At 51.6% G+C, this 47,799-nt stretch carries 30 protein-coding genes; 6 read left to right on the forward strand and 24 right to left on the reverse strand.

Going from position 1 to position 47,799, the window contains the following annotated elements:
• Positions 1 to 9 precede the first annotated feature (9 nt).
• Both U9S71_RS15170 and pckA read right to left on the reverse strand, forming a co-directional pair.
• Positions 10 to 1,134, reverse strand: coding sequence for a phosphotransferase enzyme family protein (locus U9S71_RS15170; protein ID WP_326328416.1), 1,125 nt, complete (start codon positions 1,132 to 1,134; stop codon positions 10 to 12).
• A gap of 174 nt (positions 1,135 to 1,308) precedes the next feature.
• On the reverse strand, positions 1,309 to 2,925 hold the full coding sequence (pckA, locus tag U9S71_RS15175; protein ID WP_326328417.1) for a phosphoenolpyruvate carboxykinase (ATP): 1,617 nt from the start codon (positions 2,923 to 2,925) through the stop codon (positions 1,309 to 1,311).
• Between the two features lie 286 nt (positions 2,926 to 3,211).
• On the opposite strand from pckA, the gene U9S71_RS15180 reads away from it, so the two are divergent.
• Positions 3,212 to 4,066, forward strand: coding sequence for an MBL fold metallo-hydrolase (locus U9S71_RS15180; protein WP_326328419.1), 855 nt, complete (start codon positions 3,212 to 3,214; stop codon positions 4,064 to 4,066).
• Positions 4,067 to 4,075: 9 nt separating this feature from the next.
• Here the strand turns inward: U9S71_RS15180 and U9S71_RS15185 are convergent, their stop codons facing one another.
• Genes U9S71_RS15185 through rbsK form a run of 4 tightly spaced genes read right to left on the reverse strand, consistent with a single transcriptional unit; the run spans position 4,076 to position 8,685 of the window.
• A complete protein-coding gene (locus U9S71_RS15185; protein ID WP_326328420.1) occupies positions 4,076 to 5,083 on the reverse strand; it encodes a nucleoside hydrolase in 1,008 nt (335 codons plus the stop codon).
• Positions 5,084 to 5,133: 50 nt separating this feature from the next.
• Positions 5,134 to 6,705 carry an ADP-ribosylglycohydrolase family protein gene (locus U9S71_RS15190; protein ID WP_326328421.1) on the reverse strand — a complete coding sequence of 524 codons (1,572 nt, stop codon included), beginning with the start codon at positions 6,703 to 6,705 and terminating at the stop codon, positions 5,134 to 5,136.
• A gap of 22 nt (positions 6,706 to 6,727) precedes the next feature.
• Positions 6,728 to 7,732 carry a GRP family sugar transporter gene (locus U9S71_RS15195; RefSeq protein ID WP_326328422.1) on the reverse strand — a complete coding sequence of 335 codons (1,005 nt, stop codon included), beginning with the start codon at positions 7,730 to 7,732 and terminating at the stop codon, positions 6,728 to 6,730.
• A 35-nt stretch (positions 7,733 to 7,767) separates the two neighbouring features.
• Positions 7,768 to 8,685, reverse strand: coding sequence for a ribokinase (gene rbsK / locus U9S71_RS15200; protein WP_326328423.1), 918 nt, complete (start codon positions 8,683 to 8,685; stop codon positions 7,768 to 7,770).
• A gap of 185 nt (positions 8,686 to 8,870) precedes the next feature.
• On the opposite strand from rbsK, the gene U9S71_RS15205 reads away from it, so the two are divergent.
• A complete protein-coding gene (locus tag U9S71_RS15205; protein ID WP_326328425.1) occupies positions 8,871 to 10,355 on the forward strand; it encodes a hypothetical protein in 1,485 nt (494 codons plus the stop codon).
• On the opposite strand, the gene U9S71_RS15210 is transcribed toward U9S71_RS15205, so the two are convergent.
• The 5 genes from U9S71_RS15210 to U9S71_RS15230 all read right to left on the reverse strand — a co-directional run bounded on the left by U9S71_RS15210 (position 10,305) and on the right by U9S71_RS15230 (position 28,609).
• A complete protein-coding gene (locus U9S71_RS15210) occupies positions 10,305 to 11,414 on the reverse strand; it encodes a hypothetical protein (RefSeq protein ID WP_326328427.1) in 1,110 nt (369 codons plus the stop codon). The two genes, U9S71_RS15205 and U9S71_RS15210, sit on opposite strands and share 51 nt — an antisense overlap.
• Positions 11,415 to 11,464: 50 nt before the next feature.
• The gene (locus U9S71_RS15215) at positions 11,465 to 13,399 is read right to left on the reverse strand and encodes an OmpA family protein (protein ID WP_326328429.1); all 1,935 of its coding nucleotides are present in this window, start codon (positions 13,397 to 13,399) and stop codon (positions 11,465 to 11,467) included.
• Positions 13,400 to 13,446: 47 nt separating this feature from the next.
• Positions 13,447 to 14,409: a PorP/SprF family type IX secretion system membrane protein gene (locus U9S71_RS15220; RefSeq protein WP_326328431.1), complete on the reverse strand. Its 963-nt coding sequence runs from the start codon at positions 14,407 to 14,409 to the stop codon at positions 13,447 to 13,449.
• Positions 14,410 to 14,494: 85 nt separating this feature from the next.
• A complete protein-coding gene (locus U9S71_RS15225) occupies positions 14,495 to 20,179 on the reverse strand; it encodes an Ig-like domain-containing protein (RefSeq protein WP_326328433.1) in 5,685 nt (1,894 codons plus the stop codon).
• Between the two features lie 54 nt (positions 20,180 to 20,233).
• Positions 20,234 to 28,609 (reverse strand): Ig-like domain-containing protein, encoded by an 8,376-nt coding sequence (locus U9S71_RS15230; RefSeq protein ID WP_326328435.1) that lies wholly within the window; start codon positions 28,607 to 28,609, stop codon positions 20,234 to 20,236.
• 809 nt (positions 28,610 to 29,418) lie between these two features.
• Here U9S71_RS15230 and U9S71_RS15235 point away from each other — a divergent pair.
• The gene (locus U9S71_RS15235) at positions 29,419 to 31,941 is read left to right on the forward strand and encodes a hypothetical protein (protein ID WP_326328436.1); all 2,523 of its coding nucleotides are present in this window, start codon (positions 29,419 to 29,421) and stop codon (positions 31,939 to 31,941) included.
• A gap of 7 nt (positions 31,942 to 31,948) precedes the next feature.
• Here the strand turns inward: U9S71_RS15235 and U9S71_RS15240 are convergent, their stop codons facing one another.
• The 6 genes from U9S71_RS15240 to radC all read right to left on the reverse strand — a co-directional run bounded on the left by U9S71_RS15240 (position 31,949) and on the right by radC (position 38,219).
• Positions 31,949 to 32,488: a DUF962 domain-containing protein gene (locus U9S71_RS15240; protein ID WP_326328438.1), complete on the reverse strand. Its 540-nt coding sequence runs from the start codon at positions 32,486 to 32,488 to the stop codon at positions 31,949 to 31,951.
• A gap of 49 nt (positions 32,489 to 32,537) precedes the next feature.
• Positions 32,538 to 34,088: a ribonuclease Y gene (rny, locus tag U9S71_RS15245; protein ID WP_326328440.1), complete on the reverse strand. Its 1,551-nt coding sequence runs from the start codon at positions 34,086 to 34,088 to the stop codon at positions 32,538 to 32,540.
• 341 nt (positions 34,089 to 34,429) lie between these two features.
• Positions 34,430 to 34,720: a cell division protein ZapA gene (locus U9S71_RS15250; protein ID WP_326328442.1), complete on the reverse strand. Its 291-nt coding sequence runs from the start codon at positions 34,718 to 34,720 to the stop codon at positions 34,430 to 34,432.
• Between the two features lie 25 nt (positions 34,721 to 34,745).
• Positions 34,746 to 35,054, reverse strand: a complete 309-nt coding sequence (locus U9S71_RS15255) for a coiled-coil domain-containing protein (RefSeq protein ID WP_326328443.1) — start codon at positions 35,052 to 35,054, stop codon at positions 34,746 to 34,748.
• A gap of 31 nt (positions 35,055 to 35,085) precedes the next feature.
• Entirely contained in the window at positions 35,086 to 37,482 is a 2,397-nt protein-coding gene (gene pheT / locus U9S71_RS15260) for a phenylalanine--tRNA ligase subunit beta (protein ID WP_326328445.1), read from the reverse strand.
• A 41-nt stretch (positions 37,483 to 37,523) separates the two neighbouring features.
• Positions 37,524 to 38,219, reverse strand: coding sequence for a RadC family protein (gene radC / locus U9S71_RS15265; RefSeq protein WP_326328447.1), 696 nt, complete (start codon positions 38,217 to 38,219; stop codon positions 37,524 to 37,526).
• 121 nt (positions 38,220 to 38,340) lie between these two features.
• On the opposite strand from radC, the gene U9S71_RS15270 reads away from it, so the two are divergent.
• Both U9S71_RS15270 and U9S71_RS15275 read left to right on the forward strand, forming a co-directional pair.
• Entirely contained in the window at positions 38,341 to 38,790 is a 450-nt protein-coding gene (locus U9S71_RS15270) for a peptidylprolyl isomerase (RefSeq protein ID WP_326328448.1), read from the forward strand.
• On the forward strand, positions 38,787 to 39,197 hold the full coding sequence (locus U9S71_RS15275; RefSeq protein ID WP_326328449.1) for a DUF5606 family protein: 411 nt from the start codon (positions 38,787 to 38,789) through the stop codon (positions 39,195 to 39,197). The genes U9S71_RS15270 and U9S71_RS15275 overlap by 4 nt, the downstream gene beginning before the upstream one ends.
• Positions 39,198 to 39,437: 240 nt before the next feature.
• On the opposite strand, the gene U9S71_RS15280 is transcribed toward U9S71_RS15275, so the two are convergent.
• The 4 genes from U9S71_RS15280 to rlmH form a co-directional block, all read right to left on the reverse strand.
• Entirely contained in the window at positions 39,438 to 40,607 is a 1,170-nt protein-coding gene (locus tag U9S71_RS15280; RefSeq protein WP_326328450.1) for a PepSY-associated TM helix domain-containing protein, read from the reverse strand.
• A gap of 33 nt (positions 40,608 to 40,640) precedes the next feature.
• Positions 40,641 to 43,058 carry a TonB-dependent receptor gene (locus U9S71_RS15285; protein WP_326328451.1) on the reverse strand — a complete coding sequence of 806 codons (2,418 nt, stop codon included), beginning with the start codon at positions 43,056 to 43,058 and terminating at the stop codon, positions 40,641 to 40,643.
• A 126-nt stretch (positions 43,059 to 43,184) separates the two neighbouring features.
• Complete coding sequence (locus tag U9S71_RS15290; protein WP_326328452.1) at positions 43,185 to 43,307, reverse strand: hypothetical protein; 123 nt, start codon at positions 43,305 to 43,307, stop codon at positions 43,185 to 43,187.
• A gap of 115 nt (positions 43,308 to 43,422) precedes the next feature.
• Positions 43,423 to 43,896 (reverse strand): 23S rRNA (pseudouridine(1915)-N(3))-methyltransferase RlmH, encoded by a 474-nt coding sequence (gene rlmH / locus U9S71_RS15295; protein ID WP_326328453.1) that lies wholly within the window; start codon positions 43,894 to 43,896, stop codon positions 43,423 to 43,425.
• Between the two features lie 111 nt (positions 43,897 to 44,007).
• Between rlmH and U9S71_RS15300 the strand changes: the two genes are divergently transcribed.
• Positions 44,008 to 44,904: a DUF3078 domain-containing protein gene (locus tag U9S71_RS15300; protein WP_326328455.1), complete on the forward strand. Its 897-nt coding sequence runs from the start codon at positions 44,008 to 44,010 to the stop codon at positions 44,902 to 44,904.
• 118 nt (positions 44,905 to 45,022) lie between these two features.
• Here U9S71_RS15300 and U9S71_RS15305 read toward each other — a convergent pair whose 3' ends face one another.
• The 3 genes from U9S71_RS15305 to U9S71_RS15315 all read right to left on the reverse strand — a co-directional run.
• Entirely contained in the window at positions 45,023 to 45,319 is a 297-nt protein-coding gene (locus U9S71_RS15305; RefSeq protein ID WP_326328456.1) for an FtsB family cell division protein, read from the reverse strand.
• A gap of 79 nt (positions 45,320 to 45,398) precedes the next feature.
• The gene (locus tag U9S71_RS15310; RefSeq protein ID WP_326328457.1) at positions 45,399 to 46,298 is read right to left on the reverse strand and encodes a PorP/SprF family type IX secretion system membrane protein; all 900 of its coding nucleotides are present in this window, start codon (positions 46,296 to 46,298) and stop codon (positions 45,399 to 45,401) included.
• A gap of 66 nt (positions 46,299 to 46,364) precedes the next feature.
• The coding region (locus tag U9S71_RS15315) for a T9SS type B sorting domain-containing protein (protein WP_326328458.1) at positions 46,365 to 47,799 on the reverse strand (1,435 nt) is incomplete at its 5' end.

Genomic DNA, 47,799 nt, shown 5'->3' on the forward strand with positions numbered 1-47,799 from the left:
TGTTCGCTATCACTGGTACCATTCGGCCACACGCGATACGATAGCCCGCAACTCCGTTTCGTGGGCCTCGAGTTCGCTTACCAGCTTAAGCTGTGCACACGTGCGTTGCAGATTATGGTCGGCATGTTGCACTTTATAATAATGGTCGCCTTCCAAAAAGTCGGTAAGGAACCGCACCGCCTGCATATAGGGGAATAACAGTACCCCTTCCATCAACGAGGCAACCTCGGCCGCGGTAAGGAAATAATGGGCTTCCTCGAAATAACCTTCTGCATAGGCCTCAAATAGGGGGATATTCAGCTGCACATTATCCAGATCGGCCTCATCCTCCGCAGCGCGGTTAATGATGGTCCGTATGGCATCCCCAAAGTCGTATGCCACGTACCCCGGCATTACCGTATCCAGGTCAATCACACATTGCGCGCGGTCATTGGCATCCAGCAACACGTTGTTGAATTTGGTGTCGTTGTGTGTAATCCGCACAGGCAATCGGCCCTGGGCCGCCAAGTCCAAAATGGTGTGCATGCGCTGTTCCCGTGCTTTGATAAAAGACAGTTCCGGCTGCACCCGTTCAACACGGCCTGCGGTGTCTGCGGCCACCGCGCGACCAAGCTGGGCCAGTCGATTGCCGATATGGTGGAAATCGGGCAGTACTTCGTGGATGAGCCCCACATCCAGATCGACCAGCATCCGCTGAAATTGCCCGAACGCCCGGCCACCTTCCAGCGCCTGCTGCGGGTTCTCCACGATATCATAGCTTCGCGTTCCATCCAACAAGATAAACATCCGCCAGAAATTATGTTGCTCGTCCCGATAATACGGTTCGTTATCCGTAGTCGGTATCAGCGTCAGCACACGGCTGTCAAGGCGGTGGCTTCCCTTGGCTTCCAACGCGTAACGCGCCCTCAAATGACCGGTTACCCGCTGGATATTATCCATCACCGCTGCAACGTCTTTGAAAACATGATGGTTCACCCGCTGCAGCAGGTATTGCTTCCCCCCCGGTTTGTCGGTTGCCACCCGGAAGGTATCGTTGATGTGCCCCGACCCAAATGCGGAGACATTTACCACCTTACCTTCCATATCAAATTCACTGGCCAATAAGGCTAATTGCGCTGGATTAAAATCGTTCATAAAAAGGAAAACCAGTATCTTCTACTTAACTGAGGTGCAATATGCAAATTAGCCTACGAATAACCATATCATTTCACCAAACAATCGTTTGCGCTATTTACCATTTATTTACCGGGCATAAAAAAGCCCCCGAAATTTTCATTCCGAGGGGCCTACGTGTGATTTATTAAACGATCAAACCAAAGAAGTAGATTCCATTATTATCGGTGAAGCATCCAACACATCCTTGCTCACCTCCGTTCCATACCGCTTGAAATTATCGATGAAGCGCCCGGCCAGCTGGTTGGCTTTTGCATAATAGGCATTCTCATCTGCCCACAATTGCACGGGGTCAAGTACCGCGTCGGGCACATCGGGGCAGCTCGTTGGATACCGGAGCCCAAACACCGGATGGGTGTGGAACGTGGCTTCCTTCAGCACGCCCGTCAAAGCGGCTTTGATAATGGATCGCGTATAAGCCAGTTTAATCCGGCGACCTACACCGTATGGACCGGCTATCCACCCGGTATTGACCAACCATACATTGATGGCACTGCCCGACAAGCGCTCTCGCAGCAGCTCAGCATATTGCGCCGGGTGCAAGGGCAGGAAGGCTTCGCCGAAGCAGGCCGAAAAGACTGCCTTGGGTTCCTTCACTCCCTCCTCGGTTCCCGCCACTTTAGCCGTATAGCCCGACATGAAGTGGTACATGGCCTGCGTGGTAGACAGCAACGACACGGGCGGGAGTACCCCGAAAGCATCGGCGGTAAGGAAGAAAATATCTTTGGGCGCCGATGTTTGGCCGAGCGTCACGCTGCCCATGATATGGTCTATCGGATAGGCCACACGGGTATTTTCCGTTTTAGACACGTCTTCATAATCCGGCAAGCGCGTACCTGGAACATAACGGATATTCTCTACCAGCGCACCGAAACGCACAGCATTAAAGATCTCTGGCTCCTTGCTTTCATCCAATCCGACACATTTGGCATAACATCCGCCTTCAAAATTAAAAATACCATGGTCGCTCCAGCCGTGTTCATCGTCGCCCACCAACATTCGGCTTTTGTCGGCCGACAGCGTTGTTTTGCCTGTCCCCGACAATCCGAAAAACAGGGCGGTGTGCCCCCGGGTATCCGTGTTTGCCGCACAGTGCATGGAAAGCACCTGCTTTTGCAGCGGCAGTATAAAATTCATGACGGAGAAGATGCCCTTTTTAATTTCCCCCGTGTAGCCCGTTCCGGCAATCAACACAACTTGCTGCGTAAAATTGATGATCACGAAATTGGGATGGTGCAGCCCATAACGTTCGGGATCAGCACAGGTGTAACCGGGAGCCGCAAGGATAGACCATTCCGGCCGTGACGCCGGATCGGGCGATGTTGGCCGGATAAAGAGATTATTGACGAACACGCTTTGGTAGGCCGTTTCGGTCACGGTCCGGATCCCTATACTGTACGACGGGTCGGCACCCGCAATAGCGTCGCGCACGAAAATCTCCTTATCGCTTAAATAGGTTCCGACTTCCTGAAACAGGTGGGCAAACGATTCGGTTGATATCGGCTGGTTGATGTCGCTCCACCACACGGCATCTTCCGTCAATGGGTCGGCCACAATGAAGCGATCGTAAGGTGTCCGGCCGGTAAAGCGGCCGGTGTCTGCAGCTAATGCGCCCGACGCCGACAGGCTTCCTTCCCCGGTGAGAACGGCATGCTCAACCAGCTCCGCCACGCTTTGTTGATAGTGTACCTTTTCACTGTTCCCGATAAAAAGGTAATCCAGCTCTGGAATAGCTTTTTTTGAAGCATTCATGGCAATAATTCTATATGTGTATTGATTCAACGCGACAAATGTAGAAATTAAATAATCATATTATAAAGTAAAATTACCTGAAAATCAGCTTTTTGTAAATTATACACTAAGTCAACATACTGTATATCAATACTGTTTATCGTTTTAGCTTACTTATATAAAATAATATTGGTTTATTATGCGGAAACGTTTTACAAGATTGAGCAAGCTTTTTTGCGCTTTAGTGACATAGTTTTGCAGGTATTCTTTACCTTTATCCATTGACCAACAACGGCAATAGACGACTATGGAACTGTATCCCATTGACACTGGATTATTTAAGCTCGACGGTGGCGCCATGTTCGGCGTTGTACCCAAATCAATCTGGCAACGCACCAACCCTGCCGACGACCGGAACATGTGCACCTGGGCGGCGCGCCTCCTACTGATCAAGGAAGGCGAGCGGCTTACCCTGGTTGACACCGGCTTGGGCAATAAACAAAGTGAGAAGTTTTTCAGCCATTATTACCGCCACGGCGAAGACACCCTGGATAGCTCGCTGGCCAAGCACGGGTTCCACCGGGACGACATTACCGACGTGTTTCTTACACACCTCCATTTCGACCACGTGGGGGGCGCCATTACGCACGAGGCGAACCGCCTGGTGCCGGCATTCAAGAACGCCACCTATTGGAGCAATAAACAGCACTGGGATAGTGCGCTTTTCCCCAACCATCGCGAAAAAGCTTCTTTCCTGCAGGAAAACATCATACCGCTTTACGAGAGTGGGCAGCTGCGATACATCGACGTGGAAGACGGGGTTCGGTTTTCCGACAACATCACGGTCCGCTTCGCATATGGACACACCGATGCCATGATGCTCCCGCAGATCAACTATAACGGAAGGACGTTGCTATACATGGCCGACCTCCTACCTTCCGCCAGCCACATCCCCCTCCCCTATGTGATGAGCTACGACGTGCAGCCGCTCATTACCATGGAAGAGCGCAAAAACTATTGGCAGGAATCCATAGACAATGATTACGCACTCTTTTTAGAGCACGACCCCGTTAACGAGTGCTGCACCATCCAGCTGACGGACAAAGGGTACCGGCTGAAGGAGACCTTTTCGCTGCAGGATTGGCTGGATGGGCGTAAATAAGCCACCAGCTTACTTAACGGGCGTGTGCAACATCAGCTCTTCAACGGCATCCGCCGTATGCTGGTAAGGGTATTTGTGCACGATGAAACGGTGGCCCGCGTCGGTCGTCGGGTCCCATGCGTTGTTCCCTTTTTCATCCACCATAAACTTTCCCGGCCCGTTTACATAGAAATAATCTGTGGGTTTACGAACCGCTATCAATACGGCGGTCTGATCCCACGATTGGCGGTTGGCCACCGGTTCGTTGGCATAGGTTTCCAGGTTGATTTGATACGCTTTGGTTACCGGTCCGTCATCACTACGTGCAGCCACCTGGCCGCCCGTAAGGATCTTCGATCCGATTTCAAAGCCGCTGAATAATATGGGCGTGGGCCAATTCTGAAAGGTGTTGATGGAAGCTGGCGCATCTTTGTACACGTTGAATTCTATCCCATCTGGAAATGCACCGGCCATGGCAACAAGCTGCTTCACCTTGGCTTTCACCAAATCCATGCCGTTCAACTCGGAATATTGATCGGGCTGAGAATCTAAAAGTCCACTAAGGTTTGAAAGGAACCCTACGGTAACGATGGTTACGCTATGGTCGGGCTGGTTCGCGAGCACCTCCCGATATACACTTACGGCATCGGGGTACGTTTTGTCGGCGAGCTCGGGAGCATAGGTGTTGACCAGCGTATCGTTCCACCCGTTCTCGGCCGTAAAATCGGGCGCACTTTGGGGGGCCTTGCCTACGGGTAGGTCAGGGCGACCGAAATACTTATTGAACACCTCAATTGTCGGGGCAATAGATGGATGTGCATCGCTGGCAACGGTAGCCAGGATTTCACATTCGCCGCTATCGGCCAGCGCGTGGAGCAGCGCAATGGCGCCGACGTCGTCGTAATCGGGGCCCATATCGGTATCGAAGATGATCTTGGGCGCTTCTCCAGTAGTAGATGCTACCTGGTCATTCGGTGGTGTGGAACATGCGGCACCGCAAAGAATGGCACTTAGAAGGAAAAATGTAGGAGCTTTCATAAAGACAATAATATAATAATTTGATTAATATACGTACTTTTTTAAACCGTTTAGTTTGTGGCGGCATGCTTCACGACGCCATTTACGGGCGCATCCGAATAAACGATATAGTCGCCCATCCGTATATGGTAACCGCTCTTCGGGTTGGCAACAACCAGCCTAGCCTGATGCTTGCCTTTCGGCAATTGATATTTCCAAAAGATTTCGTGCCGCCTATGGGTGTAATTGGTAGGCATTCGAAATTGCTCTACCATTTCCCCGTCGATAAACAGTTGCAAATCGAAGGTATAATCAGGCAGCGTATTTTGGTCCTTATATGCCCCGCCGCTTAGCACCACCCCTGTACCCTCAAATTCGAATACATATTCTGATTCCAGTCTCCGATTAACGGTCGATTTCCCTACAGGGTGCAGGCCGTCAAAGCTCTTTTCGAACCGTACCGTTTCCGGCGCCTGTACCGCGATGGTCACTTCCTCCTCTCCTACTTCCCCGCCATTCCGCCTAATCATTTCAAGCGCATGCTGATAGCCGATTTCGTATACCTTATTTAGCGACATCTTGGTGTACTTGAAATGGATATCTTCCACCTCGCTCAGCCCCATCTTCCAGTACGCTGGTATGTTGCTGTATCCAAGCATAGTCCCTAAGATACCGCCGGCGCTCGACGGATTGCAATCGGAGTCTTGTCCGGCCCGGGTCGATATTTCTAATGTTTTCGTATAATCACCATCGCCATACAGTAATCCCAAAACAATATATGCCGCGTTTATTTTGGCATCGATATCGAACGTGGCAAACACACCATCGGGGCACCCCACCTCTTCGGTCCATTTCCGCTGCAACTCGAACCAAGTCTGCTTCCAATCGTCGGGATATTGTGCGTGCCATCCAATCACATCGTTCACGCATTTGTAGAAGTCGCTTTCTTTCGGGATGGTTTTCAGCGCTTCCTTGACCACGTAATGGATGTCGTCTGATACGAAAGCCTGTGTATACATAGCGCCAACAAACACACCACCATACCACCCATCCCCATAATTCATGATATGCCCTATTTTGTCACTGATATGGGATGCAGCGTTCGGCATTCCGGGACTCATCAATCCGGCAAAGTCCGATTCGATTTGGTAATCGATATCGTCCGCATGCGGATTATGCAACCAATGGCCAGACTGCGGGGCCTTGATGCCGTTGAGGATATTATACCTGGCGGCTTGGTTTGCATGCCAAAGGGTATAACCCGCATTGGCGAACGCGTTTGCAAAGGAGTCTACCGGTGCATCGAGACCTACACGCTCGAATACGTCGACAAAGGTGAGGTCCATATAAATATCGTCGAACAAACCCGGCGTCTCCTCCATCCATTTCTTGATATAACCGTCGTACCATGGAATAACCTGATAGTCTTGAATAAACGTACCGTTGTAACGAAATTCTGTGGGTCCGCCAAACGTCACACCGATCGTTTGACCAGCCCATCCCCCTTTGATCTTATCCTGCAACACGGAAAGCGGCATTTTTTTGATCCCCGGTTCCGAATTCCCGTTACCATTGCCGGGGCGACAGGCCACCATGCTGAAGTAAGCCGCCAGGCCAATAAACAGTAAACCCTTATTTCTCATAACGCTTGTCGTCAGTTAAAAATCAGTTGCCCGCCGCAATAAGCAATCCCAAGCCCACCACAAACAAGACAAACATGGCCGCAACAAGGGTGTTCACCGACTTGGAGCCGCCCTTGAATTCTTTCCAGATGATTACCCCCCACAAGGCCGCGACCAGCGTAGCTCCTTGTCCAAGTCCATAAGAGATGGCGGGGCCTGCTTTACCCGCTGCAATGAGATTAAACAGATTCCCTAATCCCCAGATGCAGCCGCCCAGGATGCCCACGAGATGGATGCCCGGTCGGCCACGGAAATACTCTCCATAGCTGATCGGCGTCCCTTCGAGCGGTCTGCGCATCAAAACAGTGTTGAACACCAGGTTGCTCACCACGATGCCGGCGGCAAACACCACAAATGCAGTATAGGGCGTCATCTTACCAGCCGCGGGGTTCACGAAGTTTTCGAGGTCCATGCCGGCAGCGATAAACGGATAGAAGGTAGACATCAGTATACCCGCTATAATAGACACAACAATCCACTTACCTACGCCTTTCTTGCCGGTGCTACCGGAGTGTTTTCCGTAGGCCACGGCATTGAGGATGATGGCCGCTGTCACCAAACCCACGCCTAGGAAAAGCAATACGGGATCGCCTTTACTGAGCATCAGGTAATTGATGAGTACACCGATGACCAGCGCCAACCCGATGCCCACGGGAAAGGCCACCGCCATACCGGCTCCGGCGATAGCCGCTGTCAGCAGGATATTCGCGAGGTTGAACACCACGCCACCGATAAGCGCACTGCGGATGTTACCGCCATCAGCCTGTGCCAAGTCGGCTAGAAATGACCGACCTGAATCGCCCACGCTGCCCATGGTAAATGCGCCGACAAGTGACAGCAGGAATATCCCCCACACGTAATCCCAGTAGAACAGCTCAAAGCGCCATTCGCGCTGTACCAGTTTCTGCGTGTTGGCCCACGAACCCCAGCACAACATCGTAATGATGCAAAATAGAATGGCCAGTCCGTAACTTTCTACGATAAACATAATTCAATGGTTTTAACCTGGTTTATAACTAACTATTATTTCATACTACTCAATAACACTTCATTACGAAACGGAATCGACGATTGCGCACCCATTTTGGTCACTGCAATCGATGCCGCACGGCATGCGAAAGACGTCGCATCTATCAATTCCTTACCTTCGGCTAGCGCCACTGCCAGTGCACCATTGAACACGTCGCCAGCGGCCGTAGTATCCACGGTCTCGACCACCGGCGCCGGGATATGGTGGAACGCATCCTCTTCTAACACCACAGCACCATCCTTACCCAACGTTACGATGACATGCTTCACCCCTTGTTCACGTATGCGTTCGGCCGCCCGCCGGGCGCTCGAAACATCCACGATCTTCACACCCGAAAGCGCTTCTGCCTCGTTCACGTTCGGTGTAAGGATATCCACCAAATGGAACACATTCGGCACGAGCGCGTTGGCCGGGGCGGGGTTCAGGATCACCTGCATGCCTTTCTCCCGAGCGTGCTGCGCAGCAAATTCCACCGTACGCATTGGCACTTCCAGCTGCATCAATAGGATTTTGCTGTCGGGATATTTTTCAAGCACACGCGCCACATCTGCAGGTTCAAGATGCGCATTCGCACCCGGAGCCACTACAATGCTATTTTCTCCTTGCTCGTCGACCGTAATCAACGCAATTCCTGAAGGGCTGTCGTGATCGGACAGGATACCATTGATGTCAACGCCCTCTTCATCGAAGAGTTGGGCCGACTGCTTTCCGAAAATATCATCGCCAATCTTTCCGACGAAAGCAACCTCTCCGCCCAAACGGGCTACGGCAACAGCCTGATTAGCTCCTTTTCCGCCGGGATTCATAAAAAAGGAGCCACCTAATACCGTTTCGCCCGGCTGGGGAATATGGCTGGTCTTTACCACCATATCCATGTTCATACTGCCTACTACAATGATTTTTTTACTCATAAAACGGGTTCCAAAAACGAACAACTGGTCTATTACGATAACAAAAGTAGAATAGATATCGGCTATTAATTCACCATTATTTCATAATTTTATGAATTATAATATTGGATAAAAATAACATTTTATTTAAACAACAACTGGTAATCAGTAAATTAAATACACACACAACACACAGACAGCAAGATATGCTTACATTCGAATTAGAAAAACTTGTCCGATCGCTCTCTGCCACCGAAAAGAAGCACTTCCAGCTGCACTGCTCGAAACTCGAAGGCCCAAAAGATTACCTGCTACTATATGAATTGGCTATCGACCAGCGCAACGGCAGCGACCAATCGTGGGAACAGCAATTTCGCGAAACCTACCCATCCAAGTCGTTCGAGAACACAGCCAGCTACCTGTACAAGGTGCTTACCGACGTACTCATACAAATACGTATTGGACAAGACACCTGGTACGCACAGCACCATTATTTGATGAAGGCCCGGCTGTGCTTCGAGCGTTCCATGCCCAACAGGGCACACAAAGCACTTAGGAAGGCTCACAAGCTGGCTACCGAAAACCAGAACCATGCGATTGCATACCAAGCCTCGCGGATGGAGCTAACGGCATTGGCGGATGTGGGTTTCCCGGCATTAAGCGAACAACAACTGGTGGATAAGCAGATGAAAGCGAAACACACGTTACAGTCGCTCCGGCAACTGCACGAACATTATTCATTGTACGAACTGTTGAGCCACCGCCTGACGAAAGAAGTATTAATGGCCGATGGCAAGAGTGATCAAAAAATCAACGATTTGATATTGAGCGAACTCAGCCTAACCACCCGCGGCAGCCAACATCAATTCGAACCGCAAAAGCTACATTTGTTATTCCAATCATTCTTTTTCATCCATACCGGCGAGTATCGCTCGGCCCTGCGGATTTTCAACGACCTCAATACGTTGATCGAATCTAATGAACCCATGTGGGATTACCCGCCGTACGATTACCTATCGGCACTGGACGGTATCCTGGACAGTCTGCGGAGTATTGGCTACTACCAAGAGATGGCCTTGTTTATCGATAGGGCGGCAGCCCTTTCCGAGCGTCCATATCCGGATCATTTCAGCCACCTCGCAACGCTCACCGTAAAGATGTATCGGTTGAACATGCACATCGGCACCCATAAAATAGACGAGGCTTTGGCTTTGGTGGACCGACACCATGACCGACAGCAAACCGCATCGGGCATTGAAGGGCACGAGAAACAATTGGAATACGATTACTTCGAGGGACTGGCCTATTTCCTTGCGCAGCAATGGAGCAAAGCCAACCGATGCATCAATCGCTTGTTGACCGCGGAAAAACGGTACACGCAACTTGCGGTATTCCGCGCAGCTCGGCTACTGCATATCCTCATCAGCTACGAGCAGGACGATCTGGAATATCTCGATTACGAAATCCGCTCCTACAAACGGGTGTTCAGTAAGTTTGGGAAAGCCTATAAAACGGAAAAACTGGTATTCAACACCATCGCTTCCGACCCCAAACGCCGGGGCAATGCATGGAAAGAAGCGGCGCGGAAAAAAATCGCGACAAAGCGATTGGCCATACAAGCGGAGAAACGCGAAATGCAGCTATTGAAGTATTTCGATTTTGCTGGATGGGCTACTGGAAAACACCGATAGACAGTTTTGGGGGCCAACCCCTACATGGACATGCCTAACCCCTACATGGATTAGCTCAAACCCTACATGGATTCGCTCAACCCCTACATGGATTAGCTCAAACCGGAGTACGGAACGCGCAACCCCTACATGCATTTGCCTAAACCCTACCTGGATTAGCCCAAACCGGAGTACGGAACGCGCAACCCCTACCTGCATTTGCCTAAACCCTACATGGATTAGCTCAAACCGGAGTACGGAACGCGCAACCCCTACCTGCATTTGCCTAAACCCTACATGGATTAGCCCAAACCGGAGTACGGAATGCACAACCCCTACATGGATTTGCCTAAACCCTACATGGATTAGCCCAAACCGGAGTACGGAACGCGCAACCCCTACATGGATTAGCTCAAACCCTACATGGATTCGTCCAAACCGGAGTACGGAACGCGCAACCCCTACATGGATATGCTCAACCCCTACATGGATTAGCCCAAACCGGAGTACGGAACGCGCAACCCCTCCATGGATTTGCCTAAACCCTACATGGTTTAGCTCAAACCCTACATGGATAAGGCCAAACCGGAGTACGGTTCGCGCAACCCCTACATGGATATGCTCAACCCCTACATGGATTAGCTCCAACCCTACATGGATTCGTCCAAACCGGAGTACGGAACGCGCAACCGCTACATGGATATGCTCAACCCCTACATGGATTAGCTCCAACCCTACATGGATTCGCTCAACCCCTACATGGATTAGCCCAAACCGGAGTACGGAACGCGCAACCCCTACATGGATTTGCCTAAACCCTACATGGATTTGCTCAAACCGGAGTACGGAACGCGCAACCCCTACATGCATTTGCCTAAACCCTACATGGATTAGCTCCAACCCTACATGGATTCGTCCAAACCGGAGTACGGATCGCGCAACCCCTACATGCATGTGCCTAAACCCTACATGGATTAGCTCCAACCCTACATGGATTCGTCCAAACCGGAGTACGGATCGCGCAACCCCTACATGGATTCGCCCAAACCGGAGTACGGAACGCGCAACCCCTACATGCATTTGCCTAAACCCTACATGGATTTGCTCAAACCAAGTAGCAGTTCTCGTAACTAGTCGCTCTCAATCACGAAAAACTCCACCCGCCTGTTCCACTGGTGCTCTTCTTCGGTACATTCCACACCTTTGGCGCAATGGTTGGCCAGCTTACTGAACCCATAACCTTTGGCCTCGAGGCGGTTGGTAGCAATTCCCTTGCTCACGAGGTAAGCCACGGCCGAATCTGCCCGCCGTTGGGTGAGTTTCATGTTATAAGCTTGGGTACCCCGCGAATCCGCATGGGCGCTCAGCTCAATCCGTGTGCTGGGATCGCTATTCAGGAATGCGGCAATCTTATCAAGCTCCAAGGCGGCATCCGGACGGATGTTTGCCTTGTCGAAATCGAAGTAGATGTTGCGCAGCACCACTACCTCTTTTTCTTCCACCGGTGCGAGGAAAACATCCTTTGTCAGCGTGGTCGTCGAATCGATTCCCGAGGTCGTAAAAGCCATTGGGGTGAACGGACGGAAACCGGTCTGCTCGGCCGTCAAGGTATAGTCGGCATTCTCGGCAAGGTTAAACTTAAATTTGCCATCGGCACCCGAACTGACCACTACGGCATTGGCCTCATCGCCTACCGGCGTAAGCGTTACCTTAGCTCCGGTAACCGGTAGCCTTGTCTTCGCGTTATACACCCCGCCTTCCAGATCGATCTGGATAATCTTATTCAAATTGAACCAGTAGATGTCGTCGGCACCAACGCCGCCGCTTCGGTCGGAAGCCACATAGCCTTCCAAATCCTTATCAAACCGGATGGAAAAGTCATCGTACGGCGAGTTGAACGGGTATCCCAAGTTCACCGCCTTTGGCGCGACGCTGCTCCGATCCAGCCGGTACACATCCAGCCCCCCCATACCGAGGTGGCCATTGGAAGAGAAGTAGAAATCGCCTTTTTCGTCGACTCCGGGGAAACGTTCATCGCCCGGTGTATTCACGCTTGACCCCATAGCGATGGCATCACCCCAGTTGCCATCCGACTGGCGCACCACGTAGTAGATGTCTGTTCCCCCCAGTCCGCCGTCCATATCCGAGGTGAAGTACAGCGTGTCGCCGCTAACACTCAAGAACGGATCGCCCACCGACCACTGCGTGATGTTATTGTAGCGGAACGGGGTAGCTCCCTCCCCCCAATTCGCCGCATCCAGGGAGTTGGAGAAAATTTCAATATTGACGGTTACGTCCTTACCCGCTTCGCGTTTCTCGTCGCGTGTCAGGTTGCGCGTCACCGCAAAATAAACTTCATTCTTTGCTGTTGAGAAGGTCGCCGGCCCAAAGTGGTTGGCACCATCACTCCATTTTGCCTCTACCTTACTCACCGCATCGTCTTTAGCTACGTACATCGCCAAGTACGGATTACCGGTCCACCCGTAAATCACATTGGGGTGCGATGCACCATCAAACCGGTCGGATGCAAAGTATAGGCCATCAGGTCCCTTAGTGGCACCAAACTCAGCCTGAGCCGAGTTCCATTTCTTTTGGTTTTTGATTTCTGTCGCCTTTATGGGGTTCTCCAGCCACACCACGGCCGAGTCGCACGACGCATATAGCACGTCCAATTCTTCTTGCGTGATGATACCTTCGGCTTTCAGCGCCACCCGTTGGTATTGCGCTTTCGCCTCGCGGAATTTCGAATTGTTACGCAGGATATGGCCGTACTGGAGGATATGGTCTATCTTCGCCTCATCGTGGTTCGCCAGCCGCGCGTACCAGGTTTCCGCCTCGCGATAGTTGCGGATGTGGTAATACGATTCCGCCAATCGCTCGGCCGTACGGATATCGGGCTTCACGTCATAAGCCTTTTGATACAGTTCGATGGCATTGATGAAGTTGAATGCATCGAATTCGCGGTCGGCAGACTTCAGCAGGGAGTACTGTGCCTGCAACGGTAGCACAGCCAGCAGGCAAAGTGCCAGGATCAAGTTAATTTTATTGTTAAAAATCAATCTCATGGGTCGGTATGGTTTTGTACGTATCAGCATTGAATAAGTGAATTCCCTTAGAAATATCGTGGCGTACGCACCCGCTGTGTTCCTTTGTTAATGGTATAGCCGAGTGATATCTCATGCGTACTTCCTACTTGGTTATGCAACTTGCTCAACGCATAGTCGAACGAATAACCAATCCGGAACTGCCCGCCGGCAACAAACTCTGCCAAGGCAATAACGGAGTTTGGACGCGAAAGGTCGCTGGCCAGCTTCTTACCGCTCGACAGGGCGGTGCGGTATGACAAGCCGAAGGTGAACTGCTCGGCAAAGATGACGGCAGCATTCAAATCGGTTGTCCACCCCCTATTCCCTGCATGGTTGGCATTCTTCACCAATACCGATGGTTTAAACAGCATATCGGTGGTCATCGGAACGATTCCCCCCACATTGAGGTAATACTGGGTTATCGGCGGCATCTTGGCCGAACTGGCATCTTCATTAAAGAAAAGCTGTGAAATCAGGTTATCTACGCCAACACCGGCAAAAAAGGTATTGTTTGAGTAATGGATGCCGAAGCGGGCATCGGGTAGGAACGAATTTTCGAGGTTGATCGGTTCCGCATCCGTGGGATTCCACCCGGCGTTATCGAAGGCCGAATGGATGACACCGATGCCGATGCCGAATGCCAGTCGGTCTTCGGGGTCCCAACCCACACGCAGGCGGTAGGCATAGTTTGCATACGCATAGATACGTTTTTCCAAGCCCACACGGTCGCTCATCAGGTTAAACCCGAGCCCCACATTATCGCTTGCCGTGCGCATGTCCGCCGCGAGTGCCAATGTGCGCGGCCCGTCGGGCATCCCCGTCCATTGCGAGCGGTAATACGTATGCAGGTTGAGCGGCCCGCGGTACCCGGCGTAGGCCGGATTGATGTATAGCGCGTTGAACATATACTGGCTGTACTGTGCCACCTGCTGGGCCACGGCAGGTGCGGCAAATGCGGTAATCAGTACGATAAAAAATATCTTTTTCATTTCGTTTTCCTTTATTGGGAGGTAATCATTTCAGCTTCTATTGGTAATGCCTGCCGGAGCGATTTGCCCCGGCAGGCCTATCCTTTTATCGATTGGTTACGCGGATAATGGCTACAGGACCTTTTGCCGTCTTCCATTCACCACCGTTGCGGTAGCGAAGGATGAAGTAGTAGGTGCCCTCAGCCAGGCTTCCACCATCCCAATCGTTGTTGTAGTTATCGCTCTTGAACACTTGGTTACCCCATCTGTTCACCACGGTCAGCTCCCTGCCTTGGTATTGCAGCAGGTTCTTGATAACGAAGCGGTCGTTCAAACCATCACCATTCGGTGTAAACACGTTCGGGATGTGCAGCGTTGCATCCACCGGAACCGGATCGATATCGTCCTCATCATCCGGCTCGTCGGTATCCGGATTACCGTCGGGACCCCAAACGGATATGCCGTTGGTGATGGTGCCCGTGGCGGTTTCAGCGACATCGGCGGTGATGCGTACGGAAATCGTGGCACCTACCCCCACCACACCGGTGGTCGTCAGCGTCGCTGAGTTGGCCGAGCCAATTACGGTTGCCGCACCTGAGATCATTTCGTATCCGGTGATGGACACGCCTGTTCCCGGACGCTCACGCAGGACGATGGTTTCACCGGACTGGATATCGAGCGGACCGTTGTTGGTTACCGTTATGGTAAACGTGGTCGATTCACCTGCCGTTACCAGCGATTGATCCGCTACCTTCTCGATATCGAGCGTGTACGGACGGTCGACCGGAATTTCCGGGGTTTCGTCCTCATCGTCTTCATCGTCATTACCCGGGTCCTTATCCGGTCCCCATACGGCGATGCCATTGGAGATCGTCGATCCCGCAGGTGCGGTTACATCGGCCGACACGGTGAATGTAATCGTGCCACCCACGTCGATGGCTGCGGTTGCGGTGAGCTGCGGACTGTTGCCGCTGCCGCTAACCGTCGCATTTCCGGACGTCACTTCGTAGCCCGTAACGGTTATGCCGTCGCTCGGCCGTTCTTCCACGGCGATGGTTTTGCCCACCGCAATGGTTGCCGGACCGTTATTGGTTACCGTCACTGTAAACGACGTGGTACCGCCCGCAATCACGCGCTCATCATCGGCCACCTTGGTGATGCTGAGTACCGATACGTGGTCCACCGGAATCGGCGGCGTATCGTCTTCATCGTCCTTCGGATCGGTTTCCGGATCTTTATCCGGTCCCCATACATCGATGCCGTTGGTGATGGTCTCACCCGCATTGGCTGCGATGTCGGCCGTTACTTTCACCACAATGGTACCGCCCACGGCGATGGCTTCGCTGGTCGTTACGGTAGCCGTATTACCACTGCCCGCAGCCGTACCATTTCCGCTGGTCACTTCGTAACCCGTGATGGTTACCCCATCGCCCGGACGTTCAGTAAGGCTGATGACTTTGCCGCTGGCCACTACTGCCGGACCGTCGTTGGTGATGGTCAGCGTGAAGCTGGTGCTTTCACCGGCCCGCACACGCGCCTCGTCGGCCACTTTCGTAATGCTTAAGTTCGACACGTGATCCACCGGTATCGGCGGCGTATCATCCTTATCATCTTCCGGATCAGTTTCCGGATCTTTATCAGGACCCCAAACGGTGATACCATTGGTGATGGTTTCACCCGCATTGGCTGCGACGTCGGCCGTTACTTTCACCACGATGGTGCCACCCACCGCAATCTTACCGGTTGTGGTAAGTACGGCTGCATTGCCACTACCCGCAACCGTAGCCGCACCGCTGGTCACTTCGTAGCCGGTGATGGTTACGCCGTCACCTGGGCGTTCCGTGAGGTTAATGTCCTTGCCTACCTCGATGACCGATGGTCCGTCGTTGGTGATGGTCAGCGTGAAGCTGGTGCTTTCGCCGGCCTTCACGCGGGCCTCGTCGGCCACCTTGGTGATGCTCAGATTCGACACACGGTCCACCGGAATCGGCGGCGTATCATCCTCGTCATCTTTCGGATCGGTTTCTGGGTCTTTATCCGGTCCCCATACATCGATGCCGTTGGTGATGGTTTCACCCGCATCGGCGTCGATGCTGGCCGTTACCTTCACGACAATCGTTCCACCCACGGCGAGCACGTCGCTCGTCGTTACCGTTGCGGAGTTACCCGCTCCGGCGATGGTTCCACTGCCGGCGGTCACCTCGTAGCCGGTGATGGTTACCCCTTCGCCCGGACGTTCACCCAAGCTAATCACCTCGCCACTGGCGATTACCGCCGGGCCGTCGTTGGTGATGGTCAGCGTGAAGCTGGTGCTTCCGCCGGCTACCACACGGGCATCATCGGCAACCTTAGTGATGCTCAACGTAGCCTCATGATCCACCGGAATCGGTGGCGTATCGTCTTTGTCATCTTCTGGGTCAGTTTCCGGATCCTTATCAGGTCCCCAAACCGTGATACCGTTGGTGATGGTTTCACCCGCATCGGCAGCGATGTCGGCCGTTACTTTCACCACGATGGTACCGCCCACGGCGATCTTGCCGGTTGTGGTAAGTACGGCTGTATTCACGTTGCCGGCAACCGTAGCTGCACCGCTGGTCACTTCGTAGCCGGTGATGGTTACCCCTTCGCCCGGACGTTCGGTCAGACTAATATCCTCACCCACATTGATGACCGAAGGTCCGTCGTTGGTGATGGTCAGCGTAAAGCTGGTGCTTTCGCCTGCCTTCACGCGGGCCTCGTCGGCCACCTTCGTAATGCTCAGGTTCGATACGCGATCCACTGGAATTGGCGGCGTATCGTCGTCGTCATCTTTCGGATCGGTCTCCGGATCCTTATCTGGGCCCCACACGTCGATGCCGTTGGTAATCGTTTCCGGGGCATCCACATCCACGTCGGCGGTTACGGTCAGCGTAATGGTGCCGCCTACCGGAATCATCGCATTGGTGGTCACTGTGGCAGCGTTACCTGTTCCAGCAACCGTAGCGTTGCCACTGGTTACTTCATAACCTGTAACCATGAGGCCAGTGCTCGGGCGTTCACCAAGTTTGATGACATCGCCGCTGTGCATGGCACCCGGTCCTTCGTTGGTGATGGTCAAGGTGAAGCTGATGCTTTCGCCTGCCGTAGCACGGTCTGCATCGGCTGTTTTCGTAATAGACAACAACGAAGTACAGTCGTTTATGACCGGTGTTACTGCTAACCGGGCTGCACTTTCGCAGTTGTCGCCCGTTTGTGTAGCGTAGTACGTTACGCCGTCGGCCAGTACGGTCGTTGCTGGAAGTACGTCTGTCGACGTCGCCGAAGCGTACCACTTGATATCCGTACCCATTACCTGTAGGTCCGCCAACGTCATGTTATCGGTTTCGCAGAACTCAGGTGCCGCGTTGTCTATGGTTGGCGCAGGTGTAACCGTGATGGTCACCTCAACTTCGGTGCGCAACAAGCTTTCGCAGTTGTCGCCCACTTGCGCCGCGTAGTACAAGCCGTCAACCAGCGCATCCGTAGCCGCCAATGGCGTACCGCCCGTGGCTGTCGTGTACCAAATCACCGTGCCGGTCGCGCCGTCCGTGTTCAGGTCGGCAACCGTAGGCCTATCGATCTCGCATAAGATCTGATCGAGATTCGTGAATGTAGGTGCCGGTGTCTTGGTGATGGTAACCTCAACTTCGGTGCGCAACAAGCTTTCGCAGTTGTCGCCCACTTGCGCAGCATAGTACATACCGTCAACCAGCGCATCCGTAGCCGCCAGTGGCGTACCGCCCGTGGCTGTCGTGTACCAAATCACCGTGCCGGTCGCGCCGTCCGTGTTCAGGTCGGCAACCGTAGGCATATCGATCTCGCAAAAGATCTGGTCGAGGTTTGTTAATGTCGGTGCCGGTGTCTTGGTGATGGTTACCTCGACTTCGGTGCGCAACAGGCTTTCGCAGTTGTCGCCCACTTGCGCCGCGTAGTACATGCCGTCAACCAGCGCATCCGTAGCCGCCAATGGCGTGGTGCTTGTCGCTGTTTCATACCAGATCACCGTGCCGGTGGCACCGTCCGTATTCAGGTCGGCAACCGTAGGCATATCGATCTCGCAGAAGATCTGATCGAGATTCGTCAACGTTGGTGCCGGTGTCTTGGTGATGGTCACCTCAACTTCGGTGCGCAACAAGCTTTCGCAGTTGTCGCCCACTTGCGCAGCATAGTACATACCGTCAACCAGCGCATCCGTAGCCGCCAGTGGCGTACCGCCCGTGGCTGTCGTGTACCAAATCACCGTGCCGGTCGCGCCGTCCGTGTTCAGGTCGGCAACCGTAGGCATATCGATCTCGCAAAAGATCTGGTCGAGGTTTGTTAATGTCGGTGCCGGTGTCTTGGTGATGGTTACCTCGACTTCGGTGCGCAACAGGCTTTCGCAGTTGTCGCCCACTTGCGCCGCGTAGTACATGCCGTCAACCAGCGCATCCGTAGCCGCCAATGGCGTGGTGCTTGTCGCTGTTTCATACCAGATCACCGTGCCGGTGGCACCGTCCGTATTCAGGCTAGCCACCGTAGGCATATCGATCTCGCAGAAGATCTGATCGAGGTTCGTCAACGTCGGTGCGGGCGTCTTGGTGATGGTCACCTCGACTTCTGTACGCAACAGGCTTTCGCAGTTGTCGCCAACTTGTGCTGCGTAGTACATGCCGTCAACCAGTGCATCCGTAGCCGCCAGTGGCGTACCGCCAGTAGCTGCCGTGTACCAGATCACCGTACCGGTAGTGCCGTCCGTATCCAGATCGGCAACCGTAGGCATGTCGATCTCGCAGAAGATCTGATCGAGGTTCGTCAACGTCGGCGCAGGTGTCTTGGTGATGGTCACCTCGACTTCAGTGCGGTTAACACTTTCGCAGTTGTTGCCGATTTGCGCAGCATAATAGGTGCCGTCAACCAGCGCATCCGTAGCTGCCAGTGGCGTACCGCCTGTGGCTGCCGTGTACCAGATCACCGTACCGGTGGCACCGTCCGTATCCAGGTCGGCAACCGTAGGCATATCGATCTCGCAGAAGATCTGATCGAGGTTCGTCAACGTCGGTGCGGGCGTCTTGGTGATGGTCACCTCGACTTCTGTACGCAACAGGCTTTCGCAGTTGTCGCCAACTTGTGCTGCGTAGTACATGCCGTCAACCAGTGCATCCGTAGCCGCCAGTGGCGTACCGCCAGTAGCTGCCGTGTACCAGATCACCGTACCGGTAGTGCCGTCCGTATCCAGATCGGCAACCGTAGGCATGTCGATCTCGCAGAAGATCTGATCGAGGTTCGTCAACGTCGGCGCAGGTGTCTTGGTGATGGTCACCTCGACTTCAGTGCGGTTAACACTTTCGCAGTTGTTGCCGATTTGCGCAGCATAATAGGTGCCGTCAACCAGCGCATCCGTAGCTGCCAGTGGCGTACCGCCTGTGGCTGCCGTGTACCAGATCACCGTACCGGTGGCACCGTCCGTATCCAGGTCGGCAACCGTAGGCATATCGATCTCGCAGAAGATCTGATCGAGGTTCGTTAATGTCGGCGCAGGTGTCTTGGTGATGGTCACCTCGACTTCCGTGCGGTTAACGCTTTCGCAGTTGTTGCCCACTTGTGCGGCGTAGTACATGCCGTCGACCAGTGCATCCGTAGCTGCCAGTGGCGTACCGCCCGTGGCGGCCGTGTACCAGATCACCGTACCGGTAGCACCGTCCGTATCCAGATTGGCAACCGTAGGCATGTCGATCTCGCAGAAGATCTGGTCGAGGTTCGTCAAGGTCGGCGCAGGTGTCTTGGTGATGGTCACCTCGACTTCCGAGCGGAAAACACTTTCGCAGTTGTTGCCGACTTGCGCAGCATACTAGGTGCCGTCTACCAGCGCATCCGTAGCTGCCAGTGGCGTACCGCCGGTGGCGGCCGTGTACCAGATCACCGTACCGGTAGCACCGGCCGTATCCAGGTGGGCAACCGTAGGCATCTCGATCTCGCAGAAGATCTGATCGAGGTTCGTCAAGGTCGGCGCAGGTGTCTTGGTGATGGTCACCTCGACTTCCGTGCGGTTAACACTTTCGCAGTTGTTGCCCACTTGTGCTGCGTAGTACATACCGTCAACCAGTGCATCCGTAGCTGCCAGTGGCGTACCGCCTGTGGCTGCCGTGTACCAGATCACCGTACCGGTGGCACCGTCCGTATCCAGATAGGCAACCGTAGGCATATCGATCTCGCAGAAGATCTGGTCGAGGTTCGTCAAGGTCGGCGCAGGTGTCTTGGTGATGGTCACCTCGACTTCCGAGCGGAAAACACTTTCGCAGTTGTTGCCCACTTGTGCTGCGTAGTACATACCGTCTACCAGTGCATCCGTAGCTGCCAGTGGCGTACCGCCTGTGGCTGCCGTGTACCAGATCACCGTACCGGTGGCACCCGCTGTATTCAGGTCGGCAACCGTAGGCATATCGATCTCGCAGAAGATCTGATCGAGGTTCGTCAAGGTCGGCGCAGGTGTCTTGGTGATGGTCACCTCGACTTCCGTGCGGTTAACACTTTCGCAGTTGTTGCCCACTTGTGCTGCGTAGTACATACCGTCAACCAGTGCATCCGTAGCTGCCAGTGGCGTACCGCCTGTGGCTGCCGTGTACCAGATCACCGTACCGGTGGCACCCGCTGTATTCAGGTCGGCAACCGTAGGCATATCGATCTCGCAGAAGATCTGATCGAGGTTCGTCAAGGTCGGCGCAGGTGTCTTGGTGATGGTCACCTCGACTTCCGTGCGGTTAACACTTTCGCAGTTGTTGCCCACTTGTGCTGCGTAGTACATACCGTCGACCAGTGCATCCGTAGCCGCCAGTGGCGTACCGCCCGTGGCTGCCGTGTACCAGATCACCGTACCGGTGGCACCGTCCGTATCCAGATAGGCAACCGTAGGCATATCGATCTCGCAGAAGATCTGGTCGAGGTTCGTCAAGGTCGGCGCAGGTGTCTTGGTGATGGTCACCTCGACTTCCGTGCGGTTAACACTTTCGCAGTTGTGGCCCACTTGTGCTGCGTAATACATACCGTCGACCAGTGCATCCGTAGCCGCCAGTGGCGTACCGCCCGTGGCTGCCGTGTACCAGATCACCGTACCGGTGGCACCGTCCGTATCCAGATTGGCAACCGTAGGCATATCGATCTCGCAGAAGATCTGGTCGAGGTTCGACAAGGTCGGAGCAGGTGTCTTGGTGATGGTCACCTCGACTTCCGTGCGCAAAACACTTTCGCAGTTGTTGCCCACTTGTGCTGCGTAGTACATACCGTCTACCAGTGCATCCGTAGCTGCCAGTGGCGTACCGCCGGTGGCTGCCGTGTACCAGATCACCGTACCGGTGGCACCGTCCGTATCCAGATTGGCAACCGTAGGCATATCGATCTCGCAGAAGATCTGGTCGAGGTTCGTCAAGGTCGGAGCAGGTGTCTTGGTGATGGTCACCTCGACTTCAGTGCGCAACACGCTTTCGCAGTTGTTGCCCACTTGTGCGGCGTAGTACATACCGTCAACCAGCGCTGTGGTTGGATCAAGCGGGGTACCGCCCGATGGTGCTTCATACCAAAGTACCGTACCGATCGCACCAGCTGTATTCAAGCTTGCTACCGTCGGCTCAATGATTTCGCAGAAGACCTGATCCAATTGGGTCAACGCAGGTGGGGGTGTTGCCGTAACAGTTACGGTTACCTCCGTACGTATTATACTTTCACAACCGTCTGTGATTTGCGAAGCGTAATATGTTCCACTAACAAGCGCGTCAGTTGGATTGAGCGCTGTACCGCCTGTTGGTGCCAAGTACCAAATTAGGGTACCCATTGCTCCGCTTTCATCCAAGTCGGCAACAGTAGGCGCATCGATTTCACAGAATTCCTGCTCCAATTCGTTTAACGTAGGTGCAGGTGCGTCTTTTACCACAACGGTAATCGGTGTGCGCTCGCCGACCTCACAGGAACCGAAACGAACGGTTTGTAAGTACAGCGTATGGGTTCCGGATGGTAAACTTGGTACATCCGCAACCGTACTTCCATTAACGGTCGTATATAAAATATAGGTGGTACAATCGTCGGGGTCAGGAATAGAGATATCTCCTCCAGGACAAATTTCAAATGTATTATCACCATTTGGACCCACAACTGGTGTCGGAATGGTACGGGTTATTTCGTATACCTGTAATTGATCCAATAAATTGGCTACACCTCCGAACAAAATCTTAATCCGATCGAATGGAGCGTCGGCTACATAGGTAATATTTGCAAATGCCTCATCATCTAAAAGGTGGATTTCTAATAATGAAGAGGTGCTTTCAATTGGGTCTCCTACAGCCGCATTCCCTAAATAGGGTTGAATCTTAAAGGCTGTTAATAAACCAACATCCAATAAGGAACCTGGTTTGCCTATGTTAATGGTCACGGTATCTCCCGCCAGTGCTGGAGTACCATAAGCCACTTCCAATTTGGTATAGACATTTGCACCTATCACATTATTAAGGGAAGCAAAAGTGGTTTCCTCTTCGTCAACTGCATTCCACGGATTTGATACACTTACCAATCCTGTGGTTAAATTGACCGCACCAATCGGAAACTCCATGCCTTCCAACACATCCACCACACCGTTTGGAGCAGCGCAGTCCGCTGTACCAGCTTCGTGGTAATATGCGTTGTAAATACGGGCAGACTGAACTAAATTGAGCACTGATGAAAGTGCTATCCGCACGCCACGGTAATCTTGCGTCGGGGCAAAGGTGTACTCGAATACATTCACGCCATTGACGACCGAAGCCAGATTCGGGTCAACCCACTGACGGCTGCCCACATCATTTCCACTGGCATCGATCGCTTGGACATAAATCCCGCCGATAACACCTGCGACACCATATTCTTTACCTAATTTAACCGTTACCGGTGTACCTGCCGGGATATCGCTGTTCCAGGTCAGCGTTTGCGAAGTCTCACCGGTTAGTCCAAGCAGACTGGTTGCCGCCAATTCCGATATCGTCGAGTAGGTTGTCACGTCCGGAGAGGCCGCTGCCTGTGGTGACTCCACATTACCTAACGTGAGAATACCTAATAATGTCGCAACCGTACCGTTATTGGCTGCATCATTGTAAACGCGTGAGAATACCGGGGGACATTCACCCGGGTTATACACATTCACAACAACAGTCACGGCCGTCTGGCAACCCGTAACATCGTCAGTAGCGATAAGCGTATAGGTGTATGTGCCAACGGCATCAAATGGACCGAATGCCGTCACCCGGGTTCCGGTTTGATCTACCCATTCATAGCTTACGCCAGGCAATTCATTGTAGCCCGGAACGGCAACCGTCCCTCCAACTTCGATGGAATAGGATGCGGGATCGGTCAGGACAACTTCCGGTGCCGGATTTACCGTTACCGTGACTTCTTTCGCCGTACCCGGCACGTTTTCACAAATTCCTTCCCCGATAACGGTTACATAATAGGTTCCTGCCTCGACCGGGTTGATCGATAGTTCGGGACCTGTAAAAACCAACTCGGTTAATGCCGCATCAGCGTACCAATTGAATATCGGATTGATCACCGTCGAAGAGGCCGTCAAGGTCACAGAGGTTCCTTCACAGACTTCGGCATCGACTACTACGATATCGGTGGCTATCGCCAACGTACAATTGGTTTGTATGCGGAATATAGCCGTTTCCGTCTTATCACCGGTATTATCTTCATTGCGATAGGTGGCCACAGCTTCATTATCAATTGGCGGGAACGACACATCGAGGCTCGCCACTTGCGCGGTGAACTCGAAAGTTTCCGTCGCGCCAACAGCCAGGGAAGCGATGGTAAATTCCAAATCGGTTCCATTTATTGTACCGCCACCATTGTCGGTAATGGTTAAGTTCGTCGGTACATAATCGACTACCAAGATATTCGTCAACGCTTTATTGCCGGTATTGGTAACCGTCAGGGTATAGGTAATCTCATCACCCACCTCAGCTTTTCCGGTACTTTCGCTGTTATTACTAACTCCATTCTTCGTAAAGTCGATGTCGTGCAACGGAGTAACAGGGATATCGGTTCCTGTTGGACCCCCATCGTCGGGATCAGTAGGGGTATCGTTATCCACTGGCGGGTAGCTATCCGCAGGCGGCACACCGTCAGCACCGACGGTCGCTACATTCCTGATTACGTTAAGGCCTGTCAAATCTTCGTCGACGGTCACATAGAACGTTTGTCCCGGAGACGTTTGCCCAACCCCGATAGATGCAATGGTGAAAGTCACGTCACTACCGCTAAGTGTTCCGCCGGACGCGTAACTCGTACCCGTCGGAATGGCATCTGCAATCGTTACATTAGTTAATGTTTGGTTACCGGTATTCCGGACGAAAATCGTGTATGCCACGGACTCGCCGCCACCGACTGCATTAATGGAAGCATCACCATCCACGACATAACTCTTCCAGGAAACCAGTGAGGTTATCGGATCAACGGGAACTACCGTATGCGTACCCGGCGTAGCTGTTGGGTCTGGCCCAGCGGTCGGATCGTCGTTGTCTGCCGGAGGTACCGTCTCGGTACCGGTATCGTCCGGATTGGCCTTAATTTTGGCTACGTTACCGATTTCGGTAACGCCCGTCAAATCCTCGTCTACAAGCACCTTGAAACTCACGGTTTCCGTAGCACCTGCTGCCACGTTGATATTGTCGAACCTTACCGTATCACCGTCCAGGGTTCCTCCAGAAGCGGGGACGTAGGTGGTATGTGAGGGCACGCCATCGGCGATGACAAACCCGTTCATGTCGGTCGTTCCCGTATTCCTTATGTGGATGGTATACGTAATCTCTTCACCACCGGCCACTGCAGTTTGTGTACCGGGAAGCACGTAGCTTTTCCAGCTTTCGAATTGTGGTGCAGCGATATCACACACTTTGGTTACTTCATACAGCCGCAATGCAGGCAACGCACTGGCAGAAACCAAGGCGTTAATACCTACTGAGATCCGGTCGAAAGCTACTCCTGGCGTGAAAGGAACCGTCGCCTGTCCCCCATTATTGAGGAGGTTTATTACGTTAACACCATTGATAATGCCACTCTGCCAATCCAACACGGCCACTTCGGTCAAACCATTGTATGCCTTCAATTCGATATTGCCAACCAGTGAGAGGTCCACAGCACCGGTACCGAACGAAATCGTCACATCGACCTGGTCATCGGCATCGGCAAGCCTATTAAAGTAGATATACTGTTTAACTGTGGCACCAATGCCCGCAGTACCCAAACTGATTTCTGAATAGTTGGTTGAATTGCCATCAATAGCGTGTGGTGCATTGGTTACCCCTACACCGGAAAGCCCGCCTGCGTCCAAGGTCAGTCCTGATCCATCGAACGATGTAGCAAACGGAGGGGTGCAATCAATAAGCGGTGTATCGTAGCATATGCCATACACATTCATCGTATTCGGTTGGGCCAATAACCCAACCGCGGAATTCGTATGATCGGTAATCCGAATGGATTGATATTCCAGACCCGGGGTAACTGCAATGTAATAGCGACCCAGATTATCCTGGACAATCCGGATCCGATCGGTGTTCGCATCGAACCCATTATTACTTGCGCCTGATAGTACCGAAGTTCCAGCACCGTTCTTCACTTCCACTGAGAAATAGTGGTTACCCAGTAATACACCATCCACAATTCCGGCGAGTGTACCGCCGAGACTTCCACCTAATAATCCGTTCAGTAAAGTAGGCTCAAAATCAATACGTACATACGATGTGGTGTTCGCCGGTACCGGTCCGCCGAAGCCTAATTCAACAAACCCTTCAAACTGTCCGATACCCAATAAACTGCCTGCACCTGAATTTAAAGTCGCGTAGGTATCAAAATCATTATCAAACAGGTTTTGAATATCGTCGGCATTGGATGCGTCGATTAAATCATCGGCACAAGTCGGGTTTTCAAAAGGAGATAAAGTAGCCGGATCCGGCGGGCAATCCGCGCCGATCCGTTTCACACTATATAAACGTAGTGGTGGCGTGAGACCGGTACTTGCCAACGAATTCAGTCCGACTACGACGCGATCATAGGCCCCGGTGGGAACATAACTAACGGTTGTGATTCCTCCGGATTCAAAGATGTTCAGTACATTCAAACCGGCAATCAATCCGTCTTGGAGTGTAAAGTCATCGACTAATTGGTCACCCAAGTAGGTTTGTATTTTATACCTTCCAAGTGCATTTACATCTAAAAGGCTAGGCGCTCCCACTTGCACCCGTACTTTCAATTCGTCACCTATTGTTGATGGGCCATTGAAATAGATGGTTTGATTTACTTCAGCGGCAACAGCAACCGTTCCTAGGCTGATTTCGGAATAGTCGGATGAATTATCGCTGATCGCGTTGTCGGCGTTGGTTACGCCGGCACCGTTATCCAATATACCTACAGTTAAACCAGAGCCATCGGCCGAAGTGGCAAAAGCGGGGAAACACGTGTTGTCACTTGTCTCATAGCACAAGTTAAACACCTTCATGGATTTTTGAACACCTGTTCCCAGAACACTGGAAACATGATCGGTAATCCGGATGTACTGGTAAGCCGAATTGGGCGTTATAGCGATGTAATACCGTCCGATCTTGTCTTGAACGATTGTTACCACCCCACCTGTCGTCGTATCGAAGGTGTTGGCGCTGGAACCGGAAAGAACAGCAGCACCGCCTTCAGTCAGTTTTGCCTCGACGGTAAAATAATGGTCTCCCAATAACAATCCACCCACACCGGAAACAAGCTGGCCAATCGCGCCGTTTACCAAGCGGTCGAGTATATCGTCCTCTACATCTATGCGTATATAGGAGGTCTTGTTGGCTGGAAGCGTTTCAGGCAACTCCATTTCGAGATAACCGGCAACAGGCGAGTTGACCAACAACGTACCATTGTTCGCGTTTATAGTAGCATAGGTTTCGTTATTGCCGTCAGTTGCATTTGCTGCGAAATCAACATTTTTAAAAGCCACGAGCTCCGATGCACAAGACGGGATTTCCAACGGGCCAGGTGTCGCAGTCGGCGTCGGCAGATTCGGATCTGGGCATCCGGGGCCATAGCGTTTCACATCGTATACTTTCACAGATGAACTTGCGAGACTAGCGCCGATGAGTGCATTCACGCGGATTTCGATGCGATCGAATACTTTCGAAGGGCCAAAGGTGAATGTCGCGGGCTGACCGCTTTGCAAAAGCGATAGCGCATCCAGCCCGTTGATAATACCTCCTGCCAACGAGCGCTTGTACACTTCCTCTGTACCGTTCCACGCCACGATCTCATATGCACCTAATAACTCAGCACTGAGTGTTTCACTGGTATTGATAGCCAGTTTTAGGGTAAAATGGTGTTGTGGTGTAGCGGGTACTGGGAAGTCAATATATTGCGACATGGATGCCGCAACGCCCAATAACCCTACGTTGATCTCCGAAAATGTATTATCCGCATCGCCATCAATCGCAAAGTGAGGGTCGGTTACGCCTGTATTTCCGAGTTCCAACAGATCAAGGGTAATGCCCGTGCCATCGAATGATGTGGCGGAAGCAGGTGTACAATCTGTCGAGCCAGCTAAATAATAGGCATTATATACGAAAAGATGTTTTACTGGAGCAAGCGCTCCGACTGCGGCATCACTTTGATTTTCGATGACCACCTGATTATATGCGGCATCCGGCGTAATTGCTAATAAGTAGTGCCCTTCCGCGTTGCGTACCAGTTTCAACCGGATATCAGGGAAACCATTTTTACTATTCGCACTTAAAAGCGAAGTACCTCCATTATTATAGACCTCTACTTTGAAGAAATGATCACCAAGCAACAAACCATCAACCAGCCCTGTTAAAAGATTCCCAACGCTGCCTCCCAGTAATGCATCCAACAACCCGGCTTCCTCAGCACCGATGCGCACATAGGTCGTTGTATTAGCCGGCAATTCGGTTGAAAACTGGAATCCAATCTTGCCATTATACTTCCCGGCTCCGAACAAAGCGCCCGGCCAAGCATTCAGCGTTGCAAACTGATCATTATCAACATTTGCATTTGCTACCCCGGCAACGTTATCATCGTCATAGACAACGGCTAACTCCTTTGTCCCCTGCCCCATCACCTCCCCCACCAAACCTGGCGAAACAAGCAACAATGGAACAAGCACGAGTGTGTAGAAAAAACGAAAAAAAGAAGATTTCGGATAAGTAGATAATGTTTCCATTCAGCTATGGGATTATAATCGTAAATTGTTTATCAATAGATGTTATCTGTTCGGCCACCGCTTGTACTCCTTGGTCCTCGCGGCGGACCTATGTTTTTCTTTCGTAGGTAATGGAGTCGGTCATAAGTAGAAAACCCTCCATTAAGTGTTGTCTGTCAATGAATTATATGAAAAAACATTTTTCAGACGAAAACGGTACGGTTATTGCAATTCTTTTACCGGTAGATGTTTTGACATTTCTGGAGAGCGGCCTCGCTCTTCGGAAGTGTCTATTTTCCCCTTCATCCACGCCCAACCTCCCGCTTTACACGCAAATATAGGGTGGTACTTACACCAAACCTTTATTCACTGTGTTCATTTTAATAGTTGCTGTTCGTTTTGTTCACGTAACTTGAAAAGCGACGACCTTCCAGCTGTTTTCTTTAGATTTGGCCCATAAAACCTTTAAATACGCATTTATTTGCCCCATACTGGGAGGTTATAACAACGGCAATCAGGAGATGACAACCCTCGTATACCGCTGGATTTTAACAGGTATTGGATGAACGGATATTCAAATTATTCATTGCATTAGTTTCTTTGGAAACGAAAAAAATATGGTATTTTTGCTCACAAGCCTTTGCTTGTTGCAAAAAACGAAGCATTGGCTGTTGAAAAAAAGGGACAGCTGCCGAACAACGAATACGAACGAAAAACACAATTGTATGCTACCTTTTTGACAACCGACGATCCGAACAATCAATCAACGCTTAAATCGAATCCGTTGATAACGTAAAGCAATCGTCGCTTTAAACATCTACTATCTACGTATGAAAACATATTTACACACTTATTTTGATAAGTTAAAAGCGCTCGTATTAACAAAAGCGGAAATTACCCAGCTTGTGCCGGCAGATTGCTACCGTCTGGCATTGGAAATCAAAGAAAGTACCAATAAGAGTGTAAGCGAAACAACACTTAAGCGGGTATTCGGTTTTGCCTCATCAGTACACCAGCCTTCTATCTACACCATGAACGCCCTGGCAGAGTACTGTGGCTTCGAAAGCTGGGACAGCTTCTACACCGATTTGGAGCACCACAAATTGCAAACCGTACAGCAACGCTCGTGGAGCGAGATTTCCCTGAACGCGACGAAAATCAGTCTTTTCAATATCCAAAGCAACAAGTATAAGTGCGGTATCCCCTACCATTTGACCGTCGACCGGGAATATGTCAGTCAATTTGCCGAGCGCTTTACGAATAGCGGGGCAACCACCGGTATCCTCCATGGGCCCGTAGGATGTGGGAAAACCATCGGGGTATCGCGTTGGGTCGAAAAACAGATCAGTCAGATCTATGTAGATTCATCCAACGATATCTACCTTTTCACCAACGGACTGTCGCTGCTGCAGGGCACCGCATTTGGTTACCATAGCAACCGTTGGCTGGCGCACCTCCTCGGTTTTGAAACCACCGACCTCCTCGATGCCTTTATGGAAGATCACCGTATGGGAGCCCCCGGCAATTTCTATCTCGTTATCGATGAGCTGCACAGCGACTTGGTGGCCGACCGGCAATTCCACATGGTCATTTGCCAATTCATGGATATGGTCAACCACTTCGCCCAGTTTAGTTGGTTCCGCATCGTGTTGATGCTGCGCACGGCCTCATTGCTGAAATTCGAGAGCTTATTCAAAGAAACGGTCATCAACCCGCAGTGGTTTTCAATGCAACATAACGGAGAAGCAAGGGAGGCTGCCGGCATGCCCGCGTTCACACACACCGAGCTCCATCAATTGGCCCAAAACATCAATGGATCCTTCAGGGCCTACCCGTTGCAGAAAACCCGGAATACGCAACTCATACACACACCGTTGTTTTTCCAGTACTATTATGAGCTGGTGGGCGATCGCCTAGACCCTTACCAGGTGACGCCATTTGAAGAGTACCTCGTTATTACGCAGTACCTGAAAAAGAAGGTCTTCAACGGTGTAAATACGTTGGGTAAACAGTCGCTCCTGGAAGAGCTGTCGCCCGTAATCGAACAACAGGACGGTAGGCTGCAGATCAGCCGGAAACAAGCTTACCCTACCATCAGACAGCACCGTGTAGCCTACAACGACCTACTTTATTCGGGCTTAGTCCACGAAACGAATGGCGATCTCGACGTACGACAGCAAACGGTGGTGCAGTTCCAATCAAATAGCATTGCGAATTACTTTATTGCGCTCGAATTAATCGGCGAACATAAAGGGGCGGGAACGGCTGAGCTCATCGAGGCGATAAATAAATCGCCTTTCGATGACCACGCGAAAACAGAACAGCTCAAATGGTTGCTGCTGTTCCAAATCAAGTCGGCCGATTTACAACTGGTGAACCAATTGGAGCATATCCCCTTTATCAAAGACGAAATCTTCGAAGTCATCACCTTCGTTTGCGATGGCCTTTACCGGCTTGCCAAACGCGATACAACCATGCGGGAAAAAATAAATGCGGAGCTTCAGGATGCCGCATTTCTGGACTATATGCTCCGGTACATTAGTTTCCAGACCGACTTCGAACCTAATCTCGAGCGGCTGCTTTATTTTGACCTTACAAGCACGCATCAAATTGCGCTACGCAGCAAGCTTGCCACCATCGCCCTACTTCAATGGGACGAAGAAGCGCTGCTTAAACAACTCGAACCGCTGGCTGCCATGCTGCCGGAGTCATACGCACCATTTGCCATCAACCCCTTCCTTCTGCTATCTTACCTATACCAGCGCTATAAGGGCGGAACCATTGACCCCAACGTCGTACGTGAATTGAATGCGTTATCCTATCGCTTGCCGCTATCCAAACGGCTGGCAGTACCATTCCATGTGGATGTATTGCTCTACCTTTACATTAAGGCATCTGGAAATAAGGCCATTGCCCTACCCTACCAGGAACTCCTAAACGAAAGGTTACAGAAAACCACAACACAGGTAGCAAACGGGTTCGAAGCCGATGTAACGATGCTGATCAGCGCGTTTTACTTATGGGAGAATGGAAGTGTTGACGAGGCATTGTATCGCGTGAGCCATCTTTCATTGAATACACATCAGAATTCCACCTACCAACTCCTGTATGTTATCTTCCACTTGCAGGCGGGAAATTCGGCAAACAACCCACAACTTGTGGAAATCAGCCAACGCGCCATTGCCTTGTGTGAGACCCGTGGATTTAAACTGATCGAGGCCTACTGCCGGATCCTTATCCTAGAGCGGGTTCCGAAAGAAGAACGCCTACAGCATATCAATAACCTCAAATTCCAGTTTGCCGCTTACGGATACACGGTCGGATTGGGGGCGTTGTCGAGAAGGTATGGGTAAACCAACCTCAATAGGGTATATTCAATTTCTTAAATACAAAATGCCAGAGCCAGATAGGTCCTACCAACAATAACTTAAGGAAACTCCGGAACGGAACGGCTACCTTTTCCATATTTTTACCGAGATACAACGCCAACAGCGATGCCATCAGCAGGCACGCGCATACCGACCATACTGCTGGCCCACCGGCTTGCTCCACATATTCCAGCTGAACGATAAAAAAACTAAACAGCCCGATAGTGAGCAGCATGGCGTAAGACAAGGTTGGTGCTAGGCGAAGGTAGTAATAGACCACGCCGGCAATAAAAAACGAACCCCAGTTTACGAAGGTATCATAACCATGCTTTTTCAAAAAGGCTATTTCGGGAAATGGTATCATCCACACCAAACCCAAAACACCAAATGCGAAAGCAGGAATTGCGATCCATTGGATTGCCCGGTTGACCGGATGCTGGTATTGCCGGTTGAAGGTATCGAAATACTGATCTACCGGCCGCTTCGGCACTTCCTGCACATTGTTCTTCTTAACTCCTGCCCTGCGACTCACGATTGATGTTTATGCTTTTGCTTTTTGCTCTCTACTTTTTGCGCGCTGCCTATTTCGCGTAAGAAACCGACCGCGTTTCGCGAATCACCGTCACCTTTATTTGCCCGGGATAGGTCATTTCTGTCTGTATCCGGGTTGATATATCTGCTGCCAATAACTCGGCTTCCTGGTCAGATACGCGTTCGCTTTCAACCACCACCCGTAATTCCCGACCGGCTTGGATGGCAAAAGTCTTCTCCACGCCGGGATACGACAGCGCCAGTTCCTCCAGTTCCTTGAGCCGCTTGATATAATTCTCTACCACTTCACGACGGGCACCGGGACGGGCACCCGAAATGGCATCACATGCTTGCACAACCGGCGATATCAGCGAGGTCATCTCTACCTCATCGTGGTGGGCACCGATGGCATTGCACACCTCAGGATGTTCTTTATATTTCTCGGCCAATTGCATCCCAAGGATGGCATGCGGCAACTCCGGGTTATCATCCGGCACTTTACCGATGTCATGCAACAATCCGGCACGCTTCGCCAACTTTACGTTGAGCCCCAACTCTGATGCCATCGTAGCAGCGAAATTAGCTACCTCGCGCGAGTGCTGCAGTAGGTTCTGCCCATAGGATGAGCGGTAACGCATCCGACCTACCATCCGGATCAACTCGGGATGGAGCCCGTGGATGCCAAGGTCGATCACCGTCCGCTCACCGATTTCCACAATCTCGTCCTCGATCTGCTTTTTGGTCTTCGCCACGATCTCTTCGATGCGGGCTGGGTGTATCCGCCCATCCGTCACCAAGCGATGCAGGGCCAGTCGCGCGATTTCCCGGCGCACTGGGTCAAACCCGGATAAGATGATGGCCTCGGGGGTATCATCGACGATAATCTCCACACCCGTAGCGGCTTCGAGTGCCCGGATATTACGGCCTTCGCGACCGATAATACGACCCTTGATTTCATCGTTCTCAATGTTGAAGATAGATACCGTATTTTCAATGGCACTTTCGGTAGCCGTACGTTGTATGGTTTGGATAACCACTTTCTTAGCTTCCTTTGTAGCAGTGAGTTTGGCCTCATCCACGATATCTTTGATCTGGATGACTGCCTTTGAGCGTGCCTCTTCTTTAAGGTTCTCGATAAGCTGTGCGCTGGCTTCTTCGGCCGAAAGACCAGCGATGGTTTCCAATTGTTTGATGTGCTGCGCTTTGAGCTGCTCCACCTCTTTCTGCTTCTTGTCACTGATTTCGGTGAGCCGCTCCAGGTTCTTACGTTGGTTTTCTACCTCTTGTTTCTCACGGTTCAGGTTTTCCAGCTTCTGGTTGACAGACTGTTCCTTCTGTCGAATACTATTTTCACGCTGATTAAGGGTGTTATTTTTCTGGTTGGTCTCTTTCTCATGCTCTGCTTTCAACTGCAGGAACTTTTCTTTGGCCTCCAGCTGGCGTTGCTTCTTCAGGTGTTCGCCAGCCTGCTCTGCTTCCTTGAGTATCTTCTTGGCCTTGCTTTGGGCGGCTGCTTCCTGCCGCTTAAACAAAAAACGCAGTACAAAGCGGCCGATAACCACCCCCACTGCAAAAGCTATAATAATGTATATGATATCCATGTTTTTTTATTTGTTTGTTTGCTATTTGTTTGTTTGCTATTTACTATTTGTTGTTTGCTATTTGCTTGTTCGCGTTTTGTTCATTTACTATGTGCAAATCGCAAAGAGCGAAGTGCAGAAAAAAGGTAAAAAAAAAACCGCAATTAAATAAATCGGGTCTCATGTATCATAAACTTCATCTACACAGGATTAGCGTATTGATCCTGACCAGATGGCTTTCGCAAAATGGCCTACATCTCGTTTACGCCTTGTGATATTGAAGCGTTAAGTTTAAAATAGTGAAACCCGAATTTAACTGCGGTTAATTCGTTGTTAAAGCTCTATTCCTATTAATAAGAACGTTATTTGTTAAAAAATTCAGTCAACATGCCGTCCAACTCGCCCACTGCTTTCGCAATCCCTACATCGTCTGCACTTGTTTTCCGCTCAGCTTTCAGCATCCCAGTTGCATAATGAAGTACACACATCGATAATAAATCCTGCTTATCCCTTACCGCGTAATTTTCCTGAAATTCTTTAATCCTGTCGTTTATCAATTTAGCCGCTCGCCGGATGACCTCCTCTTCTGCCATGTCTACCCGCAACGGGTAAATCCGGTCCGCGATGTTTATTTTTATGGAAATTTCTCCCATGTTTGAGCTAATTCACTATCTCATGCTACTTGAGCAACCCGATACACTTATCTATTTCCCGCACAAAATCGTCAATTTTTTGTTTTGTGTCAAGTATTTTTTCATTTATCCCCGACTCGCCCACTTCGGTCTCGTCGAGTGAACGGGCTACGGCAAGGGCCTTCACTTTCTCTTCCAGCTGCTTATTCTTGTCGGTACCGGTTTCGACCGCTACGTTCAACGACTGCACTTCCAGCTTCAGCAAATCGTTCTCCTCTTGCAAAGACTCGCATAAATCAAGCAATTTACGCGTATTTGCCACCACACCGGTCAGTTGTTTCGCTAATGAGGACATTGTCGTTTCTTTGCGCTTTGCTTTTCCCGGCTCAACTTCTTACCGCCGCACCGGCTTCTTTTTCAAAATTAGCAATTAATTTCTTAACAATCGCATCAATTTGTTTGTCGGCAAGGGTTTTTTCTTCATCCTGCAGTACAAAGTGCAATGCATAGGATTTTTTACCCGCCGGTAATTTGTCCCCTTTGTACACATCGAAGACCGAAATAGCTTTGAGCAGCTTGCGTTCGGTACGTTCGGCAATCCGTTTCAGCGTACCGAATGTAACGTCTGCATCTACCAGGAGCGATAGGTCGCGCTGCACAGCCGGATACTTAGCCACTTCACGGTAGGTAATCTTGTTTTTACGGATGGCCTTGAGTATCCCCCCCCAGTCGAAATCGGCATAGTATACGTCGCCAGCCACATCGGCCTTGGTAAGTAGCGACTGGCTAACGGCGCCAAACGACACCAGGACATTCCCGCCACGATCATAGCTCATCCCGTAGGCGTAGTGCGATGCAGGGGCGTCGGTCTCTTGCCAGCCTGAGATATTCAGTCGCCGTAAAACAGCATCCACAGCAGCTTTTATGTCGTAAAACGTGACCGCTTTATTAGCGTGGTTCCACTGTTGAGGTAGACGGTTGCCCGCTACCGCCACAGCAAGATGATGACGTTCACGGTACCCTTCGCCATCAAGCCTGTAGGTGTTACCGAATTCAAACAATTTCAGGTCGGGATGCTTACGTTTCTGGTTATAAGCCACAGCTTCTAGCATAGAAAACAAGAGGTTTTGCCGCATAATGTCCAGATCGGTGCTCAACGGATTCAGGATACGGACGGCCACCTCGGGGTCATCTGCATAATCCACCTTGGTCAACGAGTTGGACAGGATTTCGCGGAAGCCATTGCCAATCAGCAGGTCCGCCACTTGGTTTTGTACGACTTCCTTGTCGGGCTTGGGCGATGTATTGAGCGAAGCCCTGATCTGCCTATCGATTTCGATATTATTATACCCATAGATGCGGAGCACCTCTTCGACAATGTCGACTTCGCGGGTTACATCTACTTTATAGGGCGGTACTTGCACAGTCAACACACCATCGTTTTCGGCTACAATGGTAATACCAAGTGCCTCGATGATGGCTTTTATTTCGCCATCGGGGATATCTTTTCCGATAACCCGCCGTACCTTTTCATAACGTACGTCAAAGACGAATGGCCGAGCGGGATTGGGGTAATGGTCAGACACGGCCGTAGTCACTTGTCCACCGGCATGTTCCGTAATCAGCAATGCTGCCCTTTCCAACGCCAACCTTGTGATATCGGGATCGGTGCCCCGCTCGAAACGGAACGATGCGTCGGTTTTGAGTCCGTGCCTTTTGGCCGTTTTACGCACCGATACCGCATTGAAGTAGGCGCTCTCCAAAAATACGCGGGTGGTATTTTGTGTTACGCCCGAGTCCGCGCCACCGAATACGCCGGCGATACACAGGGGCTTTTCCGCATCGCAGATCATCAGGTCTTGGGGATGCAGCTTCCGCGTTACCCCGTCGAGCGTTACAAACGACTCACCTGCCTTGGCATGGCGAACGACCACCTGGTCACCGGCCAATTGGTCGGCATCGAATGCGTGCAGTGGCTGCCCCAATTCATGGAGCACGTAGTTGGTCACGTCTACCACGTTATTGATGGGGCGCACACCGATAGCCAAAAGCCGTTCCCGAAGCCATTGCGGCGATTCGCCCACCTGTATACCGCTAATGGTCACGGAGGTATACCGGGGGCAGGCGGTGGCATCTTCCACGGTCACGGGAAGCGGCTCGGCTTCTCCTCCCGTGAATGCCGATACGTCCGGCATGCGGTAGCTGCTACGCAGGAATGCGGCTACATCGCGGGCTACACCGAGATGTGATGCTGCATCCGCACGATTCGGGGTGAGGCCGATTTCGAAAACATGGTCGTCTTCCAGTCCGAAGAACGTTTTGGCCGATGTACCTACTGGCGCATCCTCGCCGAGCACCATGATGCCATCATGTGCCGCACCGAGACCGATCTCGTCTTCGGCACAGATCATGCCTTCCGACACTTCGCCGCGGATTTTCGATTTATTGATTTTGAACGGCTCACCGCTGATGGGATATACCGTAATACCCACGGTTGCCACCACTACACGCTGGCCAGCGGCCACATTGGGTGCGCCACATACAATACGTAAGGGCGTATCGGATCCGATAGCTACGGTGGTTATCTTCAGCCGGTCGGCATTGGGATGCGGATTGCACGTTTTTACTTCACCGATCACGAGCCCTTCCAGTCCGCCGGGTACCCGTTGTACCACATTAAGCGATTCCACTTCCAGCCCGATATCTGTAAGAATTGCCGAAAGCTCCGCTGGGGTGAGATCGGTTTTTATGAAGTCTTTAAGCCAACTATATGATATGTTCATCCTGATTTCGGAATTTGTGCAAACTTAGATTTTTTTTCTTGTTAAAGCAATCCGTCATCCCGAAAGCTGTAGTAGCCGGCATTGGTAAAGATCAAATGGTCGTTGATAGACAAATCGAACAACATGGCTGCTTCTGCTAATTTCTTGGTCATTTGCACATCCATTGTGCTGGGTTTGAGTGTGCCCGATGGGTGGTTATGGGTAAGCACCAGACCTGTAGCGCGGTATTCCAGCGCGAGGCGCAGTACCTGCTTGGTATCCACGGGCGTGAAGTCATTGCCTCCTTTGCCGATTAACTGCTTGGCAATGAACCTGCACCCGCCACCCAGGTAGAGCACCCAGAACTCTTCATGGGGCAAATCGTGATATACGTGCTCTAAGTAATCGTAAACCCGCTTACTGCTGTTGAGTATAGGGCGTTCTTCCGTTTTCTGGTCTTTGCGGCGTCGGCCGATCTCAAGCGCCGCAACAATACTAATCGCCTTGGCTTCGCCAACACCTTTATAGGTGCATAACTCGGCTACCGAGAGCCGCGACAGGTCGTTGAGGTCATTCCCCTGATCGTGCAGAATGCGCCGGCAGAGTTCCACAGCAGATTCATTGCGAGACCCGCTGCCGATCAGGATCGCCAGCAGTTCAGCATCGGAAAGGGCGCGCCGGCCACGTTCCAAGAGTTTCTCCCTCGGACGGTCTGCTTCCGCCCATGCTTTAATCGTTACACGCGATAGGTGATCCATAGGTATATATTATAAGGTTGTCGTATCGACAACCAAATATAGGTAACACCCGGCGGTTTGGCAAAAATAAGCTTGCTTTTATTGGCTCGCTTTCCTAAGTTTGCGTTCCAAATTTAAAAAGATGAGTAAAGCAATTATCAAGACTGAAAAAGGCGACCTCACCGTACAATTTTACGATGCGGATGCCCCTGAAACCGTTGCCAACTTCCTCAAACTGGCCAAATCGGGCTACTATGATGGCGTAACGTTTCACCGGGTTATCCCCGATTTCGTTATCCAAGGTGGCGACCCTACCGGTACCGGCGCCGGCGGACCGGGATATTCCATCAAATGTGAGTTGGATGGCGACAACCAGCACCACGACCGGGGTGTACTTTCGATGGCGCACCGCGGCCGTGATACGGGTGGCTCACAGTTTTTCATTTGCCACAGCCGCAACAATACGGCGCACCTCGACAGGAATCATACCTGTTTTGGCAAAGTGGTTGAAAACATCGATGTGATTGACGACATCCGCCAGGGCGACAAGATTTTAGGTATTGATATCACCGAGGAGGATACGACTGCATGAATTTAAAAGCGCTTGTAGCCGTAACAGGCAAGCCAGGCTTATTTAAACTGGTTGGGCAAAATAAAAACGGATTCGTTTTGGAAACCCTCGATGAGCAGAAGGTAAAATCTATCGTCAACTTGGCTACCACCAAATTAGCTACGCTCGAAGACATCACCATTTATGGTGATGATGAGGATCTGAAACTGGTGGATATCATGGACCGTATGAAAGCCAAGGGCGATGTGCCCGATAGTAAGTCTGACGGGAAAACGTTACGTGAATTTTTCAGGGAGGTGGCACCGGGCCACGACGAGGACCGGGTGTACAGCTCCGACATCAAAAAAATCATCACGTGGTACGGCATCATTAAAGCGTTGCCGCTATTTGATGAAGAACGTACAGATGCTGCAGACGAAGCTGAATAACCTTCCGCCTCAATAACTGCCCATATCGTCTTGATGGATGATATGGGCAATTACACGGAGCTGTATCACCTAAAAAACTTGGCTCCGTATTTCACCATAGCAACCAAGGGTATTGCGAGGGCAACCCAAGAGAGCACATGCAGCCACAAATCGGTTCCCATAATAGCCAGTAGTAATCCGCCAACGGTAACACCGCCCATAAAGATGGGCACCCCCCAAAGTTTTATCCAGGCACGTTGGCTAGCGGGCATCTTCTTCAGCAGTCATGAGGGTGAGCGATTCGAGGTTTGCGATCATCCGTTTCAGCTGTGCCGCTTTCGCTTTGCGCCGGGCAAACCACAGGTATAGGCCCGAGACCAGCACAACAATGGTGAGGAGATCAAAAAGCACCCACATCACTTTCATGGGCACCCCGCCATAGTCACCGAAATGGAAAGGCTGGGAAATGAAAATCGTTTTGAGGTACCACGGCATATCCCGCATCGCGGTCAGTTCGCCGGTTTTCGCATCAATCAATGCAGGTTTGATGATGCGCGAGGTAAGCGGTGTGGTGCCGACCATATATACCGCATAATGATGGGCACTGGAATACAGGGTGCCGGGATAGGCGACAAAAGAGACTTCCATTTCTGGCGCTGCCGCTTGTGCCGTATTCAGCGCCGCCTGCAATGAGCTCAGTTCTCCTTCCCATTTGGGCTCATCGTGGTATGCCGCTACCAGCTCTGCCAACTGCCCCGACCGCCAGCTTTCCAACGCAGGGTCGGCCAGCGTGTTGATTACCCCCGAAATACCCACCACAGCAGCCCACACCAGCGTTACAATACCGAGTAGGTTATGCAGGTCCAGCCAGCGGAGCCGGGCTGATTTCTCCGTGCGGATCATACCGAAGTCGAAACGTTTCATAATGGGCCCATACAGCACAACGCCCGACACGATGGCGACGATAAACAACGTACCCATGAGACCCAGAAACAACTTACCCGGTATACCGGCCAGCATTTCCACGTGCAGGTAATACATGATTAACATGAAATCCATCTCATTGGGCGGCGCATCCAGCACCGCCGCCGTATGCTCATCCATGGTCAGGTAATGGTCCGCTTCAATGGGTGCCTCCGCCGAATCGGCCAACGTCACAAACATTTGGCCGGGATGGTGGTCGGCGTCCCAGAAGATGTATTTGACCTCCTTACCCGGAATTTCATCCATGGCTGCCTGCAAGACCACGTCTTTCGAAAGCGGCGACGCCGACGGCGCAGATGCTTCCAATTCGCCATGCATCCAGTGGTCGATTTCTTCATAAAAAACCAAGGGCAGTCCCGTGATGCACAGCATGAGCAGGAATACGGTGGAAATCAAGCTGGTCCACTTGTGGATATTAAACCAATTTTTTATGGTCTGCGCTTTCATGCTTGACGAAGATAAACAATTCTACGAAAGGTTCTAAAATTTGTAGGCTATGCTGGCAGCCATATGACGACCTTTCTGCGGATTGACCGACCAATAGCCGATATAGTATTCATCGTCGGCGAAGTTATTGACATTGAGGGTAATCCTTACATGCTCGCCATTATAAAACACGCTGGCATTGAGCAAGGTGTAGGCGGGCAGGTAGAAATCACCTGTCTGGCTGTTGTCAATCACTTTGTACTCGCTGGCGTAGTTTCCACCTATACCCAATCCGTAATTTTTAAGCGGGCCATTGAGGAACCGGTATGTGGCCCAGAGGTTGGCCAGGTTTTGCGGGCCCTGTCCGCCCGGGCTTCTTCCCGGTTCGGAATAAAAGTCGTTATCGTTGCCTTCTATTACCTTGGTTTCATTATAGCTGTACCCCGCAATCAGGCTCAAGCCAGCCATGGGGTGGGCACTGAGATCAACTTCAATACCCTTGCTGCCCACCTTGCCGCCTTGCACGGAGTTGTTCGGGTTGCTTGGGTCGGGATATACCCGATCGGAAACCTTGATATCGTATAGGGATACCGTGGCATACAGCCGATCGGAAAATAGGTTGGTCTTCACGCCATATTCCCACTGGTTGGCTTGCTCGGGCTTAAACGACTGCACGCGCAAGAAATTGCCATCCTGATCAAATACCTGCTGCGGCGCTACGTTGATGAACGCATTCATGTAGCTGGCAAAAATCGATACCTTATCGAGTACGGGCTGGTATACAAGACCAAATTTGGGCGATAGTGCGAATTGGTCGAAGTCGTCTTCCGCCGTACTTTTATCACCTAATGAATCGAAATAGTCTGCGCGGAGGCTCACCATCGCCATGATACCTGGTGTAACGTTGAGTACATTGGAGAAATAGGCACCGTAGGCACTGTTTGCTATGTTGCTCATGGTACCTTCCAGGCCACCAAGCAGGTTCTCTACCGAGGCCTGGGTCATGTATACCGGTTCCTGTTCTTCACCGGTAAAAGGATCGACGTAGTTCACATCGCCCTGGGGCGTTACATTACGGGCCCATCCCCACCCCGAACCGTTATCTACAATATCCCGACGGTAATAATCAAGACCGACTACCAGCCGGTTGCGCAACTTGCCGATTTTGAAATCGCCGTTGAAGTTTTGCTGGATATTAGTGGTGTTGGTGGTTTGCAGTTCCTTATGGAAATACTGGCTGAATTCGTTGTCGCCAGCTACGTCATCCCACATGTACGTATAATAGCCATCGGATTTTACGGTTCCCCGAGATACGACGGTCTGCGATGTCCACTGGTCTGACAAATGGTATACCATCTGGCCTTGCAGGTTGTATTTGGGGTTTTTGATGGTGATGTCGTTGCTTGTGAACGATAGGGATGTATTGAGATTAAGCTCTTCCAGGGTCGTGAAGTCCAGCGGGCTTAACCTGTCAGAGTGAAAGAATACCGGTGCAACGGCACGTTCCTCCTCCAATATTTCGGCCATCACCTGGAAGGAAAGCCTGTCGTTCACTTCGTAGGCCAACGTAGGTGCGATAAAGAATGATTTCTTGAACCCGGCATCCTGAAAGCTCCCCTCGGAGTGGTAGGCGGCATTCACCCGCAGCGCAATCTTTTCCGATTTGCTTAGCGGCGTGTTCACGTCGGCCGTAATGCGGTTCAGGCCGTAACTTCCTAGGCTATAAACCACCTCGCCACCAAACCCGTCGTAGGGCTTTTTCGTGATGGTGTTAATCAATCCGCCATAGCTGTAAAAGCTACCGCCGAACAACGTTCCCGAGGGACCTTTCATGACTCGGATTTCCTCTACATTTGCCGGATCGAGATTGCCACTGGTCAAACCCGGTAATCCGTTTATTAATGCCGGCTGCGCATCAAAACCACGCAGCGCGAAATAGGCGGCGCCATCCCCTGCCCTTCCTGTCGCTTCCCACGTGCGGGTGATGCCGGGCACATTACGCAGTGCATCATCGTAAGAGGTGATGACTTGTTGCTTCATCAACTCTGCAGACACCGTATTATACACCTGTGGATTCTCGAGGTTTTTCAACGGAATCTTGGCTATGTTTGTCGGCTTGTTGGCCGGCCGCTGTGAAGACACGATGACCTCACGTAGTTGGGCAGCGCTCTCTGGCAGCACGAAGTTGACCGTAACCACTTCATCGCGGGTTAGGTTGACTGCACGTTCTTGCGTTTCGAGCCCGATGAATGATGCAACAATCGTTAGCCTCCCTGGCTGGACGTTATTGATTTGATAGTTCCCACTACGATCTACCGTGGCACCGCGGTTGGTACCTTTGATCCTTATGTTCACAGATTCAGCCGGACTGCCGTCATACGTAGTTACTGAGCCACTGATTGTTCCGGTTTGCGCATAGGTAAGCCCTGCAGTGAAAAGCAGCAAGACCGCAAAGTAAAATTTCTGATTCATTTGATTCGACTTGTGTGGCGCAAAAGTATTTATTTATATTAAATCTAAACAATTTAATTTAAAAAAATCCGGCCTTTTGCAAGGCAAGTCGATAAGGATAAATAAAAAAAGCGGTGGAAAGGGCTGCTATAACCAGAAGATAATGGCAGCCGCCATGGCTAGGCCCACAACAACCATAATCCAAAAAAGACGGCTCTCGCTGGTGGTATCCGCACCCTTGTAATGATATTTTCGCTTGGGTATATTCATGAGCTAAGTACTTAACAAGTTTTACTTTCTATTGTTTGGATGCCGAAACCCTGCGGTTTCCATACGCAGTAATCTCACAATTTCACAACCTCACAAGTTCACCATCTCCAAAGGCTCACTCGTGATGATACGGCTCGCCTTTCAATATGGTAAACGCCCGATACAGTTGTTCCACAAAAAACAACCTAACCATCTGATGTGAAAAGGTCATTTTCGAAAGCGAAAGCTGACCATTGGCCCGCTGGTGTACCGATTCATCGAAACCATACGGTCCACCTACAACAAATACCAAGTGCTGTACGCTACCAACCATCAACTTATTAAGATATGCAGCAAAATCTACAGAGCGGCATTCCTTCCCCCGTTCATCGAGTAGCACCACTTGATCGCCCGGCGAAAGCTGTTTAAGGATGGCTGCGGCTTCTTTTGCCCGCTGCTGGTCTGCGCGTAAGTGCTTGGTGTTCTTTACGTCGGGGATATGAACCATGTTAAACGGAATATAATGTTTCAGCCGCTGCTGAAATTTGTCAATAATCGCCGCCAACTGGCCCTCATCAGTCTTGCCCATACACAATAAGGTTATCCGCATCCCACAAACTTAGGTAATTTTGGTTTATATGCAAGCGCCGTGGCGACGGTGGGTTTTTGGCACTGCTTTTGCCATTCATAGGCATTTTAACTACACATCAAATTTATCATCATGAAGAAAACACTATCCTTGCTCTGCATCGCTATGGCTACGATTTGGCATGTACAGGCGCAGGAAACGGCGACAGACACGGCATGGCGGGTTTCGGGTGAAAACACGCTGCTGCTCAACCAGAGTTCATTTTCCAATTGGGCCGCCGGTGGTATCAACTCTTTCGCCGCTAACCTGATTTTCAACTACGACTTCAACTACAAGAAAAACAAGTGGAGTTGGGACAATAAAGTCATCGCCGCCTATGGACTTACCAAGCAGAAGTCAATCGGCTGGCGCAAAAATGACGACCGCATTGTGCTGAATAGCTTGCTCGGTTACGAAGCGGCAGAACGGTGGCTATATACGTTCTACCTCAATTTCAACACGCAGTTTGCCGACGGTTTCCAGTACGATGCCGACAACAACAGCACGTTGATTTCGACAGCCTTCGCCCCGGCATACCTCAGCTTCGGCCCCGGTTTCGCCTATAAAGAGTCGGATAATTTCCGGTTCAACCTCTCCCCGGCCGCAGCGCGTCTAATCTTCGTCACCCATGATAGTCTCTCGGCACAAGGCGCTTTCGGTGTGGACCCCGGATCGACCTCCCGTTTCGAGTTCGGCGCCTCGTTCGATGCGTACTACAAAGCCAACTTGATGGAAAACGTGAGTGTGGAGAATATTCTTAAACTGTATTCGAACTACCTTGAAGATCCGCAGAACGTTGATGTAGACTATACGCTCAACCTCTTTATGAAAGTGAATGATTACATCACGGTGAATGGTGGCGTACAGTTGATTTATGATGACAACACGCTCATCCCGCGTCAGGAAGACGGAGTGTTTATCGCCGGATCGGAACGGCCAACCTTGCAAGTAAGGCAGGTATTGGGTGCGGGGATTACGTATAAGTTTTAAGCCCTGAGCATTATTCTTTAGTCGTAAGTCGTGAGTTCGTTAGCCATAAAGTAGTCTCGCGGTTAGCTTATGACTTACGACTAAAGTTATTGGTACCAGCTACCTAAACCCCATAAACCTACTCCGCTTCTTCTTCTACGATCACGAAAATGTCTTCGTTATCTTTCTTCATCTGGTAGCGTTCGCGGGCCACGCGTTGCTGTTCTTGTGGATCGGTGTTTAGGTCATGGATGGCTTTTGATATCCGGTCAATTTCCGTCGTATAAAACACTTTTTCGGCCTTGAGGCCCTTTAGCTGGCTATAATAACCGTACTGGGTAGCTACATCATGTCGATCGAAAAACAACATCCATACGGCAAATGCGACGATGGCGATGAGATACTTATTACGTATAGCACTCAGAAAACGTTCCATGCACACAAACTTAGCTAAAATTCTCTTATATGCAAAATGTTCTGTTTTTCAGAAATTTGTGAATCTGTGAGTTTGTGAGTTACAGTAGACCGACCTCACCGCCAAACCGGTAGCTGAGTCCGATTTCGTGGGTGGTGTTGTTGATGCGCCGGTTGAGCGGCTGGTTACCCGGATTGAACTGGTAGCTGTAACCCAGCCCGATGCCCGAGAAATTGAACTGCGCCATGCCGGCGAGCTCACCGTAGCTACGGACGTTGAGGCCGATGCCGAAGGTACGCTTCACGAAAAACATGGCCGCCGCTTCGGCCTGCGGCCGCAGGCTCTCTGAGTAGGTCACCAGCGCGCTGGGACGGAACTGGAAGTCAGGGCCCAAGTTGAACAGCGCCCCTGCCGTGAGGTGGTATAAGTTACTGAAAGCATAGCGGCTTTCGCCGCCGCCCACCCCCAGATTACCCAGCATGAGCCGCGGCAATGATAACCCCACGTAGTACCGCTCGGGACGGTACAGCATCACGCCGAAGCCCACCAGCGCATCGGTTTCCTTCACATCCTCGCTGAAGGCCGGGTCCATCGGGTCCAGCTGTGAGAAGCGGCCATCCATATAGCTGAAGCCAGCATTGAGCGACAGCCCCAGGTATTCGGTCTCCGATATGCGCACGCTCTTGGCGAAGAAGACCGAGGCCTCGGTGAGCTTCTCTACGGCCATGCTTTCGTGGCGGATGCTGATACCAGCTGTGGCGCCGAACCGCTGCAGGCCGATATGGCCACTACCCCAGAACACCGTAGGCGCCCCATCTAAGCCTACCCACTGCCGGCGGCCGATCACCGACACCTCCCCGCCCCTATGCATCAGGCTGGCTGCCGGGTTAATCACCGTGCGGAGTTGGCCGTGTTGCGTGTGCGTGAGCGGCTGCTGGGCATGTAATACGGTCATACCCGCACCCAGTGCCATAACCGTCAATATCGTTTTAAATACCATCTTTTAACTAATTTAATCATTGACAATTGACCATTAACCATTGACAATTAACCATTAACAATCACATCAATACCTCAGCACAAACCATCCCTTCTCCACCTTCCATTCCCCTTCGGCATGGATTTCGGCAATGTAAAAATACGTCCCTGCGGGCACCTGCAACTGCCCGGCACCGATGCCACGGAACGCCACCGTGCCGTTGTTATAACCCGAGGCTTCATAAACCACGGTGCCGTTGCGGTTGAATACGTTCACTCGGTTTTTTGGATAATCCTTGATGCCCTCGATGATCAGATATTCGTTGATGCCGTCGCCATTGGGCGACAGGGCTTTGTGTATGCGGATGGGAATGTCCGCCGTGGGGTCGATAACCCGGATGGCTGTGACCACAGCCTGGGCGGATGCATAATTGTCATCGCCGGCCTGTGTCGCCGTGATCCGTACGGTACCCAAGCGCAGGATGTCCAGGCCCGTTCCATTGAGCATGGCAACCTCTTCATCGTCGATGCCGAGCGATACAGGCAGACCACTGCTGGCCGACACATCGAGGGGCACGAGACCGGCATCCCGGTTCACCTGCGTCGGCACGTCGTGGAAAGCAATGATTTGCGATGCTTTATTCACCGTCAGGGTATGCGATTCGGACGGGATGTTTTCATATAACGGGTTTTCGGGTAATGTTGCGGTAATTACAGCGGTGCCCGCGCCCACAATGTGGAGTGTACCATCGTCCACAATCACGGCCACGTCCTCGTTGCTGCTGCTGAACAGGATGGCCTCGTCCGAGCTGCTTTCGGCCTCCAATGCATGATCAGCGTCGCCATAAGTGAACGTGGGCAGTGCGGCGAACGTCAACGTACGAACGCTCGGCAAAATCGTCAGCGTAGCCATCAGCTCGCTATCCCTATAGTTTGTACCGCCATGGATGGTCGCGGTAACGGTCTGGCTGCCGACATCTATCCGATTATTATCCGCGTAGCTTACCGACGTGCCGGTAGGCAGCGTGCCACCGATGGCGAGCGACTGCGCCATGCCGTCGTAAACGAAGCTGCCGTCGGCAAAGGTGATGCCCGTAATCGTAGCCGGCGTAACGGTCAGCGTGGCCGTCAGCACCAGGTTGTCGTAGTTCGCGCCGCCATTGATGGTGGCCGTGGCTGTCTGGCTACCGGCATCCGTGCGGTTGTTGTCCGCGTAGCTTACCGAGGTGCCGGTAGGCAGTGTACCGGCAATGGCGAGCGACTGCGCCGTGCCGTCGTAAACGAAGCTGCCGTCGGCAAAGGTGATGCCCGTGATCGTAGCCGGCGTAACGGTCAGCGTGGCCGTCAGCACCAGGTTGTCGTAGTTCGCGCCGCCATTAATGGTGGCCGTGGCTGTCTGGCTGCCCGCATCCGTACGGTTGTTATCCGCATAACTTACCGACGTGCCCGCAGGCAGCGTACCGCCGATGGCGAGCGATTGCGCCATGCCGTCGTAAACGAAGCTGCCGTCGGCAAAGGTGATG

Origin of the sequence: Parapedobacter flavus, assembly GCF_035818675.1 — a bacterium.
Taxonomy (GTDB): domain Bacteria; phylum Bacteroidota; class Bacteroidia; order Sphingobacteriales; family Sphingobacteriaceae; genus Parapedobacter; species Parapedobacter flavus.

Coding starts and splice junctions, on each gene's coding strand:
- U9S71_RS15170 (WP_326328416.1), bottom strand. CDS start 1,134: ATGAACGATTTTAATCCAGCGCAATTAGCCTTATTGGCCAGTGAATTT.
- pckA (WP_326328417.1), bottom strand. CDS start 2,925: ATGAATGCTTCAAAAAAAGCTATTCCAGAGCTGGATTACCTTTTTATC.
- U9S71_RS15180 (WP_326328419.1), top strand. CDS start 3,212: ATGGAACTGTATCCCATTGACACTGGATTATTTAAGCTCGACGGTGGC.
- U9S71_RS15185 (WP_326328420.1), bottom strand. CDS start 5,083: ATGAAAGCTCCTACATTTTTCCTTCTAAGTGCCATTCTTTGCGGTGCC.
- U9S71_RS15190 (WP_326328421.1), bottom strand. CDS start 6,705: ATGAGAAATAAGGGTTTACTGTTTATTGGCCTGGCGGCTTACTTCAGC.
- U9S71_RS15195 (WP_326328422.1), bottom strand. CDS start 7,732: ATGTTTATCGTAGAAAGTTACGGACTGGCCATTCTATTTTGCATCATT.
- rbsK (WP_326328423.1), bottom strand. CDS start 8,685: ATGAGTAAAAAAATCATTGTAGTAGGCAGTATGAACATGGATATGGTG.
- U9S71_RS15205 (WP_326328425.1), top strand. CDS start 8,871: ATGCTTACATTCGAATTAGAAAAACTTGTCCGATCGCTCTCTGCCACC.
- U9S71_RS15210 (WP_326328427.1), bottom strand. CDS start 11,414: ATGCATGTAGGGGTTGCGCGTTCCGTACTCCGGTTTGGGCGAATCCAT.
- U9S71_RS15215 (WP_326328429.1), bottom strand. CDS start 13,399: ATGAGATTGATTTTTAACAATAAAATTAACTTGATCCTGGCACTTTGC.
- U9S71_RS15220 (WP_326328431.1), bottom strand. CDS start 14,409: ATGAAAAAGATATTTTTTATCGTACTGATTACCGCATTTGCCGCACCT.
- U9S71_RS15230 (WP_326328435.1), bottom strand. CDS start 28,609: ATGGAAACATTATCTACTTATCCGAAATCTTCTTTTTTTCGTTTTTTC.
- U9S71_RS15235 (WP_326328436.1), top strand. CDS start 29,419: ATGAAAACATATTTACACACTTATTTTGATAAGTTAAAAGCGCTCGTA.
- rny (WP_326328440.1), bottom strand. CDS start 34,088: ATGGATATCATATACATTATTATAGCTTTTGCAGTGGGGGTGGTTATC.
- U9S71_RS15250 (WP_326328442.1), bottom strand. CDS start 34,720: ATGGGAGAAATTTCCATAAAAATAAACATCGCGGACCGGATTTACCCG.
- U9S71_RS15255 (WP_326328443.1), bottom strand. CDS start 35,054: ATGTCCTCATTAGCGAAACAACTGACCGGTGTGGTGGCAAATACGCGT.
- pheT (WP_326328445.1), bottom strand. CDS start 37,482: ATGAACATATCATATAGTTGGCTTAAAGACTTCATAAAAACCGATCTC.
- radC (WP_326328447.1), bottom strand. CDS start 38,219: ATGGATCACCTATCGCGTGTAACGATTAAAGCATGGGCGGAAGCAGAC.
- U9S71_RS15270 (WP_326328448.1), top strand. CDS start 38,341: ATGAGTAAAGCAATTATCAAGACTGAAAAAGGCGACCTCACCGTACAA.
- U9S71_RS15275 (WP_326328449.1), top strand. CDS start 38,787: ATGAATTTAAAAGCGCTTGTAGCCGTAACAGGCAAGCCAGGCTTATTT.
- U9S71_RS15280 (WP_326328450.1), bottom strand. CDS start 40,607: ATGAAAGCGCAGACCATAAAAAATTGGTTTAATATCCACAAGTGGACC.
- U9S71_RS15285 (WP_326328451.1), bottom strand. CDS start 43,058: ATGAATCAGAAATTTTACTTTGCGGTCTTGCTGCTTTTCACTGCAGGG.
- U9S71_RS15290 (WP_326328452.1), bottom strand. CDS start 43,307: ATGAATATACCCAAGCGAAAATATCATTACAAGGGTGCGGATACCACC.
- rlmH (WP_326328453.1), bottom strand. CDS start 43,896: ATGCGGATAACCTTATTGTGTATGGGCAAGACTGATGAGGGCCAGTTG.
- U9S71_RS15300 (WP_326328455.1), top strand. CDS start 44,008: ATGAAGAAAACACTATCCTTGCTCTGCATCGCTATGGCTACGATTTGG.
- U9S71_RS15305 (WP_326328456.1), bottom strand. CDS start 45,319: ATGGAACGTTTTCTGAGTGCTATACGTAATAAGTATCTCATCGCCATC.
- U9S71_RS15310 (WP_326328457.1), bottom strand. CDS start 46,298: ATGGTATTTAAAACGATATTGACGGTTATGGCACTGGGTGCGGGTATG.